Source organism: Dyella sp. PARNA 12/25, from assembly GCF_055702865.1.
Map to the genome: position 1 here is coordinate 449,812 of NZ_JBVQCI010000002.1, position 57,671 is coordinate 507,482.

50 protein-coding genes (2 of these 50 only partly in view) are annotated in these 57,671 nt (G+C 62.9%); 30 read left to right on the forward strand and 20 right to left on the reverse strand.

Annotation, left to right across the window (positions count from 1 at the left end; all coding sequences use genetic code 11):
- From AC0GUR_RS06715 to AC0GUR_RS06725, 3 genes are all read right to left on the reverse strand, one after another.
- Positions 1-182, reverse strand: the start of a protein-coding gene (locus tag AC0GUR_RS06715) for a CPBP family glutamic-type intramembrane protease (RefSeq protein WP_472876688.1). Its footprint begins 634 nt before the window's first position; only the first 182 of its 816 coding nucleotides appear in the window; its start codon is at positions 180-182; its stop codon lies beyond the left edge, outside the window.
- Between the two features lie 111 nt (positions 183-293).
- A complete protein-coding gene (locus AC0GUR_RS06720) occupies positions 294-1,169 on the reverse strand; it encodes an arginase family protein (RefSeq protein WP_472876689.1) in 876 nt (291 codons plus the stop codon).
- Positions 1,156-2,214, reverse strand: a complete 1,059-nt coding sequence (locus AC0GUR_RS06725) for a GNAT family N-acetyltransferase (protein WP_472876690.1) — start codon at positions 2,212-2,214, stop codon at positions 1,156-1,158. The genes AC0GUR_RS06720 and AC0GUR_RS06725 overlap by 14 nt, the downstream gene beginning before the upstream one ends.
- 226 nt (positions 2,215-2,440) lie before the next feature.
- Between AC0GUR_RS06725 and AC0GUR_RS06730 the strand changes: the two genes are divergently transcribed.
- Positions 2,441-2,692 (forward strand): acyl carrier protein, encoded by a 252-nt coding sequence (locus AC0GUR_RS06730; protein WP_472876691.1) that lies wholly within the window; start codon positions 2,441-2,443, stop codon positions 2,690-2,692.
- A 4-nt stretch (positions 2,693-2,696) separates the two neighbouring features.
- Positions 2,697-3,911 carry a beta-ketoacyl-[acyl-carrier-protein] synthase family protein gene (locus AC0GUR_RS06735; RefSeq protein WP_472876692.1) on the forward strand — a complete coding sequence of 405 codons (1,215 nt, stop codon included), beginning with the start codon at positions 2,697-2,699 and terminating at the stop codon, positions 3,909-3,911.
- Between the two features lie 421 nt (positions 3,912-4,332).
- On the opposite strand, the gene AC0GUR_RS06740 is transcribed toward AC0GUR_RS06735, so the two are convergent.
- Positions 4,333-4,764 (reverse strand): NUDIX hydrolase, encoded by a 432-nt coding sequence (locus AC0GUR_RS06740; protein ID WP_472876693.1) that lies wholly within the window; start codon positions 4,762-4,764, stop codon positions 4,333-4,335.
- Positions 4,761-5,249 carry an NUDIX hydrolase gene (locus AC0GUR_RS06745; protein WP_472876694.1) on the reverse strand — a complete coding sequence of 163 codons (489 nt, stop codon included), beginning with the start codon at positions 5,247-5,249 and terminating at the stop codon, positions 4,761-4,763. The genes AC0GUR_RS06740 and AC0GUR_RS06745 overlap by 4 nt, the downstream gene beginning before the upstream one ends.
- Before the next feature lie 89 nt (positions 5,250-5,338).
- On the opposite strand from AC0GUR_RS06745, the gene AC0GUR_RS06750 reads away from it, so the two are divergent.
- Together AC0GUR_RS06750 and AC0GUR_RS06755 are read left to right on the forward strand one after the other, a co-directional pair.
- A complete protein-coding gene (locus tag AC0GUR_RS06750; RefSeq protein ID WP_472876695.1) occupies positions 5,339-6,145 on the forward strand; it encodes a phosphodiester glycosidase family protein in 807 nt (268 codons plus the stop codon).
- A gap of 60 nt (positions 6,146-6,205) precedes the next feature.
- Positions 6,206-8,626: a penicillin acylase family protein gene (locus AC0GUR_RS06755; RefSeq protein ID WP_472876696.1), complete on the forward strand. Its 2,421-nt coding sequence runs from the start codon at positions 6,206-6,208 to the stop codon at positions 8,624-8,626.
- A 195-nt stretch (positions 8,627-8,821) separates the two neighbouring features.
- Here AC0GUR_RS06755 and dapE read toward each other — a convergent pair whose 3' ends face one another.
- From dapE to map, 8 genes are all read right to left on the reverse strand, one after another.
- Positions 8,822-9,955, reverse strand: a complete 1,134-nt coding sequence (gene dapE / locus AC0GUR_RS06760; protein WP_472876697.1) for a succinyl-diaminopimelate desuccinylase — start codon at positions 9,953-9,955, stop codon at positions 8,822-8,824.
- Between the two features lie 62 nt (positions 9,956-10,017).
- Complete coding sequence (locus tag AC0GUR_RS06765) at positions 10,018-11,085, reverse strand: VIT1/CCC1 transporter family protein (protein WP_472876698.1); 1,068 nt, start codon at positions 11,083-11,085, stop codon at positions 10,018-10,020.
- A 1-nt stretch (position 11,086) separates the two neighbouring features.
- Positions 11,087-11,440, reverse strand: a complete 354-nt coding sequence (locus AC0GUR_RS06770) for a Spx/MgsR family RNA polymerase-binding regulatory protein (protein ID WP_472876699.1) — start codon at positions 11,438-11,440, stop codon at positions 11,087-11,089.
- Positions 11,437-12,210, reverse strand: coding sequence for a hypothetical protein (locus tag AC0GUR_RS06775; RefSeq protein ID WP_472876700.1), 774 nt, complete (start codon positions 12,208-12,210; stop codon positions 11,437-11,439). The genes AC0GUR_RS06770 and AC0GUR_RS06775 overlap by 4 nt, the downstream gene beginning before the upstream one ends.
- A gap of 5 nt (positions 12,211-12,215) precedes the next feature.
- On the reverse strand, positions 12,216-13,220 hold the full coding sequence (gene dapD, locus AC0GUR_RS06780) for a 2,3,4,5-tetrahydropyridine-2,6-dicarboxylate N-succinyltransferase (protein ID WP_472876701.1): 1,005 nt from the start codon (positions 13,218-13,220) through the stop codon (positions 12,216-12,218).
- On the reverse strand, positions 13,174-13,725 hold the full coding sequence (locus AC0GUR_RS06785; protein ID WP_472876702.1) for a YfaZ family outer membrane protein: 552 nt from the start codon (positions 13,723-13,725) through the stop codon (positions 13,174-13,176). The genes dapD and AC0GUR_RS06785 overlap by 47 nt, the downstream gene beginning before the upstream one ends.
- Positions 13,726-13,855: 130 nt before the next feature.
- On the reverse strand, positions 13,856-16,510 hold the full coding sequence (gene glnD / locus AC0GUR_RS06790) for a [protein-PII] uridylyltransferase (protein ID WP_472876703.1): 2,655 nt from the start codon (positions 16,508-16,510) through the stop codon (positions 13,856-13,858).
- Positions 16,511-17,111: 601 nt separating this feature from the next.
- Entirely contained in the window at positions 17,112-17,879 is a 768-nt protein-coding gene (map, locus tag AC0GUR_RS06795; protein WP_472876704.1) for a type I methionyl aminopeptidase, read from the reverse strand.
- A 347-nt stretch (positions 17,880-18,226) separates the two neighbouring features.
- On the opposite strand from map, the gene rpsB reads away from it, so the two are divergent.
- The 15 genes from rpsB to AC0GUR_RS06870 all read left to right on the forward strand — a co-directional run bounded on the left by rpsB (position 18,227) and on the right by AC0GUR_RS06870 (position 34,145).
- Complete coding sequence (rpsB, locus tag AC0GUR_RS06800) at positions 18,227-19,120, forward strand: 30S ribosomal protein S2 (protein WP_472876705.1); 894 nt, start codon at positions 18,227-18,229, stop codon at positions 19,118-19,120.
- 58 nt (positions 19,121-19,178) lie between these two features.
- Complete coding sequence (gene tsf, locus AC0GUR_RS06805; protein ID WP_472876706.1) at positions 19,179-20,057, forward strand: translation elongation factor Ts; 879 nt, start codon at positions 19,179-19,181, stop codon at positions 20,055-20,057.
- Between the two features lie 243 nt (positions 20,058-20,300).
- Complete coding sequence (gene pyrH, locus AC0GUR_RS06810; protein WP_472876707.1) at positions 20,301-21,023, forward strand: UMP kinase; 723 nt, start codon at positions 20,301-20,303, stop codon at positions 21,021-21,023.
- A 593-nt stretch (positions 21,024-21,616) separates the two neighbouring features.
- Positions 21,617-22,174: a ribosome recycling factor gene (frr, locus tag AC0GUR_RS06815; protein WP_472876708.1), complete on the forward strand. Its 558-nt coding sequence runs from the start codon at positions 21,617-21,619 to the stop codon at positions 22,172-22,174.
- A gap of 16 nt (positions 22,175-22,190) precedes the next feature.
- A complete protein-coding gene (gene uppS / locus AC0GUR_RS06820) occupies positions 22,191-22,931 on the forward strand; it encodes a polyprenyl diphosphate synthase (protein ID WP_472876709.1) in 741 nt (246 codons plus the stop codon).
- A gap of 11 nt (positions 22,932-22,942) precedes the next feature.
- Positions 22,943-23,761: a phosphatidate cytidylyltransferase gene (locus AC0GUR_RS06825; RefSeq protein WP_472876710.1), complete on the forward strand. Its 819-nt coding sequence runs from the start codon at positions 22,943-22,945 to the stop codon at positions 23,759-23,761.
- A complete protein-coding gene (locus AC0GUR_RS06830) occupies positions 23,758-24,948 on the forward strand; it encodes a 1-deoxy-D-xylulose-5-phosphate reductoisomerase (RefSeq protein WP_472876711.1) in 1,191 nt (396 codons plus the stop codon). Before AC0GUR_RS06825 ends, AC0GUR_RS06830 begins: the two co-directional genes overlap by 4 nt.
- A gap of 22 nt (positions 24,949-24,970) precedes the next feature.
- Positions 24,971-26,317 (forward strand): RIP metalloprotease RseP, encoded by a 1,347-nt coding sequence (gene rseP, locus AC0GUR_RS06835; RefSeq protein ID WP_472876712.1) that lies wholly within the window; start codon positions 24,971-24,973, stop codon positions 26,315-26,317.
- A gap of 216 nt (positions 26,318-26,533) precedes the next feature.
- A complete protein-coding gene (gene bamA, locus AC0GUR_RS06840) occupies positions 26,534-28,996 on the forward strand; it encodes an outer membrane protein assembly factor BamA (protein ID WP_472876713.1) in 2,463 nt (820 codons plus the stop codon).
- 320 nt (positions 28,997-29,316) lie between these two features.
- Positions 29,317-30,345, forward strand: a complete 1,029-nt coding sequence (lpxD, locus tag AC0GUR_RS06845; protein ID WP_472876714.1) for a UDP-3-O-(3-hydroxymyristoyl)glucosamine N-acyltransferase — start codon at positions 29,317-29,319, stop codon at positions 30,343-30,345.
- Positions 30,338-30,811, forward strand: a complete 474-nt coding sequence (gene fabZ, locus AC0GUR_RS06850) for a 3-hydroxyacyl-ACP dehydratase FabZ (protein WP_472876715.1) — start codon at positions 30,338-30,340, stop codon at positions 30,809-30,811. The genes lpxD and fabZ overlap by 8 nt, the downstream gene beginning before the upstream one ends.
- Positions 30,808-31,581, forward strand: a complete 774-nt coding sequence (gene lpxA / locus AC0GUR_RS06855; protein ID WP_472876716.1) for an acyl-ACP--UDP-N-acetylglucosamine O-acyltransferase — start codon at positions 30,808-30,810, stop codon at positions 31,579-31,581. Before fabZ ends, lpxA begins: the two co-directional genes overlap by 4 nt.
- 64 nt (positions 31,582-31,645) lie before the next feature.
- A complete protein-coding gene (gene lpxB, locus AC0GUR_RS06860) occupies positions 31,646-32,857 on the forward strand; it encodes a lipid-A-disaccharide synthase (protein WP_472876717.1) in 1,212 nt (403 codons plus the stop codon).
- Between the two features lie 34 nt (positions 32,858-32,891).
- Positions 32,892-33,488, forward strand: a complete 597-nt coding sequence (gene rnhB, locus AC0GUR_RS06865; RefSeq protein WP_472876873.1) for a ribonuclease HII — start codon at positions 32,892-32,894, stop codon at positions 33,486-33,488.
- Between the two features lie 447 nt (positions 33,489-33,935).
- Positions 33,936-34,145, forward strand: a complete 210-nt coding sequence (locus tag AC0GUR_RS06870; RefSeq protein ID WP_472876718.1) for a hypothetical protein — start codon at positions 33,936-33,938, stop codon at positions 34,143-34,145.
- 60 nt (positions 34,146-34,205) lie between these two features.
- Here AC0GUR_RS06870 and AC0GUR_RS06875 read toward each other — a convergent pair whose 3' ends face one another.
- A complete protein-coding gene (locus tag AC0GUR_RS06875) occupies positions 34,206-35,645 on the reverse strand; it encodes an amino acid permease (protein ID WP_472876719.1) in 1,440 nt (479 codons plus the stop codon).
- Positions 35,646-35,805: 160 nt separating this feature from the next.
- Here AC0GUR_RS06875 and AC0GUR_RS06880 point away from each other — a divergent pair, with 160 nt between their 5' ends.
- The 8 genes from AC0GUR_RS06880 (at position 35,806) to AC0GUR_RS06915 (ending at position 45,337) form a co-directional block, all read left to right on the forward strand.
- A complete protein-coding gene (locus AC0GUR_RS06880; RefSeq protein ID WP_472876720.1) occupies positions 35,806-36,357 on the forward strand; it encodes a TlpA disulfide reductase family protein in 552 nt (183 codons plus the stop codon).
- Positions 36,358-36,449: 92 nt separating this feature from the next.
- Positions 36,450-40,004, forward strand: coding sequence for a DNA polymerase III subunit alpha (gene dnaE, locus AC0GUR_RS06885; protein ID WP_472876721.1), 3,555 nt, complete (start codon positions 36,450-36,452; stop codon positions 40,002-40,004).
- 171 nt (positions 40,005-40,175) lie between these two features.
- Positions 40,176-41,132 carry an acetyl-CoA carboxylase carboxyltransferase subunit alpha gene (locus tag AC0GUR_RS06890; RefSeq protein WP_472876722.1) on the forward strand — a complete coding sequence of 319 codons (957 nt, stop codon included), beginning with the start codon at positions 40,176-40,178 and terminating at the stop codon, positions 41,130-41,132.
- A gap of 117 nt (positions 41,133-41,249) precedes the next feature.
- Complete coding sequence (locus tag AC0GUR_RS06895; RefSeq protein ID WP_472876723.1) at positions 41,250-42,008, forward strand: NYN domain-containing protein; 759 nt, start codon at positions 41,250-41,252, stop codon at positions 42,006-42,008.
- Positions 42,001-43,296, forward strand: coding sequence for a tRNA lysidine(34) synthetase TilS (gene tilS, locus AC0GUR_RS06900; RefSeq protein ID WP_472876724.1), 1,296 nt, complete (start codon positions 42,001-42,003; stop codon positions 43,294-43,296). Before AC0GUR_RS06895 ends, tilS begins: the two co-directional genes overlap by 8 nt.
- 81 nt (positions 43,297-43,377) lie before the next feature.
- Positions 43,378-43,635 (forward strand): exodeoxyribonuclease VII small subunit, encoded by a 258-nt coding sequence (locus AC0GUR_RS06905; RefSeq protein ID WP_472876725.1) that lies wholly within the window; start codon positions 43,378-43,380, stop codon positions 43,633-43,635.
- A complete protein-coding gene (locus tag AC0GUR_RS06910) occupies positions 43,619-44,518 on the forward strand; it encodes a polyprenyl synthetase family protein (RefSeq protein WP_472876874.1) in 900 nt (299 codons plus the stop codon). Before AC0GUR_RS06905 ends, AC0GUR_RS06910 begins: the two co-directional genes overlap by 17 nt.
- A 69-nt stretch (positions 44,519-44,587) precedes the next feature.
- Positions 44,588-45,337, forward strand: a complete 750-nt coding sequence (locus AC0GUR_RS06915; protein ID WP_472876726.1) for a hypothetical protein — start codon at positions 44,588-44,590, stop codon at positions 45,335-45,337.
- A gap of 49 nt (positions 45,338-45,386) precedes the next feature.
- Here AC0GUR_RS06915 and AC0GUR_RS06920 read toward each other — a convergent pair whose 3' ends face one another.
- Both AC0GUR_RS06920 and pmbA read right to left on the reverse strand, forming a co-directional pair.
- A complete protein-coding gene (locus AC0GUR_RS06920) occupies positions 45,387-45,803 on the reverse strand; it encodes a DUF4870 domain-containing protein (RefSeq protein ID WP_472876727.1) in 417 nt (138 codons plus the stop codon).
- 101 nt (positions 45,804-45,904) lie between these two features.
- Positions 45,905-47,257 carry a metalloprotease PmbA gene (gene pmbA / locus AC0GUR_RS06925; RefSeq protein ID WP_472876728.1) on the reverse strand — a complete coding sequence of 451 codons (1,353 nt, stop codon included), beginning with the start codon at positions 47,255-47,257 and terminating at the stop codon, positions 45,905-45,907.
- A 116-nt stretch (positions 47,258-47,373) separates the two neighbouring features.
- Between pmbA and AC0GUR_RS06930 the strand changes: the two genes are divergently transcribed.
- Positions 47,374-47,622: a DUF1653 domain-containing protein gene (locus AC0GUR_RS06930; protein ID WP_472876729.1), complete on the forward strand. Its 249-nt coding sequence runs from the start codon at positions 47,374-47,376 to the stop codon at positions 47,620-47,622.
- 254 nt (positions 47,623-47,876) lie between these two features.
- Entirely contained in the window at positions 47,877-48,488 is a 612-nt protein-coding gene (gene yjgA / locus AC0GUR_RS06935) for a ribosome biogenesis factor YjgA (protein ID WP_472876730.1), read from the forward strand.
- 289 nt (positions 48,489-48,777) lie between these two features.
- On the opposite strand, the gene AC0GUR_RS06940 is transcribed toward yjgA, so the two are convergent.
- From AC0GUR_RS06940 to tldD, 3 genes are all read right to left on the reverse strand, one after another.
- On the reverse strand, positions 48,778-50,196 hold the full coding sequence (locus tag AC0GUR_RS06940) for a YeiH family protein (RefSeq protein WP_472876731.1): 1,419 nt from the start codon (positions 50,194-50,196) through the stop codon (positions 48,778-48,780).
- 158 nt (positions 50,197-50,354) lie between these two features.
- Positions 50,355-51,515 carry a hypothetical protein gene (locus AC0GUR_RS06945; protein ID WP_472876732.1) on the reverse strand — a complete coding sequence of 387 codons (1,161 nt, stop codon included), beginning with the start codon at positions 51,513-51,515 and terminating at the stop codon, positions 50,355-50,357.
- Between the two features lie 111 nt (positions 51,516-51,626).
- A complete protein-coding gene (gene tldD / locus AC0GUR_RS06950; protein WP_472876733.1) occupies positions 51,627-53,066 on the reverse strand; it encodes a metalloprotease TldD in 1,440 nt (479 codons plus the stop codon).
- A 137-nt stretch (positions 53,067-53,203) separates the two neighbouring features.
- Here tldD and AC0GUR_RS06955 point away from each other — a divergent pair, with 137 nt between their 5' ends.
- Positions 53,204-54,409, forward strand: coding sequence for a sterol desaturase family protein (locus AC0GUR_RS06955; protein ID WP_472876734.1), 1,206 nt, complete (start codon positions 53,204-53,206; stop codon positions 54,407-54,409).
- Positions 54,410-54,517: 108 nt separating this feature from the next.
- Here the strand turns inward: AC0GUR_RS06955 and AC0GUR_RS06960 are convergent, their stop codons facing one another.
- Positions 54,518-57,671 carry the 3' portion of a YhdP family protein gene (locus AC0GUR_RS06960; RefSeq protein ID WP_472876735.1) on the reverse strand. The gene runs 731 nt beyond the window's last position, so the window shows 3,154 of its 3,885 coding nt (coding positions 732-3,885); the start codon falls outside the window, past its right edge; it ends in the stop codon at positions 54,518-54,520.

Genomic DNA, 57,671 nt, shown 5'->3' on the forward strand with positions numbered 1-57,671 from the left:
TACGCAGCGATGGTGGGCCCCAGCCCACCGAGCACATACAGCGTCATGAAAGGCCATTTGCCGTAAGACGAGGCGTGTGCCTGCGTCAACAACACCGCGGCGCCCCATGCACACCAGGTGATGCCGAAGGCGAACGCCAGAAAAAGCAGCGCCCGACGATGGAGAAAAACGGGTTCGGTCATAACGAACGCTGCGTCCCAACGGTCACCGGAATGAGCCGGCACTCCGTCACGTTTGCCCGCGTCCTTGTGTCACGCCCTGCTCCCAGACCACGTGATGGTTAAGGCAGCCGCTTACACACTGCTTTCTGCTATGGCGGCAAGCAGGCGACCGTTGAACGCACGCTGCTGCGCCTGCCAGGCATCCAGTTCACTCTGTGGAATCGGCTCCTGGCCATCAATCCCGCTGAGCAAGCGCTTCCACCAGGTGCGGTACTGATAGGCCGAGACTTCGCCATTGATGTCGCTGGCCACAATGCGACCACGCAAGGCCTCGATGATCGCCATGGCATGCGTCTCTTCCAGCAGCCCCTGATCCCAGTTGGTGCGTGCGGTATCGACGCTGAAGGCGTCCTTGTCGATGGACAGGTAGGTCGGCTGCGCGGCTTGGCGCAACTGTTGAACAAACGCGCAAGTGAGTGCATCCGGATCGTCAAAGCGGCGGAATGCTTCCGACAGGCCCAGCTTGGCCGCCCAGTCCACATTCACGTCCATACACCAGTACGTGAGCTTGCCGGCCTGCAGCGGGCGCAGGTAATTCTCCCAGGCATGCCTGGCGCCGATATCAGCCGAGGTAATGCCCACAACGTGCACGTGCGTAACGTACGGCAGCATCGCCACACGGCGCACCCACGAACCGCAATGGATACCCCAGGGGAAACGCATGTTGTCAGGATGGTTATCAAACACCACCAACTGGAACGGACCACGCGCGCGCTGACGCTGCACCAGTGGCCAGGTGAGATGGTGGTAGTCGCCCGACCCCATCAGCACCGTGCCGTAGTTAGCCGGCATGCGCGTTTCGAGGTAATCGCGCAGGCGGTTGAACGTGCGCATGGTGCAGCCGAAGCGAATGGCCTCCTGCCAGTCCGTCAACGCAAGGGTGGTCGCGCCCGGTAGGTCGCCTACCGAGCTGTCGAAGTCCAGAACGAGTGGTTCACGCCTTGTCATTCGCTGCCCATTGGCTGTCGCTTTCGAAGAACTTGCCCAGTCGCCGCGCCAGCATGCGCAACAGCGGATTGCGCAGGTAGATCGCGTGCCGGGTCAGGGTGAATTGTGCACCCAGATACGACTTGATTTCAGGGTCGGTCCAACCCGCCACGTAATGGGTCAGCCCCTGCTCGCGAGCGAATGCCAGATTGTGGAACCAGCTGGTGAAGTACAGGTTCTGTTCGCGCGCCTGGGGATAGGCAAAGCCGACGTACTTGTCGATGAGCTTGCCGTCCACCACAAAGCACAGGTTCCAGCCGATCATCACGTCCTGATGACGGTAGACGAACGCCACGCCACCGTTGGCCGGGTCGCGAAGCACCGCGGCGAAGAAAGCGCGGCTCAATTTGTCGAAGTGGATTTCACTTTGCGCATACACGTTCTCGTAAAGCGAGTAGTACGCATCCACTACGGCATCGTCGGCAAACAGGGGGGCGCCGCAACGCACGGTTTCCACCTGTACCTCGTCGCGCTTGCGCAGCTTGCGGCGAATGTCCTTGCGGCGTCCCGAGGACAATCGCGCGAGGTACTCGTCCTCGCTGGCGAAATCGACGGGCACATAGGCCAGCGCCTGGCCTTCAAGCAGTACAAAACCGGATGCAGCGCAGGCATCGGCAAAACGCCTGCACCAGTCCGCCGTGGCCGCATCGAACAGCGGCGAGGCCTGAGGGATGTCCTTGACGATCATCAGCCGTTGGCGACGACCCAGTTGATCGCGCAGCGCTGTAGCAAGCGCGGCGGGTTGCGCGTCATGCGGAAACAGCGCGTACTCGGACACCGTGGTACCGACGAACGCCGTGCGCCAGCGCAGCAGGCGGCCCCACCAGCGGTAGCCAGGCGCCTTGGTCACCTTTTCCCGCACATCCGCGTCGGCCGTGGTCAACAGGTCGAACGGCGCCACGAAGGCCGGCGTGCCTGCCGCTTCCGTCACGCTGAAATTGATGGGGGGATGCTCGGCGAACCGGGCGATCAACGCATCCGGTTCAAGCTGGTTGAGGTACCGCACTCGGCGCTTCCACTAGTCGCGAGTGCATAGGATACGACTCCCGGGGCCAGCCCGACACCGCCCGGCAGCCTTTAAAGGTTGGCGAAAGGCAGCATGCGGAGGATGAGACCTACCGCCCATTCGGCGATAGCGTTCTGGACATTGCCCAAAGGGTTCGTCAGGCTTGATCGACGGCATCGGTTTGATGCCGCACCACTCAGGCGCCAAGGAATCCAGGAAAGCACACATGAGCACAGTTCAGCAGGAAACCTTCGACATCATCGCCAAACAGGCCAAGATCGAGCTGGATACGATCAAGCCGGAGTCCACTCTGAAGGACCTGGGCATTGCCTCCCTGGACGCCATCGAAGTGATTTTCGATATCGAAGAACACTTCAACATCAACCTGCCCAACGAAGACACCGACCTCGACAACGGTACCGTGGGACAGCTTTGTGAAGCCATCGAGCGTCAGCTCGCCCAAAAGACCAACGAATAAGCCTATGCGCCGCCTCGTGATCACTGGCATGGGTGCCATTTGCGCACTCGGACACGACGCGCCTTCTGTCTGGAAGGCGATGACCGAGGGCCGGGCCGGCATCGGCCCGATCCATCACATCCAGCCGGGCCAGCTTCGCAATGGCGGTATCGCTGCGGAGGTTGCCGATTACGATGCGGCCAATTTCTTTGACGATGCACGCCGCGCATTGCTCGACCCGTTCAGCGAATACGCGCTGATCGCAGCCAACGAGGCCATCCGCCAGTCCGGCATCAGCTTCGAAGGCGAAGCAAGCACACGCACGGCGGTGGTGATTGGTACCGGTGCGGGTGGCGAAACAACCCGCGACGATCTCTACGAACGCCTTTATGGCGAGCACCAGGGGCGGTTCCATCCCCTGGGCATCGTACGCATGATGATGAATGCGCCCGCCAGCCAGGTGAGCATGGTGCATGGCATTACCGGCCCTGCCTTCGTGGTGGCCAGCGCATGCGCGTCGTCCAATCATGCGTTCGCCCAGGCGGCGATGATGATTCGCTCAGGCATGGTCGATGCCGCGGTCGTTGGCGGCACCGAAGCCTGTATCACGCTGGGTACGTTGCGTGCGTGGGAAGCCATGCGCGTACTGGCGCCCGATACCTGTCGCCCGTTCAGCAAGGGCCGTCGCGGCCTGGTGCTGGGTGAAGGCGCGGCGATGTATGTCCTCGAAACGCTGGAGTCGGCGCAGAAGCGCGGCGCTGAAATCATCTGCGAACTGGTCGGCACCGGCATGAGTTCAGATGCCGGCGATATTGCTGCGCCGTCGGACATCGGTGCTGCAGCGGCCATGAATATGGCGCTGCGTGATGGTGGCTTGTCGCCTCAGGACGTGGATTACGTTAATGCCCATGGCACCGGCACGGTCGCCAACGACAGCACGGAGACGCGCGCCATCCATCGCGTGTTTGGCGCGCATGCGCGCGAGATGTTGATTTCCTCCACCAAGGCCATGCACGGCCATGCTTTGGGTGCCGGTGGCGCGATCGAGTTGGTTGCGGCTATTGGTGCGATCCATGACGGGATCATCCCGCCGACGATCAATTACCTTGAGCCGGATCCGGCCTGTGATCTCGATTACGTGCCGAACGTGGCGCGTGAGAAGAAGGTGGATGCGGCGATCAGCAATTCGTTTGCATTTGGTGGATTGAATGCGGTGGTGGCGGTGAAGCGGATGTCGTGAGTTTAGGTGTGGTGTAAATCTAGCCTCACCGTCTCAAATGTACCGTCATCCCCGCGAAAGCGGGGATCCAGTGACTTCGCCTTTGACTTAGCAATACCGCCAGCGTGCCGCCTACGCGGCGGGCGTTTCGATCGTCTGCCGACGCTCGAGTCACTTTTCTTTTGCTGGCCCAAAAGAAAAGTAACCCAAAGAAAACGGCCTCAAGAGCGAGGCCCTCGTAGCGTCGTGATTAATACAAGCCTTGGCGGCCGCGAAGCCCGGATTGTCACGATCGCCCGACATGCCTCGGTGCTACACCGCAACGCGCCAATGCGAAGAGGACTTAAAGCAGCGCGCCGTTGCCGTCCTTTTGTGCGACCAGGAATACCCGATGCACCGCACTTCTCCCTCGCCCCTCCGGGGAGAGGGCTGGGGTGAGGGGTCAATCTCGCGACGACGCCTCAACTTGCGCTCGCACAACAAGCGGCAGAATCGACTCCCGACTCAACCGCGCAATCGGCAAATCCCCAGGTGCCGCCGGATCGACCCAGCACAGCCCTTGGATCTCCGCCTGCGCCAGAAACGGCCCATCGGCCTTGACCTCATAAACCTCGGCCTCGACCACATAACCCGGCTCGTTAGCCGCAGGCGCGCTGAAACGACCGATCCAACGCGCTCCCTCGCGACGCATGGCGCAACCAAGCTCTTCACGCAATTCGCGCGCAAGCGTGCTCAGGTCATCTGGATCCACCGCATCACGCTTGCCACCCGGCTGCTGCCATACCGCCGCGCCTCGTTTGCGCACCAGCAGCACCCTACCCTGCTCGTCTCGGATCACCGCGGCGACGATGCGGATGAGCCTCGCGTCGCTCACAGCCGCGAGTACGCCCAGGACTGCATGCGTCCGTCCTCGTACGGCATGACGCCATGGAACGGCCGGGTATCGTCGTCGAACACAAGCGGCAGGAAGTGACGGTCGCCTTCCCACATGGGCAGGTCCATCAGGCGCTCAAGCGGCACCCATTCCAGCGTGCCTTCGTGGTTGGCGGTGAGCGGCGTGCCGCTGTAGCGGTCGATGATGAAGATGAAGCCCAGCCAGTCTTCACCCTGCTTGCCGAAGCCCGGCCAGTTGAGGGTGCCGCGCAGGGACATCGATTCGCAGGTGATGCCAGCCTCCTCAAGAATCTCGCGGCGCATGCAGGCGGCGATATCTTCGCCCGGCTCCATCTTGCCGCCCAGGCCGTTGTACTTGCCCAGATGCTGATCTTCCGGGCGCGCATTGCGGTGGATCATCAATACCTGCCGGCGATCGGGCGACAACACATAACCGAGCGTGGCGACGATGGGCGTGTAGGGCATGGGTCCGCGACACCTTGGAAAAGGACCAGTTTAAAACAACGTGTCGCCGGGCTTGCGCCAATCAGGTCGCCCCGGCGACCATCTGGGGTATGTCTGCGTTCATCCACCAGCCCAGTCGACTGCTATGGCTGCTCGCCCCGCTCCTGCTGTTGGGCGGCGTGGCGGGGTGCTCGCGGCAGGCGCAGGCAGTGGACAGCACAGAGCACGTGTTCGAAAACCAGAACTTCCGCGTGGTCAGCATCGACCTCAAGCGCGAGACGCTGAGCTTGCACTGGAAAGATCCGGAGAACGGCGAGCCCTTCAGCAATATCAATGCACTGCGCCAATGGGGCATGTCGCATGGCCAGCGCATGCTGTTCGCCGCCAACGCGGGCATCTACGACCGCCAGTTCGCGCCGCTGGGCCTACACGTAGAGAACGGCAAGACGGTGGTGCCGCTGAATCTTGCCCATGGCAATCCCGCGTCCGGCAATTTCTCCTTGCTGCCCAATGGCGTATTCGCCATCTATCCGGACGGGCACGCCGAAGTGCGCACCAGCACCGACTTCAAGGCGGAAGGCAAACCCACGCAATGGGCCAGCCAGTCCGGCCCGATGCTGGTCATCGACGGCAAGCTCAACGATCAGTTCATCGATGATTCCAACAGCCTCAAGTGGCGCAGCGGCGTGTGTGCAAAGACCCCGCACCACGTTGTGTTTGCCGTCAGCGAGGCGCCGGTGAACTTTCATACCTTTGCGCGACTGTTCAAGGAAGAACTGGGCTGTCGCAACGCGCTGTACCTGGATGGCACGATCTCGCAGTTCTACGTGGAAGGCGAAGGTTATGCCGGCGCGCCCACGTTCATGGTGAAGCCATACGCCGGTATTTTCGCAGTGTTTGCCCGACCGACACCTTGAGGCCGCGATTGCTAGCGGTCTCTTGTTCTTCCACGACCATCTGACCGAGCCATCCGCGCCATGACCCGCCCTCGACGTTTTCGCTGGCTTCGTACTCTCGTCGGTACCCTGTTGATCCTGTTGCTTGGTGTCTTTGTTGCCGGCTGGTACCTGTTGGCCGGCAGCCGCGCGCGTCTCGATGGCGAGGTGCATCTGCCTGGCCTCGGCGACGCTGTGGCGATCTCCCGCGATGCCTTAGGCACCGTCACTGTGCAGGCCAAGAGCCGCGACGACATCAGTTACGCGCTCGGTTATGTGCATGGCCAGGAGCGTTTCTTCGCCATGGACCTGATGCGCCGCCAGCCCGCCGGTGAACTTTCGGAGCTGGTGGGCGCAAAGGCCCTCGATACCGACATCAATCATCGCCGCCATCGGCTTCGCAGCGTGGCGGAGGCTGCCTATGCAGCGCTGACGCCAGAGCAGAAGCACACACTCGACCTCTATGCCGCCGGCGTCAATGCAGGCCTATCCGATCTGCATGTAAAGCCGTGGGAATACCTGCTGTTGAACACCAAGCCGCAGCCGTGGCGGCCGGAGGACGGCTTCCTGGTGATCGCGGCGATGTACCTGGACCTCAATGGCGACGGTCGCAATGAGCGCGAACTGCACATGGCCCAATTGCGCTCAGCATTGCCTGCACCCGTGGCGGACTTCCTGCTGTCGCCTGATCCGGACTGGGAAGCACCACTGCAGGGTGATCTCTCGCGACCACCAGTGATTCCTGGGGCCGACGTGTTTGATCTTCGTCGCGCGCAACCGGCGAGCCACGCTGACGAGGCGGCGCTCACGGCAGCGTTGCTGCCTGCGCTGGACCAGCCGCGCCCCGGCAGCAACAACTTTGCCGTGGCGGGCAACCTCACGGAGAACGGTGCAGCCATCCTGGCCAACGACATGCACCTGGGCCTACGTGTGCCCAACATCTGGTTCCGTGCGCGATTGCGTTATCCCGACCCCACCGCGCCCGGTGGCCAGCGTGACGCCAACGGCGTTTCCCTGCCCGGCACGCCAGCCTTGGTGGTCGGCTCCAATGGCCAGGTGGCATGGGGCTTCACCAACAGTTATGGCGACTGGCTCGACTGGGTGCGCGTGCGACGCGACCCGACCGACGCCACACGCTACAAGGTGCCCGAAGGCTGGGCCAACATCGAAACGCATGACGAGGTCATCCGCATCAAGGATGCGCCGAGCCACACGCTGAAGGTGGAAGTCACGCGCTGGGGCCCGATCATGGGCAAGGACGTCGACGGCACGCCACTGGCACTCGCGTGGATCGGTGATCGCGCTCGCGGCTACAACCTCAGCGTGATGCAGCTGGAGCACGCGGACAGCGTGCATGCCGCGCTCGATCTTGCCGCCACCATGGGCATGCCACCGCAGAACCTGCTGGCCGGCGACAGCGCGGGCCACATCGGCTGGACCGTCACCGGAAACTGCATTCCGTTGCGCAAAGGCTTCAATCCGCAGCTGCCGGCCGATTGGTCCACGGCCGACACCGGTTGGGTGGGCTGTGCCGATCCCTCGCAATATCCGCGCATTGAAGATCCCGCCGACGGGCGTCTGTGGACGGCCAACAACCGCACCGTGGATGGTGCGGAACTCGAGCTGCTCGGCAACGGCGGACACGATCTGGGTGCACGCGCGCAACAGATTCGCGACGACCTGCGCGCTCGCAACAGTTTCACCGCCGGCAACATGCTCGACGTACAACTGGACAATCGCGCCGTGCTGCTCACGCGCTGGCAACGCCTGCTACAGGACACACTGGCGGGTACGCACGATCCCGAGTTGGAACAGCTGCGCCAGCTCACCGCCACATGGATGGGGCGCGCCGCGCCGGAAAGTGTCGACTACCGACTGGTACGCGCCTTCCGCGACAAGGTAAAGGGAGATGTCCTAGCGCCATTCGTCGCGCAGGTGCAGGACAAGCACGACGACTTCCGCTGGCCCGGCATGATCGACGCTGAAGCGGCCGTGTGGGCGCTGCTGCGCGACCGCCCCGAGCATATGCTCGATCCCAAATACGACAACTGGAACGCCCTGCTGCTGGCCGCAGCGCGTCAAGTGGCGGATGAACTAGGCAAGCAACCCGGCGGCCTCGCCGCACGCAGCTGGGGCGAAATCAATCGCACCGCCATCCGCCATCCACTGTCACGCGCCCTGCCCGCCTTTGTCGGGCGCATGCTGGACATGCCTGACGAGCCAGTCGCCGGCGACCACAACATGCCGCGCGTCGTTTCACCGGGCTTTGGTGCCTCCGAACGCCTGGACGTGATGCCCGGCCACGAAGCGCAAAGCATCCTGCACATGCCGGGTGGCCAAAGCGACAACCCGCTATCGCCGTATCACAGCGCGGGCCACGAAGACTGGGTGAATGGACGCCCGACGCCGCTGCTGCCGGGGCCGGACCAGCACACGCTGACGCTGCTGCCGGGCAAGGATTAATGCAACGGCATCAAAAGGGTGGCTCTCAAAAGAGCCGCCCGGCCCTTTCCTGTAGGAGCGCACTTGTGCGCGATCACCCGACGGAGCGCTGCCGGTGAAGCTCCACGGTCGCGTACAAGTGCGCTCCTACAGAGAGGCAGCCAGACGCAATTTCGGAGCGACCTTCTCATCAATACCGCCGACAGCTCTCTGTTATCAATCGAGCAATCGGTTGCAGATGGCGTGATATAGCGACGGCAGTTTCTCGAGATCGGCCACCGCCACGCATTCGTCCACTTTATGGATGGTGGCGTTCACCGGCCCGAGCTCCACGACTTCTGCGCCGAGCGGCGCAATGAAGCGACCGTCCGAGGTACCACCGCCCGTGCTTTCCTCGGGTGCGATGCCGCACAGCTCGCGGCACACGGAAACCACCGCTTCACGCACCGCGCCACCGGGAGGCGTGAGGAATGGCTCGCCCGACAGTGACCATTCGATCTGCCAGTCCACGCCATGTTTGTCGAGAATGGCCTCAGTACGCTTGCGCAGATCTTCCGCGCGGCTTGCTGTGCTGTATCGGAAGTTGATCAGCGCCGTGAGGGTGCCAGGAATGACGTTGTTGGCGCCAGTGCCTGCATTGAGGTTGGACACCTGGAACGAGGTGGGCGGGAAATCCTGGTTGCCTTCATCCCATCGCTCGGCCGCCAGCTCGGCCAGAGCCGGCGCGAAGGTGTGAATGGGATTCTTCGCCTTTTCGGGATACGCCACGTGGCCCTGCACACCGCGCACTACCAGCGTGCCCGACAGCGAACCACGCCGACCGACGCGGATCAAATCACCCAGCCGCTCTTTCGACGAGGGCTCACCCACCACGCACCAGTCGATGAGCTCGCCGGTGGCACGGAAATGCTCAGCCACGCGACGCACACCATCGAGATTGGTCGGCCCTTCTTCGTCACTGGTCAGCAGCAGCCCTACGCGGCCGCGATGATCCGGGTGCTGGGCCACAAACGCCTCCAGGGCCACCACCATGGCGGCCACGCCACCCTTCATATCGGCCGCGCCGCGGCCATAGAGAAAACCATCACGGATCGACGGCTCAAACGGATCGCTCTTCCACTGCTCGATCGGGCCGGAAGGCACCACGTCGGTGTGCCCCAGGAAAACCAGCAAGGGACCGCCAGCACCGTGTGTCGCCCACAGGTTATCGACCTCGCCAAAACGCAGCTGCTCTACCTTGAAGCCAACCGCTTTCAGCCGCTCGCCAATCAGGTGCTGGCAATCCGCATCGTCCGGCGTGACTGAGCGGCGGCGGATCAAATCACAAGTGAGATCGAGTACAGCTGACATGATTCCCTCGAGCCTTGGAACAGAACAGATGGACGCCGATACCAAGCACCAGCGTGTCGACGCTAACCGCTAAGGGCCGTACCAAGTACATGACCCACCGCATAAGTAATACCAGCCGCCGCCACCGTAATGGCCAGCTGTCGCGCAATGGAGAACATCATGCTGCGCCCGGTGAACAAGGCCGTGCCCATGCCGATCAGCACCAGTCCGGCGATGGTCGACCCAATGCAGGCCATGAACGCGGCATTGCCCTTGAGGAAGAGATAAGGCGCGACGGGAAACAGTGCACCCAGGGCAAACAGGCAGAACGACGAAATGGCGGCGCCCCAGGCCGATCCGCCCAGTTCTTCGGGATCAATGCCCAGATCCTCGCGCACCAGCGTGTCCAGCGCCGTACGCGGACGCTCCGAAATCTGCTCCGCGAGCGCGTCCGCCGTCTTCGGCTCCATACCCTTCTCGCGATAGATGCCAGCGAGACTCAGGGCACCGTCTTCTGGCGAAACCGCCAGACGCTCCGCGCGGGCCGCGATCTGCGCCTGGTAGAACTCGCGCGAGCTGTTGACCGACAACCACTCACCCAGCGCCATGGAGCACGCGCCCGCCACGAGGCCGGCAAAACCCGCCAGCAGAATGGCGTGATCGCCGGATGCGGCTCCGGCCATACCCATCACCAGGCTGCCATTCGACACCAGACCATCATTGGCGCCCAGCACTGCCGCGCGCAGCGTGTTGCCGCTTTGCGTGCGATGACGACCGCTGCGTGTCGTTGGTGCGGTGGGTTCGACGAAGTGGTCGCGATAGCCATTGCGATCCACCGGCGTCGGCAAATGATCCGCATGTTCCAGACGCACCACGGTAGGCATCACGAATTCGGTGCCAAAGCGGCGCGCAAACCAGGTCAGCACATGCACTCGCGCGCCCACGCGCGCGGGAGGCACTTCCGCCCCCATCTGCGTCAAGCGCTCTTCCCAAAACGTGGCATTCGCGCGCTCGCCATCGGCAATACGGCGATAGGCGCGACTCAGCCGCTGGTCCGAGGCAAGCTCGGCCAGATGATCGTAGAGCATGGCGTTGTCGCGCTCGATACGCAGATTGGCACGGTAATGTCGGGCCGAGCGTGGCTTGCTCATGTCAGTCCCTGAACAGTTTCTTGAAACCGTTGTCCGTAAAACCCACGCTCACCGAACCATCGTCCTGCACCACCACCGGACGACGCACCAGCGCGGGATATTCCTTGAGTAGCAAGGTCCACTCTGGATCGCTGCCCGGGTCCTTGCGCTGCGGCAGCAGATTGCGCCACGTCGTGGAGGATTTGTTGACCAGCTTTTCCCAGCCACCCAATTGCTGCGCCCATGCTTTCAAGGTCGTCGCCGGCACCGGGTTCGCGCGGTAGTCCACGAAGCTGTAAGGCACTTCAAAACGATCCAGCCAATTGCGCGCCTTCTTGCATGTATCGCAATTGGGCAGTCCATAAAGTGTAGTCATTCGATCGTGTCCGTTTTGAGCCGCTGTCGCCGCAGCATGCGCAGAATGAAGAAGAATGTCGTCGCCGCCGCAAGGTGTTTGATGGTGTGTCCGCTGATCACTCCGCCAGTCGCCTCGAAGATCGGCCTGTCGAGCCTCTCGCCGACAAACGCAACGCCGTAGCTGGCGAACGCCGGTATGAATAGCCAACGACCCGTCCATGGCGTCGACAGCACCAGCAATGCCAGCAGGATAAGCAGGATCGCGCCAGCCTCTGCCAAGAGATAAGGCAACAAGTTGCCACTCCACTGCCAGTAAACCACGCTACCCATGCCCAGCAAGGTCAGCACGACCAGCGGCATGTCGCTGCGCCAGTGCAGCCGTTCAGCGCACGTGGCGGCAAGCAGCGGCATGAACACCACGGTCATCGGCAAGCGATCCCATACCAGGCGTGCGTCCGAGGGTGCCCAATGGTAGTAGCCAGAGCCGAACGCGGTAAGGATCAGGCCCACGAACATCAGCCCATAGGCGCGTCGTGCAGTCCGATCCATTGCGCTTATCGCTGGCCGGCGCATCGACAGCAGCCCTGCAAGCCCGAACACCAGGAACATCGCATTCGACATCACGTCCCCACCATTGGGAACGAACATCCAGCTGCGCTTGTCCGCGAAATCGTGATAGCCCTGCGGCTGGGCAAACGGCGGCAGCAGGAACGCAAGCAGCAACAACACCAACCCGACACCCTCAAGTACGAAGAAACGACTCCGCAATGAAGGTGACTGGGTTGGCATGACGCTTACTCCGCGCTGCGCAGTAGTTCGTTGATACCGGTCTTGCTACGGGTCTTCTCGTCCACCTGCTTGACGATGATCGCCGCATACAAGCTGTGGGAGCCATCCTTGGATGGCAGGCTGCCGGCCACCACGACACTGCCAGCCGGCACGCGACCGTAGCTGACTTCGCCCGTAGCGCGGTTGTAGATGCGCGTGGATTGGCCCAGGAACACGCCCATGCCGATCACGCTGCCCTTCTCGACGATCACGCCTTCAACCACTTCCGAACGCGCACCGATAAAGCAGTTGTCTTCGATGATGGTCGGGTTGGCCTGCAGCGGCTCAAGCACGCCACCAATGCCCACGCCACCCGACAGATGCACGCCCGCGCCGATCTGCGCGCACGAGCCGACCGTGGCCCAGGTATCGACCATGGTGCCCGCACCGACGTAGGCGCCGATGTTGACGTAGCTGGGCATCAACACGGCATCTTTGGCCACGTGCGCACCGCGTCGCACCAACGCGCCGGGTACCACGCGAGCACCGAGGCCTTGCAGTTCAGCGTCATTACCATGTGCGAAACGCAGGGGCACCTTGTCGAACGCCAGCGCCGGGCCACCGTCTACGACGCGGTTGCCGTTGATGCGGAAGTACAGCAGCACGGCTTTCTTGATCCACTGATTCACCGTCCAGCCGCCCTTGCCATCCGGCTCGGCGACGCGGCGCTCACCGGATTCGAGCAGGTTGATCACCTGCTCCACGGTTGGGCGCAAATGCGTGTCGATCTCAGCCTGGGTCAGCTCGTTGCGACGTTCAAAGGCATCGTTGATAAGAGTTTCGATGGTTTGCATGGTGTTCACGACAATATGGGCTCGAAGGGGCAGCGCCTGGCGCCGCAAGGGACAAGGGATTCTGACAGAAAAGCCGTCCATCGCGAGTCGACGCCTGCGCCACCCGGAGAGCGACGCAGGCATGCCGGATTTACAGGCCCACGTGGATGCCGAACATCGGGCCCTTATAGAGATCATGGTCACCGAGGCCGTCGAACGACGTACGCATGCGCCGGTAACCGCCGAAGACGGACATGTTGCCGCCCAGCCGCACATTCACCTGGGCACCGACGTCATAGCCATGATTCATGTCGCCGTTGGTCAGTGCTTCAGGCGTATAGAAGCCATAAGCGCCGAGTGACAGCCAGCGAATGCCGGTCGGCACGCTCACCGAACCGCCCACACCGACGCCACCGCCCGACGCGTAACGCGCATCCTGGTACTGGTAGCGCGCGCCGATTTCCCAATGGATATCGCGCGATGCCGGCACGATCATGAGTGCGGCGGAGTAGACGTCCGCGTCGCCGCGCCGATCATCCGTCTTCAGGTAGCCGAGATCCGCGCGCAATCCAGTGGAAAGCGGCACACCGAGATTGATGCCAATCGAACCATCGCCGCCGACAGCGGAAACCGAAGTGGCAGACACAGGCGCGCAGAACGACAGGCCCACGAGCAGGGCCAGGAAAAGCTTGGGGGTATTCATACAGCGAGTGATTCCTTTGAAACAGCCAAATCCGCGCGGGGAATGACGAACAGTGTCGTCAGCGCGGTAGGGCCATTACACCCGCTGAAAGAAGATATGCCAAGTTCTTGCGATCAGTGCCGAGGCGCGGTCACGCGCGCTTCTCCTTAGCCGGCCCGAGTCGTTCGAGTAGCGCATGCAGTAGTCGATCCTGCAGTTCGGCGCTTAGCGGTGCGTCATGCCGGTCGGTGATCAGGAAAAAATCTTCCACGCGCTCGCCAAACGTCGCGATACGCGCATCGTGCACGCGCACGCCCGCATCCATCATGCCCTGCGCCACCGCCGCCAGCAGGCCGGGACGATCGCTGCACACCAGTGCCAGCCGCGTACGCCCACCCACGGTGCTGAACGCGATCTTGGGGGTGGCCTGAAAGTGCCTAAGATGACGCGACATGCTGCGACGTGACGGTTGATGTACATGCCCCGGCTGCGACAAGGCGCGATGCATGCGCTGCTTCAGCTCCTCGGCACGCTCGGGGGTAGCCGGTAGCTGCGTATCCGACTCCAGCAACAGGAAGGTATCCAATGCCATGCCCGTAGGCGAACAGAGAATGCGCGCCTCCATCACGGAGAGATGCAAACGATCGAGCATCGCGGTTACCGCTGCGAACAAACCATCGCGATCGCGTACGTAAACGAACAACTCCGTGGTTCCGCGGATGGATTTCGGATGCACTTCCACCAGCGGCGTCGCGCCACGCGCACGCAAAATAGCGGCGGTTTGCCAGGCGATCTGTTCCGGCCGGTGACGCAGAAAGCTCGACTCGGGAAACCCCCGCCAAAGGCGCTGGCAAACGTCTGCCGTGAAACCCTCGCGCTCAAGCAGCATCAGAGCCTGCTCCTGGCACGCGCGAACGCGGGCTTCCGCGTCGGCAGGTACTTCCTCTTCGCTGCGCAGCGCGTATCGCGTGGACGTATATAGGTCGGCCAGCAACCGATCCTTCCAGCCATTCCACAGTTTCGGGCTGGTACCAATGATGTCGGCAATCGTCAGCAGATAGAGCAAATCCAGCCGTTCGGCGTCCCCCACGGTCTCAGCAAATCGCTGCACCACATCGGGATCCGTGATGTCCTGTCGTTGCGCGGTAGTACTCATCACCAGATGCCAACGCACCAGCCACGCCACCAGCTGAATGTCGTCCTCTGGCAAGCCGATGCGCCGCCCGAAGGCGAGCGCCTCTTCTTCGCCAAGCACGGAATGATCACCACCACGTCCCTTTGCGATGTCGTGGAACAGCGCGGCAAGCAGCAGCAATTCTGGCTTTGGCAGCGTGGGCCAGATTTCGCAGGCAATGGGAAACTCGCCGGCAGACGCGGCGTCAGCGAATCGCGCCACATTGCGCAGTACGCGCAGCGTGTGTTCGTCCACGGTGTAGACGTGGAACAGGTCGTACTGCATGCGCCCGAACACCTTGCCGAATGCAGGCAGGATGGCAGCCAGCAGACCATGGCGATTCATGCGCCACATTGCCTCCACTGCCGGCGCACCCAATCGCAACAAACGCAAGAATGCAGCGAGCACCTCCGGATCATCCGCCAATGTGTGTTCCAACATGGCTGACGCCTGATGCATGCGCCGCATGGTTTCAGCGGTAAAACCGGTAATCCCCGGTTCGCCCAGGCGCACAATGAACGCTTCCACCAGCGCTGCCGGCCGACGCATGAAGAGATCGGGGTCACGCACAGCCAGCCGCTTACCGTAGCGGACGAAATCATCGCCCACCGGTTTGGGCTCCGTCGGTGGCTCGAGCATTTCTTCAAAACGCTCGGCAATCTGCACGCCCAGTCGCTCCACCTGACTGGCTGCGCGGTAATAGCCTTGCATGAACTGCTCGACGCCGAGATTCTTCTCGTGCTCGTCCTGAAAACCGAGCTGCTCCGCCAGCGCTCGCTGATAATCGAACAGCAATCGCTCCTCGGCCCGCCCGGCTTCCAGGTGCAATGCAAAACGGTAACGACGCAGCGTCGCCTCAGACTGCTCCAGCGAATCCTTTTCCGCGGGATCGAGCAACCCTTCCGCCACCATGTCGTCGAAGTCTTCGGCATGCGCGAGTCGACGCCCCAGCCAACGCAACGCGTCGAGCGTGCGCAGGCCGCCCGGGCCATCCTTGATATTCGGCTCGAGGTTGTACGCCGTATCGTTGTAGCGCGCATGGCGCGCGTCGCGCTCGGCGAGGCGCACTGCAAGGTAGGCGGCAGGAGGCCACAATGCCGGATCATTCACAATCGCGTTCAGCCCCCGCTCCATTGCGGGATCGCCCACGAGACGCCGGGCATCGAGCAGGCTGGTGAACACACTCGCATCGTTCGCGGCAAGCACACGGCATTGCAAGAGATCACGCACCGCGTGTCCCACCTTCAGACCGATGTCCCACAACGTCGCGAAACACTGCTCCAGCGCGCGCAGACGGGCCGGCTCTGATGGTCCTACCAGCGCCAGCAAATCGACGTCCGAATGGGGAAACAACAGACCACGCCCAAAGCCGCCCACGGCGAACAGCGCTGCATCCGTCACATCGCCCAGGCAAGCCACCCATACGTGCACCACGATGCGCTGCACCGACTCACTGCGCCGATGGGCCAGCGCGGTGACATCAGCACCATCACGGAATGCGGTGGCGAGGGATCGATCCACGTCGCCCAACAGCTGACGCAACGCCCGGCGCGCATCCGCCGACACACCCGAACGCGGCACTGCCGCAGGCAGGCGTGGCAACGGGGGCAGCACGAACGGAGCGACGGGCATGATCAACGGACGTGTGTGGCGATGCAGCAAGTCTGCCACGCATGGGAGTTAGGTGCAGGTGGGATTTGGGGAAATGGTGGAAAATGGCGAGCCATTAGCCAATTCGGAAGAACAACGGCTCTGATGATTGTCTGGCGCTAGATTGCCCCCTCACCCCAACCCTCTCCCCACCGGGGAGAGGGAGCAAGAGCGCTAAACGACACCAGCTTTAAGCCCTCTTCGCTGCGGCGCGTTGCGGTGTAGCCTCCACATGTGTCGTGCGATCGTGACGATCCGGGCTTCGTCGGCGCCAAGGCTCGTATTCAACACGACGCCATGAGCTCTTCTAGGCCGTTTTCTTTGGGTTACTTTTCTTTTGGGCCAGCAAAAGAAAAGTGACTCGAGCGCCGGCAGGGGATCGAAACGCCCGCCGCGTAGGCGGCACGCTGGCGGAAGGGCTAGATCAAGAGAGAAAGTCACTGGATGACCAGCCATTCGGCTGTTGAAAAGCGCCTCCGGCCTTCGCCGGGATGACGGTGAGGGGATCACGCGTTCTCGCGAGCACCCGCCCACATCCCTGCGCAGAAAAAAGGGCCGCCGAAGCGACCCTTTTCTCAACACCTCAGCCCGCATCCGGCCAAGGCGTCAAAATCTCAAATCCATCATCCGTCACCGCAATGGTGTGCTCCCACTGCGCCGACAGCGAATGATCCTTGGTCACCACCGTCCAGCCATCCGGCAACTGCTTGGTCTGCGGTTTACCGGCATTGATCATCGGCTCCACCGTAAAGGTCATGCCCTTCTTCAACTCCAGGCCCGTACCCGAACGCCCGTAGTGCAGCACCTGCGGCTCATCGTGATAGACCTTGCCGATACCGTGGCCACAGTACTCGCGCACCACCGAGAAACCCGCTGCCTCGGCATGCTTCTGGATAGCGGCACCGATATCGCCCAGGGTGGCGCCCGGGCGCACCGCCTGGATGCCGCGCATCATGGCCTCGTAGGTGGTATCCACCAGTCGCTTGGCCAGCACCGACGGTGTGCCCACGAAATACATGCGACTGGTATCGCCGTGCCAGCCGTTCTTGATGACGGTGACATCGAGATTGATGATGTCGCCATCCTTCAGGGCCTTGGCCGGACTCGGAATACCATGGCAGATCACATGGTTGACCGAGGTGCACAAGGTCTTGGGAAAGCCGTTGTAGCCCACATTGGCTGGAATCGCCTTCTGCACATTGACGATGTGCTCGTAGGCGAGCCGGTCCAGGTCCTCGGTGGTCACACCGGGCTTCACGTGCTCTTTGAGCATGGCGAGCACTTCGGCGGCCAGCTTGCCGGCCTCGCGCATGGCCTGGATGTCTTCAAGGGTTTTCAGAGTAACTGCCATAGTTCCGCTCATATGGCGGCAACCGTGCCGGGCTTCAACACATGGAAACCCAAGCAACTTGCCGCGCTGCCGGCCAACCGGCTACAATTTCGAAGTTTTGCTGACCCGACCCGTCCGTTTCGACTGATAAGTCAGGTCGTCGCAAAGCGGGGAAGATTGTAACCGCGTTGCGGTACAAACCCCACAAGTCCTTGATTGGACAACTAAACGCCACACACGCGTCGGCACCGCCTTCGGGGTGCCTCGGCCAGCCCACCACTTCATTGGGGCTACCGGGGTCGAAGCCGGGGATGCGTGGAGGTCCCAACCCCCGGGCCTAGCCGGCCCAACAATTTGGAGTTTTACCCATGGCTCAAGTCACCATGCGCCAGATGCTCGAAGCTGGCGTGCATTTCGGTCACCAGACCCGTTACTGGAACCCGAAGATGGCTCCGTACATCTTCGGTGCTCGCGGCAAGATCCACATCATCGACCTCGAGAAGACCCTGCCGCTGTTCACCGACGCGATGCACTTCCTGTCGGCGATCGCGCAGAAGCGCGGTACCGTGCTGTTCGTCGGCACCAAGCGCTCCGCCCGTGAGCCGCTGGCCGAAGAAGCCGCACGCGCCGGCATGCCGTTCGTTACCGCCCGCTGGCTCGGTGGCATGCTGACCAACTTCCGCACCGTCAAGCAGTCGGTTGCCCGCCTGAAGGAGCTGGAAGCCGCTGAGACCGATGGCAGCTTCGACCGCCTGGTCAAGCACGAAGTGCTGGCCCGTCGCCGTGAGCGCGACAAGCTGCAGAACTCGCTGGGCGGCATCAAGGACATGAACCGTCTGCCGGACGCCCTCTTCATCATCGACATCGGTCATGAAGACATCGCCGTGCAGGAAGCCAAGAAGCTCGGCATCCCGGTCATTGCCGTGGTCGATACCAACTACAACCCGGAACTGGTCGACTACGCCATCCCGGGCAACGACGACGCCATCCGCGCCATCCAGCTGTACGCCCGCGCTGCCGCTGACGCCATCCTGGAAGGCAAGGCCGCTGCGCCGGCCGCCGCCCAGGGCGACGCCAACGAGTTCGTCGAGCTCGACGAAGAAGGCAACCCGGTTGCCAAGGAAGAGCGCAAGGCTGCCCCGCGCCGTGACGACCGCAACAACCGCGGCCCGGCCAAGAAGGGCGCTGGCGCGCCGCGTCGTGACGGTGGTCGCGGTGGCCGCGGCGGCCGCAACGACGAATCGTCGTCGGACGGCGAGTAAGCCTTCCCTGCCCCGGCCCGCAAGGGTCGGGGCGCATCAAAGCTTTTGAGGAACCCAGATGACCGCCATTTCCGCAAAACTGGTTAGCGAACTGCGCGAGCGCTCCGGCGCCGGCATGATGGATTGCAAAAAGGCGCTGGTCGAAAACAACGGCGACATCGACGCCGCTGTGGAATACCTGCGCAAGACCGGCCTGGCCAAGGCTGACAAGAAGGCTGACCGCGTGGCCGCTGAAGGCCGCATCGCCACCGCCCAGGCCAACGGCAAGGCCGTGCTGGTCGAGGTGAACAGCGAGACGGACTTCGTCGCCAAGGCGCCGAACTTCATCCAGTTCACCAACGAAATCGCTGAGGCCGTGCTGGCTTCGGGCGCTACCGACATCGACGCCGCCAAGGCTGCCGCTTTCCCGGGCGCCGACAACGTCGAGTCCGCCGCCAAGGCGCAGACCGCCACCATCGGCGAGAAGATCGAAGTGCGCCGCGTTGCCCACATCGCGAACGATGGCCCGCTGGCCACCTACTCGCACGGCGGCAAGATCGGCGTGATCGTGGCACTCAAGGGTGGCTCGGAAGAGCTGGCCAAGGGCATCGCCATGCACGTGGCGGCCATGAACCCGCCGCACATCAAGCCGGAACACGTGCCGGCTGAGTTCATCGCGAAGGAAAAGGACATCGCGCTGAGCCAGATGACCGATAAGGACAAGGCCAAGCCGGCCGACATCCTCGAGAAGATCATCTCCGGCAAGATCAACAAGATCGTCTCGGAAGTGACCCTCGTCGGCCAGCCGTACGTGCTGGACACCAACACCACCGTGGGCGACGTCCTGAAGAAGGAAGGCGCTGACGTCGTGGCCGTGGTTCGCCTAGCCGTGGGCGAAGGCATCGAGAAGGTGCAGGAAGACTACTTGGCCGAAGTGGCCAAGGCGATGCAGGGCTAAGCACCTCCATCCCCTGTGGGATCTCAAGAAAGCCGCGGGAAACCGCGGCTTTCTTGTTTTTATGAAAGCCCTCTCCATGCCCACCCGTATCCCCCACACGGGCAGCCATGCCGTGCGCCATCACCGGCGCCAAGTCCACGGCTGGACAGGACTTTCCCCCACAGCCGCAGCACAAAACGCTTACCCGTTCGCGTCGCTGCCGTTACAATGCGCGCGTTTTGCCCCACACAATCCGGAGATCCCATGAGCGCACCGCTTAATTACCGTCGTATCCTGCTCAAGCTCTCCGGTGAAGCCCTGATGGGTGAGGCCGATTACGGCATCGACCCAAAGGTCATCGGCCGCCTTGCCGATGAAATCATTGAAGTACAGAAAGCCGGCGTGCAGATCGGCGTGGTCATCGGCGGCGGCAACATCTTCCGCGGCGCCGGCCTCGCTGCCGCTGGCATGGATCGCGTCACCGGCGACCACATGGGCATGCTGGCCACCGTGATGAATGCACTGGCCATGCAGGATGCCATCGAACGTCGCGGCGGCTTCGCCCGCGTCATGAGCGCCATCCAGATCCACGACGTAGCCGAAGACTTCATTCGCCGCCGCGCCATTCGCCATATCGAAAAGGGCCGCATCGCACTATTCGCTGCCGGCACCGGCAACCCCTTCTTCACCACTGACTCCGCCGCTGCGCTGCGTGCGGTGGAAACAGGCGCCGACCTGCTACTGAAGGCCACCAAGGTCGATGGCGTGTACACCGCCGACCCGGCCCGCCACGCCGACGCCACGCGCTATGACCACCTCACCTACGACCAGGTGATCGAGCGCAAGCTGGCCGTGATGGACACCGCCGCCATTGCCCTGTGCCGCGACCACGCCATGCCGATGCGCATCTACGACATGACCGTGCCGGGCAACCTCATGCGCATCATGCGCGGCGAGGAAGTCGGCACGCTCGTTTCGGATAACTGAGTTTGCGTTGCTCCTCCCCGCAAAGGGAGGAGCAAATCTCCTCGAGGGAAGTAGCGAGGCGCAATGTGTCGCTTCGCGCTTTAAGCCCTCTTCGCGATGGTGCGTTACGGTGTAGCCGTACCGCGTGTCGGACAATCGTGACGCTCCGGGCTTCACGGACGCCAAGTCTTTTATTCAGCACGACGCTACGATCACCCCGCTCTTGAGGCCGTTTTCTTTGGGTTACTTTTCTTTTGGGCCAGCAAAAGAAAAGTGACTCGAGCGCCGGCAGGCGATCGAAACGCCCGCCGCGTCCCACAGGGACTAGCTTTGCGTCGTAGGCGGCACGCTGGCGGAGACGCTAGATCAAGAACGAAAGTCACTGGACCCCGGCCTGCGCCGGGGTGACGGTGAGGGGAACACGCACCCTCGCGAGCACCCGCCCCTCACCACCGTGAAGGTGGCAATGCCCCAACCCTCTCCCCGGAGGGGAGAGGGAGCAAGGAGCTGGCCGCGCAAGCGATACCCGCAACCTAAGCAACGCCACCCCACACCCCAACGCCCGACTACCCCCTGCTATACTCGCGGGCTTGCACGCTTGAGGGGTGTTTCCCATGCTTAACGACATCAAGAACGATGCCCAGACCCGCATGGGCAAGAGCATCGACTCGCTCCGTCACACCTTGACGCGCCTGCGCACCGGTCGCGCCAGCACCGCACTGGTCGACGGCATCAAGGTGCCGTATTACGGCTCGGACATGCCGCTGAACCAGGTGGCGACGGTGGCGCTGGGCGATTCGCGCTCGATCATCATTACCCCGTTCGAAAAGACCTTGGTCGCCCCGATCGAAAAAGCCATCATGGCTTCCGATATCGGCATCACGCCGAACACCGCTGGCACCACCATTCGCCTCAACATGCCGCCGCTCACCGAAGAGCGTCGCCGCGAGCTGGCCAAGCACGTCGCGCATGAAGGCGAGGAAGCCAAGATCGCCATCCGCAATGTGCGTCGCGACGCCATGCAGCAGGTCAAGGATCTGCTCAAGGAAAAGCTGATCACCGAAGACGACGAGCGCAAGGCTGAGGACGAGATCCAGAAGCTCACCGATCGTTTCGTCAAGGACGTCGACAGCGTCGTCAAGACCAAGGAAGAGGAGCTGATGGCGCTCTGAGCGCCATCAATCCTCTATGACCAGCGCCGCTCAAGCGCGGATTCCGCGCCACGTAGCCATCGTGATGGATGGCAACGGCCGCTGGGCAAAGCTCCGCCACAGGCCACGCACTTTCGGCCACAACGCCGGCCGCAAGGCGGTGCGCGATGTAGTGGAAGGCTGCCTGCGCCAGGGCGTCAACGTGCTCACCCTGTTCGCGTTCTCCAGCGAGAATTGGCAGCGCCCGCAAGACGAAGTTGGCGCGCTGATGGAGCTGTTCGTGCGCGCGCTGGACAAGGAAGTCGACGAATTGCACGGCAATGGTGTGCGCATTCGTTTCGTGGGCGACCTGAGCACGTTCGATACCGGCCTGCGTCAGCGCATGACCGGTGCCATGGCTCGCACAGCAGGCAATGACGCTCTGCATCTGAACATTGCGGTGAGCTACGGCGGTCGCTGGGACATCGTGCAGGCGGCCCGCAAAGCGGCTGAGTCCGTGGCGCGTGGCGAGCTGCGCGCCGAAGAGATCGACGAGAAGCTGCTGGGGCACTGGATGTGCCTGTCCGAGCTGCCGCCGCTCGATCTTTTCATCCGCACCGGTGGCGAATGTCGGGTCAGCAACTTTCTTTTGTGGCAGCTTGCCTACGCGGAACTGCATTTTACCGATACCCTGTGGCCCGACTTCGACCAGGCTTGCCTGAAGAGCGCCATCGAAGACTACGCACGCCGTGAACGCCGCTTTGGCAAAACCGGCGAACAAGTTGCCCACAAGGCGTAACAAGGACCTGCATGCTGCTCCAGCGCACCCTCACCGCTCTGCTACTCGCTCCGTTGGTGATCGGGTTGATCCTGTTTACGCCGAACCTGCTGTTTGCGCCCATCGTGGCCATCGCCTTTCTGGCCGCCATGTGGGAGTGGACCCGCCTTTCGGGCCTCAATGAGGTGCTGCCCCGTGGCGGCCTGCTCGCCTTTACCGCAGCACTGTTCGTGCTTTGCTGGCTGGCACGCGACACCACCTGGTGGCCCCTGCTCATCGGCGTCGGCGTGGCTTGGTGGATCGTGGTGGGTCAGTGGCTGCGCCACTTTGCCTTTGGCGCGGCGCCCACTCGCGAAAACCGCCTGATCAAGCTGGGCGCGGGCCTGCTGGTGATCGTCCCCGCCTGGGTGGCGGTGGTCTCCATTCACGGCGCGAGCAACCGCGGCCAGTGGTGGACTCTGCTGGCGCTGTTCATCGTCTGGGCCGCCGACATCGGCGCCTACTTCAGCGGACGCCTGTTCGGCCGCCGCAAGCTCGCCCCCACCATCAGCCCGGGCAAGACCTGGGCTGGCGTCTATGGCGCCCTGGTGGCTGGCGCCATTGTCACCTACGTCGGCGGCATGCTGCTTGGCGTCACCGGTGGCAAAATGGCAGGACTGCTGGTGGTGTCGTTGGTGACGGTGGTCGCCTCGGTGGTTGGCGACTTGCTGGAAAGCCTGATGAAGCGCCACGCCGCCGTGAAGGACTCCGGCAACTTGTTCCCGGGCCACGGCGGGATGCTTGATCGCCTCGACAGCGTGTTCGCCGCCCTGCCCGTGTTTGCCGCCGGCAAACTGCTGCTGGGTCTATGAGCGCTCCTGTGTTTCGCAAGGTCGCCGTCCTGGGCGCCACCGGTTCCATCGGCGGCAGCACGCTCGACGTGATCGCGCGCCACCCGGACCGTTTCCGCGCTAGCGTACTTACCGCGCACAGCAACGTCGCCGCACTGGCCGAATTATGCGCTCGGCATCAGCCTGACCTCGCGGTAATCGCCGATCCTGCACTGGAGGGCGAACTGGCCCGCCGACTCGCCGCTGCCAACGTGCGCTGCGACATCGCCAGTGGTCACGACGCCATCACCGCCTCGGTGTCCGGCACGCTGTGCGACACCGTTGTGGCGGCCATCGTGGGCGCCGCCGGACTCGATTCCACCCTGGCGGCCGCACGCAGCGGCAAGCGGCTGCTGCTGGCCAACAAGGAATCCATCGTGATGGCCGGCCCGCTATTGCTGCAGGCCCTGGCCGCCGGTGGTGGCGAGCTGATTCCGGTCGACTCGGAACACAACGCCATATTCCAGTGCCTGCCGGGCGGCCGCCCCAACCTGGGCACCAGCGGCGTGCGCCGATTGGTGCTTACCGCATCAGGTGGCCCGTTCCGTGGCCGCACGCGCGCAGAACTGGCGGGCGTCACGCCGGAGCAGGCGTGCAAGCATCCCAATTGGGTAATGGGACGCAAGATCTCGGTCGACTCGGCCACGCTGATGAATAAAGGTCTGGAGGTGATCGAGGCCCATCACCTGTTCGGCGCTGCACCCGATGCGATCGATGTGCTGGTGCACCCGCAGAGCCTGGTGCATTCGTTGGTCGAGTACGTCGACGGGTCGGTACTCGCCCAACTGGGCAACCCGGACATGCGCACCGCCATCGCATATGCACTCTCGTGGCCTGCCCGCATCGAAGCCGGCGTAGCACCGCTGGATCTCGCCGCCTCGGCGCCACTGGCGTTCCAGCAGCCCGACCTGGCCACTTTCCGCTGTCTTGCACTCGCTTTCCAGGCGCTGCGCGCCGGTGGCGACGCGCCGGCGATTCTCAATGCCGCGAACGAAGTGGCGGTGGAGGCCTTCCTGGCCGGAGGTCTGCCCTTCCTGGGTATCGCCGATCTCGTGGAGAGCGTACTTACGGAACTGTCGCCGCAAGCTGTGGTCGATGTCCCGACCCTGAATGAACGCGACTGCATGGCCCGCGAGGCCGCCCGACGCATCCTTCGCAACGTGTGCTGACAAGCCTGATAAGCTCTTACTGATGAATAGTGTATTTGGCTCAGTGTTTTGGTTACTCGTCACGCTTGGCGTGCTGGTGACCTTTCACGAATTCGGGCACTACTGGGTAGCACGGCGCTGTGGCGTCAAGGTGCTGCGTTTCTCCGTGGGCTTCGGCAAGGCCATCTGGAAGCACATCGGCAAGGACGGCACCGAATATCAGGTCGCCATGATCCCGCTGGGCGGCTACGTGAAGATGCTCGATGCCCGTGAGGGCGAGGTCGACCCCGCGCTGGCCGGCCAGGAGTTCACCGGCAAACCGGTATGGCAGCGCATCGCCATCGTCGCCGCAGGCCCCGGTTTCAATCTCATCTTCACCCTGTTCGCGTTCTGGCTGATGTTCATGGTCGGCAAGCCGGACGTGGCACCGGTGATCAGCGCCACACCGCAGAGCATTGCGGCCGAGGCCGGCGTTCGTACCGGTGACCGGATTCTCAGCGTGGACGGCCATGACGTAGCGACCTGGAGCGACTCCATGGATGCCGTGGCCAATGCTCTGCTGGGCCGCGATCCGTTGCCCATGCGACTGCGTGGCACGGATGGTGCCGAGCGTACCGTGACGCTCCCCCTCAATCAGCTGCCGGCCGGCGAGGACATTGGTCAATACCTCGACAAGCTCGGCCTGAAACTCGCTCCGATGCAGCCAGTGGTTGGCACCGTGCTGCCTGGCAAGCCTGCCTCCCAAGGTGGCATGCAGGGCGGTGACCGCATCGTCAGCATCAATGGTCAATCCGTAACCAGCTACGAAGAGTTCCAGAAGCTGGTGCCCACGCAGGCGGCCAAGTCGCCCACGCTCGCTATCGTGGTCCAGCGCGGACAACAGACGCTGCCGCTGTCGATCACGGCGCGCATGGAGTCACTGGAAGGCCAGTCGTCCGGCTGGATCATCGGCGTCACTGCCACGGAGCGCGAGCAGGCCATGCTGCGCTATGGTCCGGTCAAGGCTATGGGCGCCTCGCTGGAAACCACCTGGAACACCGCCGCGTCGACGTTCAACATGATCGGCAAGATGGTCACTGGCCAAGCCTCGACCAAGAACCTTTCAGGTGTGATCGGCATCGCCCAGGTGGCGAATGCCTCAGCAAGCATGGGCGTGGGCTGGTTCTTCAGTTTCCTGGCGATGGTCTCGCTAAGTCTTGCGATTCTCAACCTGATGCCCATCCCCGTCTTGGACGGCGGTTGGCTGCTGTATTACCTTATTGAGTTGGTCAAGGGCAGCCCTGTCAGCGAACGCACCATGATGGCCGGTCAGTATGTCGGCCTGGTGCTGCTGTTTACGTTGATGGGATTGGCTTTCTACAACGACATCCATCGCTTCCTGCCCTCGTGACGCGTAACGACTTTGCCGAAAGTCGCACCGAGTCCGGGGATCATGGCGTATCCATGGCGAGCGCGGTCACGCGCGCGCTGAGGGGTATGGCGGTGGTTCACCCGTCGCATCTGGGGAAGATGCAAGCACCCTTTCGAGGCTGGGCTTGTCCTGGCTTCACGTATTGATCGGGGCGGCTCCGGCCGCCTCATACGAATAAAACCAACGGAATCGACGATGAAGCGTATCGCCGCCCTGATCCTGCTTGCCTCACTGTCTGCCAACGCCCTCGCATTCGAGCCGTTCGTCGTTTCCGACATCCGTATCGATGGCCTCAGCCGCATTTCCACCGGTACGGTGCTCAACTACCTGCCCATCAACAGGGGTGACCGCCTGACCAACGATGGTGCGCAGCGCGCCATCCGTGCCCTGTACCAGACCAAGTTCTTCAGTGACGTAGAGGTCACCCGCGAAGGTGACATCATGGTCATCAAGGTGGTGGAGCGTCCGTCCATTGCCAAGCTGAGCCTGCGCGGCAACAAGGACATCAAGGAAGACGATCTGCGCAAGGGCCTGAAGGAAATCGGCCTTGCCGAAGGCGAAACCTTCGACCGTCTCTCGCTTGATCGCGTGCAGCAGGAACTGGTGCGCCAGTACTACAACCGCGGCAAGTACAACGTGTCGATCGAGCCGCACGTGACCAACCTTGATCGCAACCGCGTCGCCATCGACATTGAAATCCGCGAAGGCAAGGTTGCCAAGATCAAGGAAATCAACATTGTCGGCAACAAGGCGTTCTCCGACAAAGAAATCCGCAAGGGCTTCGAGTCGGATACCACCAACTGGATGTCCTGGTACTCCAAAGACGACCAGTACTCGCGCGAAAAGCTCAGCGGCGACCTCGAGAAGCTGCAGTCGTACTACATGGATCGCGGCTACGCCGACTTCGGCGTCGACTCCACGCAGGTCACCATCGCGCCGGACAAGCGCACCATGTATATCGCCTCCAGCGTGAAGGAAGGCGAGATCTTCACCATCTCCGACGTGCACCTGCTCGGCGAACTGATCCTGCCGGAAGAGTCGCTGCATCAGCTCGTGTACGTGAAGAAGGGCGACACCTTCAACCGCAAGGCGATTGAAGCCAGCACCAATTCAATCAAGACCATCCTCGCCAGCATCGGCTATGCCTTCGCCAAGGTGACGCCGGTGCCGAAGCTGGACAAGGACAAGCGCACCGTCGACCTCACGCTCTACATCGAGCCGGGCAAGCGCGTGTACGTTCGCCGCGTGAACTTCCAGGGCAACACCCGCACGGAAGACGATGTGCTGCGCCGTGAAATGCGCCAGCTGGAAGGCAGCTGGTTCTCGCAGCCGGCCATCGACCGCTCCAAGATCCGTCTGCAGCGCCTGGGCTACTTCAAAACGGTCAACATCGACAAGGCATTGGTGCCGGGCACCGAGGACCAGGTCGACCTGACCGTGAAGGTGGAAGAGCAGTCCGCCGGCAGCCTGATGTTCGGCGTGGGCTACTCGCAGTACTCGGGCATCATCTTGTCGGCCTCGGTATCGCAGAACAACTTCCTGGGCACCGGCGACAGCTTCACGGTGGGCGCGTCGCGCAGCGACTACTCCACTTCGATCAACGCCAGCTACTTCAACCCATACCTCACCGACAACGGCGTGGGTATCGGCTACAACGTGGGTTACACCAAGAGTAACTACGCCGACACCAACAGCAGCTTCGTGAACTACGAAAGCTCGCTGAAGTCGTTCTCGAGCTTCCTGAGCTTCCCGATTTCCGAAACGGACAACGTCCGTACCGGTCTGGGTATCAGCAGCAACAAGATCAACCTGGCGTACCAGCAGCAGCAGGTCGACGCGAACGGCAACCCCACCGGTCAGATTACGACGATCAGTTACTCACCGCAGGTGCTGATCGATTACCAGAACGCGATTGGTCACCGGACCGTTCACACCTGGGACGCCACGCTGGGTTGGACGCACGACACCCGCAACGGTTACTGGGCACCCACGCGCGGTGGCCTGATCTCGCTGTCCACCGATATCGCCCTGCCGGGCTCCACCGTGCAGTACTACAAGATCTTCGGTGAAGCCAACCATTACTGGCCGATCGGCAAGGGCTTCGTGTTGTACGTGGATGGCCAGGTCGGCTACGGCAAGGCCTATGGCCAGACCTTCCCGTACGACGGCGGCACCTCCTACAAGGCAGGCGATCCGGTCACCTTCCCGTTCTGGGAGAACTTCTATTCCGGTGGTGTGCGCGACGTGCGTGGCTTCCAGGACAACACGCTCGGTCCTCGTGTCTGTACCGGTGTGGATGCCAACGGCAAGCCGATTCAGCCGAACCCCAACGGTACGTGTTCGGGCAGTGCGTACTCCTACGCACAGCCGTTGGGCGGCGCCTTCAAGGTGCTGGGCACGGCCGAGCTGTACCTGCCGCTGCCGTTCCTCAAGGACATCAACACCGCCCGCGTGTCGTGGTTCGTCGACGTGGGTAACGCCTACCAGGACTACCAGAGCTTCACCGCCAAGACGCTGCGCGTGTCCACCGGTGTCTCGCTGCACTGGCAGGCGCCGATCGGCCCGCTGATCATCAACTTCGCGGTGCCGATCCGCACCCAGCAGGACGACGGCCACTACGAAGAACGCATCCAGTTCACCTTCGGCAGCCAGTTCTGATGGCCTGAAAAGCCAAAGGGTAGTGACAAGAGAAGGCGCGGCCATGCCGCGCCTTTTTTTGTGGCCACCATCCCTGGCGGCCACCCTTCGGGCCATCGCTGACGCGATGTCATAGTTGCTCCTGGCAATTTTTTGTGGCGACCGAGCCATTCCTGGCGACCATCCTTAGGGCCACCGCTGACGCGATGTAAAAGTTGCTCCTGGCAATTTTTTGTGGCCACCGAGCCATTCCTGGCGGCCACCCTCCGGGCCGTCACCAACACGATCTTTTGATGCCCCTGACGTGGAGCCCTACAATGTCCCGATTGCAGGGAGCCGATATGAGCGTTTTCCAAACCACCGTCGCCGAACTTGCCGAACGCTTCGGCCTCGCCTGCCACGGCGACGGCTCGCACCTTATCGATGGCGTCGGTACGCTTGCGGGCGCCGGCCCGAGCCAGCTGAGCTTTCTCTCCAACAGCAAATACGCCTCACAGCTGAGCAGTACCCGCGCGGGCGTGGTGGTCATGCGTGAAGAGAACGTGGCGGAGAGCCCCGTACCCGCGCTGGTGGCACGCGACCCCTATGTGGCCTACGCCAAGATTGCCGCACTGTTTGAGCGCCTTCCTGCGGCGCCTCAGGGGATCCACCCGTCGGCTGTCGTGGCTGCAAGTGCACGCGTAGCGCCCACCGCCAGCATCGGTCCAGGCTGCGTCATCGATGATGGCGCTGTGATCGAAGACGGTGCGGTCTTGGGTCCGCATTGCATCATCGGCCCCGAGTGCACCGTGGGCGCGCATTGCCGGCTGGTCGCGCGCGTGACGCTGGTGATCCGGGTGACACTCGGCAAGCGTGTGCTGGTGCATCCGGGTGCAGTGATCGGTTCGGACGGCTTCGGCCTCGCATTCGATCGCGATCACTGGATCAAGCTGCCTCAGCTTGGCGGCGTGCGCATCGGCGACGATTGCGAAATCGGTGCCAACACCACCATCGACCGTGGCGCGCTCGACGACACCGTGCTCGAGGAAGACGTGCGGCTGGACAACCAGATCCAGATCGCCCACAACGTTTATATCGGTGCGCATACGGCCTTGGCCGGCTGCGCGGCCGTGGCTGGCAGCGCCAAAATTGGCCGTTATTGCATGATCGGCGGAAATGCGGGCGTGCTTGGCCATCTGGAAGTGGCTGATCGCGTTACCATTACCGCCAAGAGCCTGGTCACGCACTCGATACGCGAACCCGGCGAATATTCTTCGGGCGTCCCGCTACAGGAAAACCGCCTGTGGCGACGCAATGCAGCCCGCTTCAAACATCTTGATGAATACGTACGCCGGCTATCGGCGTTGGAGAAGGACAGCAACAATGAGTGACCTGACCGTGCCCTTCCACCTTCCCGTGAATGTGGAGCTGATTCAGCAACTGCTGCCGCATCGCTATCCGTTCCTGCTGGTCGATCGCGTGATCGAATTGGTGCCGGACAAGAGCGTGGTGGCGCTGAAGAACGTCACCATCAACGAGCCGTTCTTCCAGGGTCACTTTCCCGGCCATGCGGTGATGCCGGGTGTGCTCATTGTCGAAGCGATGGCGCAGGCTGCGGGTCTGCTCACCCAGATTTCCAGCCGCTTGAAGGGTTCCACCGGCAGCCCCCTGTTCTACCTGGCCAAGGTGGACAATGCGCGCTTCAACGCCCCCGTGGTGCCGGGCGACCAGCTGCGCCTCGAAGTCGAACTCAAGCGCCTGCTGCGCAGCATGGGCCTGTTCGAAGCGCGCACTGTCGTTGACGGCAAGGTGGTGGCCAGCTGCGAACTGATGTGCGCGGCGAGGTCCGACAAATGATCCACCCGACTGCGCAGATCGATCCCTCGGCGGTCATCGCCGAGAACGTCAGCATCGGCGCTTACAGCGTGATCGGCGCCTATGTGCACATCGGCGAAGGCACGGTGATCGGCCCGCATGTGGTGATCGAGGGCCCTACGCGCATCGGTCGTGACAACCGCGTCAGTCAGTTCGCTTCGCTGGGCGGCGACCCGCAAGACAAGAAGTTTGCTGGCGAGCGCACGGAACTGGTCATCGGCGACCGCAACCAGATCCGTGAGTACGTCACCATCAACCGTGGCACCGGCGACGGCGGCAGCAAGACCGAGATCGGCAACGACAACTGGATCCTCGCCTACGTGCACATTGCGCACGACTGCAAGATCGGCAACAACACGGTGTTCTCCAATTACTCCGCGCTGGCCGGTCATGTCGAGATCGGCGATTGGGTAGTGATGGCCGGATTCTCCGGCGCACATCAGTTCTGCAAGATCGGCGCGCATGCCTTCATTGGCATGGGCTGCCTGCTTGGTTCGGATGTACCGCCTTACGTGACGATGGCCAACGACCAGCGCGGTCGCCCGCGCGGCATCAACAGCGAAGGCCTGAAGCGCCGCGGCTTTGACGCCACACGAATCTCCGCCATCAAGCGCGCCTATCGCACGCTGTACATGGCCGGCCTCACCCTGGCCGATGCTCGCGAGCAACTGGCAGCACAGGCGATCGACAGCGAAGATGTGCGCGCCATGCTGGAATTCCTCGATCGCAGTGAGCGATCGCTGGCACGCTGATATGAGCTTCGCTCATATCAGCAAATCAGGCGCGCGCTCTGGCTCTGGTGGTTGACGTCACGAAATGGCTTCCATCGAAACAACATCGTCTGCCCCCCTCATCGCCATCATCGCCGGCGAAGACTCCGGCGATCAGCTCGGCGCCGACCTCATCGCCGCCCTTCGCCGCCGTTACCCCGACGCACGTTTCGTCGGCATCGGCGGCGCGCGCATGCAAGCCGTGGGCTTCGATTCCTGGTACGACATCAAGGAGCTGTCGCTGTTCGGCTTTGCGGAAGTGATTTCGCATCTGCCACGCCTGTTGCGTCTGCGCAAGGAGCTGGTTGCCCGCCTGATTGCCGCCAAGCCCGCCGTAGTGGTCGGGATCGACGCGCCCGATTTCAACCTTGGCGTCGAAAAGCGCCTGCGCGAAGCCGGCCTGCGCACCGTGCACTATGTCAGCCCATCCGTGTGGGCGTGGCGTGAGAAGCGCGCTGAGAAGATTGGCCACAGCGCGAATCGCGTGCTGTGCCTGTTTCCGATGGAGCCAGCGATCTACGCCAAACACGGCATCGACGCACGCTTTGTGGGTCACCCGCTGGCGGATCGATTCGCCCTGGTGTCCGATCGCGCGGGAGCGCGCGACGTTCTCGGTCTACCGCAGAACGTGCCAGTGCTTGCCGTATTGCCGGGTAGTCGCGGTACGGAGATCAAGCAACTAGGCCGCACCTTCCTCGAGGCCGCTCGAAAGGTCGCCGCCGAGCTCCCGGGGCTCCGCATCATCGTCCCCGCAGCGAATGAGCGTGTGCACGCCAGCCTCAAGGCGCTGCTGGGCGACATGGGTAACAGTAACGCTGTACAGCTGCTTGAAGGCCACGCCCATGAAGCGATGCTCGCGGCGGATGTCGTGATGCTCGCCTCCGGTACGGCGACGCTTGAGGCCTTGCTGGCCAAGCGCCCCATGGTGGTAGGGTATCGCGTCTCGCCAATGAGCTACCGCATTGCGCGCGCACTCAACATGCTCAAAACGGACGTCTATTCGTTGCCCAATATTCTCGCTCGCGCCAGCGGCATGGGTGACGACGTGGTGCTGGTGCCCGAACTGATGCAAGACGATTTCACCGCGGACCGGGTGGCCAAAGCGACCGTCGCCCTGTTTCAGGATAGTGAGCGCCGCGGCGCGATCGTTGCTGCGTTTGAGCAATTGCACCTGGCCTTGCGCGGCGACCTCGAGGGTCACGCAGGCGACTTGGCGGCCGATGCGGTCGCTGAACTGATTGAGGTGAATCGTGCCTAAAGCCAAGCTTGTCGCGGGCACCCTACCTGCATCCGTGATTACCGCAAGCGGCGGACTGATTGCCGGCGTTGACGAAGCGGGCCGTGGCCCACTGGCCGGCCCGGTAACGGTCGCTGCCGTCATTCTCGATCCCGCCAGGCCTATTCAGGGGTTGAACGACTCCAAGAAGCTCACTGAGGCGAAGCGCGAAGCACTCTATCCGCAAATCATCGAAAACGCGCTGGCTCATTGCGTGGTGATGGTGATGCCGGAGGAGATCGATCGCATCAACATCTATCAGGCCACCATGGCCGGCATGAGCCGCGCCGTCGCCGGTTTGACACCAGCCGCAGTGGAAGCGTTGATCGATGGCAATGCATTGCCCCGCGACCTGCCTTGCCCTGGGCGCGCCATCATCGGTGGCGACGGGCTGGAACCTGCCATCAGTGCGGCATCGATTCTGGCCAAAGTCACGCGCGATCGCTGGATGGTCGCATTGGACCAGGAACATCCCGGCTACGGCTTCGCCATACACAAGGGCTACGGCACGCCGGCTCACCTCGACGCCTTGAAGCGGCTCGGCCCCTGCCCGCACCATCGACGCAGTTTCGCACCCGTAAAACTGCTGGTGGATCAAGGCGTACTGTTCTGATCGCGCTTCACAAATAGACGTCCATATCATCACCATTGAGTCGCGGGCCAATGCATCAACAGGGCCAAACGCGGCGTGAGCATGCATGCCCAACGGCCCACGTCACCCGCATGTCACGGAGCTAGAATAGTGTCGACTCACGGGAACCCGTGACCTGCGACACGGCCCCGGCAAAGTCAGGAAATAACGGGAATCTCCCGTTTTGACGGACGCAACAGAGGTCTTTCGCCAAGGCAACCTTTTTCGCCATGGCTGCATCCCAAGTGATACAGGAAGCGAAGTCGCCAGGCTGCTGAGCCCACGCCAACGCAACCGCAACAGCAACACCTCATCTGCGGCACGGCGCACTTCCAACTGGCAGGGACGCATGGCCCCATGCGGTTATCCCCAAGCCGTGTGGGTTTTGTGGACTCCCATCAGCGCGTAGCTCACCGCAGGAGTCGTGTCATGCCACGTTCCTCCCACCCCCACAACAACGCACCGCCCGGCGCCAGTCCGAACGTAACACCGTCATCGCAACTCACGCCGGAAGAGATCGCCGCCATCGTCGAGGCCGAACGGAACCACTTCGACTACGACCTGCACCCGCTCAAAGTGCAGGGCCTGGACCACTACATCGAAAGTGCGTTTGGAGGCGAGCGCTTCCACATCTGGTGAATTTAGGAGTATCAGCGGCGACGGAGTTTCAGTCGTCCGTCGCCGCAAAGCGGCGTGCGATCACGCACGCTGCCGCAAGCGGCTGTGCCTATAGCCGTAACTGACATAGATGAGCATGCCCAGCGCCGTCCAGCCTGCCAGCAATGCCCAATTGCCGGCGTTCATCTGCGCCAGCAGAAACAGGCACACCAGCACACCGAGCGAACACACGACTGGCGCGGCAGGTACGCGGAAGCCACGCGGCAATTCCGGGCGCGTACGGCGAAGCACCAGCACGCCGACACAGACGGTGGAGAACGCCAGCAACGTGCCCATCGAAAGCAGATCACCCAGCAGGCTTAGCGGGAACACCGCCGCCAGCACGCCACCAATGACGCCCACCAGCAGCGTCGTGCGATGGGGTGTATTGAAGCGCTCGTGCACGGCGCCGAAGGCGCGCGGCAACAAGCCATCGCCCGCCATGGTGTAGAGGATGCGCGCCAGGCCGAGGTGCATCACCAGAATCACCGAGGTCAGGCCCGCCACTGCGCCCACCTGCGTCAACAGCTTCAACCAGGCCAGTGGGGGATGCGCCGCGAGTGCGGTAGCCACCGGTTCCGCCGTGGCCAGCTGCGGGTACGGCACCAGGCCGGTAAGCACGGCCGCTACGATGATGTAGAGCACCGTGCAGATGGCCAGCGAGATGAGAATGCCCGCTGGCACGTTCTGCTGCGGGTTGCGCGTTTCTTGTGCCGCCGTCGCTACCGCATCGAAGCCGATGTAGGCGTAAAACACGCTGGTGGCTGCGCGGAAAACCCCGGACCAGCCGTAATGGTCATCACCCTGGTTGGCCGGCACGTAGGGGTGCCACAGCGAAGGGTCGATGTACTGCAGTCCAAACACCACGAACAGGATCACCACCAGCACCTTGAGCACCACCACCACGCTGGCAAACATCGTCGATTGTCGGGTGCCGCCATAGAGCAGCGCAGTGATCGCAGCCACCACCAGCAAAGCGGGCAGATTGATCCATGCGCCGGTGGCCGTGAAGTGGCCGTCCTTGAATGCCAGCGGCGCTTTGGCCAGCACGGTGGGCACGTCGATGCCGAGGCTGTGCAGCAGGCCCACGCCATAGCCAGACCAGCCGACTGCCACCGAGGACACCGCCAGCAGGTATTCTGCGACGACGTTCCAGCCGATAAACCACGCCAGCAGTTCGCCAAAGGTGGCGTATGCGTAGACGTAAGCACTGCCCGATACCGGCAGCATTGCCGCAAACTCGGCGTAACTGAGCGCAGCCAGCGCCGCTGCGAGGCCGGCGAGTACGAACGAAATCGTCAAAGCCGGACCGGCATGCTCAGCGGCCGCCTGACCCGTGATGACAAAAATGCCCGCACCGATCACCGCCCCCACGCCCAGGACGATCAGGTCCTTGAGGCCTAAGGTGCGTCGCAGGTTGTCGTTCGCAGAGAGCGACTCCTCGATAGGTTTGACGGTGAACAGCGAGCGGATCAATGACATCGTTGTTTTCCCGGCAGTGTCGGAGCTGCCGTCCTGGAGATGAAAGCATCCGACCATGCCAGTCCCGGCCCCCTACTGCAACCGCCATGGGTCCACCCTTTCCCAGCCACATGACCGGCCCTGCATTTCCGTTACGCTTGGCACACCAAGGGAGGGGAACATGAGAACGTTCATTCGATGTGCGCTGGCCGTGCTGGTGCTGAGCGTCGCTACCCTGTGCCAGGCCCGCCCAGGCCCGGGCGACATTCCACCCGATTTTCTGGGCCAGGATCGCGACGGGCACGACCTGCGTGTGTCGGGCCTGCGCGGGAAGGTGGTCATCGTTTCCTTCTGGGCATCGTGGTGTGGGTACTGCCGCAAGGAACTCCCGGTGTTGGCTGCGCTCCAGAAATTGAAAGGCACCAACGACCTGCAAGTGGTTGGTGTGAACCACGACGACGATTACGACAAGTACAAAGACCTTCGCCGCCGCTGGAAGAACCTCGACATCGTCCTGACCTACGATCCGCCCGATGGCCGCATCGGCAAGCCGTATGATGTTAAGGGGCTGCCTTTCCTGGTCATGATCGGACGTGATGGACGCGTCGCCCATACCCACTATGGCTATGACGAAGACATGCTCGACACCATCATGGAAGAGGTGAATGAGCTGCTCGTTCAACCGGCACCAGGGGCCGCAGCCGGCACCACGACGACACCGGCATCCTCCTGATCTGGCGTAAGAAAACCGGTCCGGAAGCAATGTCAATTCTTGCCCGCTCGGGGCCGCGCCGTTAGGCTGGACCTCCATCCTGCGCGTGCGCCATGTCCGTCCGCTTCGCTCATCTCCACCTTCACAGCGAATACTCGCTGGTCGACTCGACCGTCCGTATCAAAGGGCTGGTCGACGCCTGCGTGCGCCAGGGCATTCCCGCCGTCGCGTTGACCGACGACAGCAACATGTTCGCGCTGGTCAAGTTCTACAAGGCTTGCAGCGCGGCCGGCATCAAGCCGATCGGCGGCTGTGACCTGTGGGTCAGCGCGCCGGACGACCCGCGCCCCTGGCGTCTCACCCTGCTTATCCAAAACCACGCCGGCTACCTCAACCTGTCACGCCTGGTGTCGCGCGCCTGGCGCGACGGCCAGCACAGCGGCCGGGCCATGGTCGACGCGGCCTGGCTGACGCCGGAGGTGACGCACGGCCTGATCGCGGTGCTCGGCCGCGACAGCGAAGCGGCACGCATCGCCGTCAACCAGGGCGTGGATGCCGCATCGGCGCGCTTGCGTCCGTTCGCAATGCAGATGGCCGATCGCCTTTACCTCGAGCTGACCCGCACAGGGCGCGAGGGCGAAGAGAACTGGAACGCTGCCGCGCTTGGCCTTGCCGCTCAACTCAACCTGCCAGTGATCGCCAGCAACGACGTGCGCTTCCTCAAGCAGGAAGGCTTCGAATCGCACGAAGCGCGCGTATGCATCAACCAGGGCCGCGTGCTGGCCGATCCCAAGCGTCCGCGCGACTACAGCGCCCAGCAGTACCTGAAGTCGCCGGAAGAAATGGAGGCGTTGTTCGCCGATATTCCCGAGGCGCTGGAAAACACCATCGAGCTGGCCAAGCGCTGCACGCTGGAACTGAACTTCGGCACGTATTACCTGCCCGACTTCCCGGTGCCGGAAGGCCACGACCTGGCCAGCTACATCCGCGAGATTTCCCGCGAAGGCCTGAAGGAGCGACTCGAATTCGCCGGCGTCGCGCCCGGCCGCACGCGCGAGGAGTACGAAGCGCGTCTGGAACGCGAGCTGGACGTCATCATCAAGATGGGCTTCCCCGGCTACTTCCTGATCGTGGCGGACTTCATCAACTGGGGTAAGCAGAACGGCATTCCCGTCGGCCCCGGCCGTGGTTCGGGTGCAGGTTCGCTGGTCGCGTGGGTGCTGAAGATCACCGACCTGGATCCGATCCAGTTCGACCTGCTGTTCGAGCGATTCCTCAACCCCGAACGCGTGTCGATGCCCGACTTCGACATCGACTTCTGCATGGATCGCCGCGACGAGGTGATCGACTACGTCGCGCGCAAATACGGCCGCGATCACGTCAGTCAGATCATCACCTACGGTTCGATGGCGGCGAAGGCCGTACTGCGCGACTCCGGTCGCGTGCTCGGCATGGGTTACAACGCGGTCGACCGCATCGCCAAGCTCATTCCCGCACGTCCGCTCGACCTCACGCTGCAATGCGCGCTGGGTCGTTCGGACAAGGCGAAGAAAGAACCCGATCGCATCGTCAAGGATTTCTGCGACCTCTACGACCAGGACGAAGAAGCGCGCACGCTGATCGACCTGGCACTGAGCCTGGAAAGCCTCACGCGCGGCGTCGGCAAGCACGCGGGTGGCGTGGTGATCGGCCCCAAGCCGCTCACCGAATTCGCCCCGCTTTACTGCGAACCGGGCGGCGCGGGCGTCGTCACGCAGTACGACAAGGACGACGTGGAAGCCGTCGGCCTGGTGAAGTTCGACTTCCTCGGCCTGCGCACGCTCACCATCATCGACTGGGCGGTGAAGGCCATCAACGCGCGTCGCGCAGCGAATGGCGAACAAGCACTCGACATCGCGACCATCGCCACCGATGACCCCGCTGCGTACGACCTGCTGAAAAAGGCGCAGACCGTCGCCGTGTTCCAGCTCGAATCCTCTGGCATGCAGCGCATGCTCAAGGATGCGAAGCCCGACCGTTTCGAGGACATCATTGCGCTGGTGGCGTTGTACCGCCCCGGTCCGATGGACCTGATTCCCAGCTTCGTCGCGCGTAAACACGGCCGCGAGGAAGTGATCTACCCCGATCCACGCGTCGAGCCGATCCTGAAAGAGACCTACGGCATCATGGTCTATCAGGAGCAGGTGATGCAGATGGCGCAGATCGTGGGCGGTTATTCGCTCGGCGGCGCCGACCTGCTGCGCCGCGCGATGGGTAAGAAAAAGCTCGAGGAAATGGCGAAGGAACGCGCCAAGTTCCGCGAGGGCGCCGCCAAAGACGGACTCACCGGCGAAAAGGCCGATGAGATCTTCGACTTGATGGAGAAGTTCGCGGGCTACGGCTTCAACAAGTCGCACGCCGCTGCGTACGCGCTCGTCTCGTACCACACCGCCTGGCTGAAGGCGCACTACCCCGCCGAGTTCATGGCCGCGACGATCTCGTCGGACATGGACAACACCGACAAGGCGGTGACCTTCATCGACGAGTCGAAGGCGATCGGTCTGAAGGTGCTGCCACCGGACGTGAACGCGTCGGAGTTTATGTTCGTCGCGGTCGAGCCGCGCGTGATCCGCTATGGCCTGGGCGCCATCAAGGGCGTCGGCCAAGGCGCCTGCGAAGCGATTGCCGAAGAACGCAAGCGCGGCGGCGATTACAAGGATCTCGCCGACTTCTGCCGTCGCGTCGATTCGACCAAGCTCAATCGCCGCGTACTCGAAGCACTGATTCTTTCCGGTTCGCTCGACGCGCTCGCGCCGAACCGCGCCAGCCTGATGGCGCAGCTGCCAAACGCTATGAAGGCCGCGGACCAGCACCTGAAGAACAAGCAGTCCGGACAGAACGATATGTTCGGCGCCATGATGGGCGCGACCGTGCCGACGGTCGAAGTCGACCTGCCCGTCGTCGCCGACTGGCCGCTTGAGCAGATATTGCAGGGCGAGCACGGCACACTCGGCCACTATCTCTCCGGCCATCCCACCGATCCGTGGCGGGACGAACTGGCGCAGCTGTCCACCTGTCCGCTCGGCGAAATCGCCGAACGCTACCAGCCGCCCAAACCTCGCAAGAGTGATGGCGACGATAACCGCTTCCGTCGTGGCCCCGACACGCCGTGGACCGTTGCCGGCATGGTGACTGGCGTGCGCAAGCGCGGCGATAGCGATGCCTTCGTCCGTCTTGAAGACGGCACCGGCATCATTGAGGTGAGCTTCTTCGGCGAGCTCTACCAGCAGATCGCCCCGATGCTCACGCGCGACCAGATGCTGGTGGTCGAGGGCGGACTGCGCATCGACGACTTCTCTGGCGGTGGCTTTGCTCTTCGAGCCCGAAGCGCCTACACCCTTGGCGACGGTTGCCGCCGCTTCGCTCGCCTGTTGCGTTTAAAACTGAATGGCGTGGGCCCCGGCTTCATCGACGACCTGCGCCGCACGCTCGCCGGATACCGCGGCGGTCGGGCCAGTGTGGTGCTCTATGGCTATCACAACGCCATCGCCCAGGCTGACCTGGAGCTGGGTGAGGAGTGGCGCGTGGATGCCATCCCTGAGCTGCTGCGCGCGATCCGGGCAGTGCCTGGCGTCGAGGCGGCCAAGCTGCGCATCGTGAAGTCGGACGACCGTCCGCGCGGTGACTGAGCCTCTGTCCACACACTCGTCATTCCGGCCTGCGCCGGAATGACGAGCAAGAGCAGGCTCCTTCACACAATGAGGCAGCCTTCACTCTTTCCTCACCCCCATACGCCCCCGTTCCCGCGTTTTTCCCCAGATCGGTATACTGGCGCGCTTCCGTGTCATGAACTGCACCGAATGAATCCCAACTTCCTCGATTTCGAACAACCCATCGCCGAGCTGGACGCGAAGATTGAAGAGCTTCGCCATGCCAGCCATGGGCAGGCGTTCAACATCGACGAAGAAGTCGGCCGCCTGCGTGAAAAGCTGAAGCTGAAGACCAACGAGATCTTCCGCAGCCTCACGCCGTGGCAGGTGACGCAGCTGTCGCGCCATCCGGGCCGCCCCTACACGCTCGATTACATCAGCGTGATGTGCGACGAGTTCCACGAGCTAGCCGGCGACCGCGCGTATGCTGACGACGCCGCCATCGTGGGTGGCCTGGGCCGCATCAATGGCCGCTCGGTGATGATCATCGGCCACCAGAAGGCTCGCGATACCAAGGGCAAGGTGCGCCGCAATTTCGGCATGCCGCGTCCCGAGGGTTACCGCAAGGCGCTGCGCCTGATGAAGATGGCCGAGCGTTTCGGCCTGCCGCTGATCACCTTGATCGACACGCCAGGCGCCTATCCGGGCGTCGGCGCGGAAGAGCGTGGCCAGTCCGAAGCCATCGCCCGTAACCTGCTCGAAATGGCCGACCTCAAGACGCCGATCGTCTGCACCGTGATCGGCGAGGGTGGCTCGGGCGGCGCACTGGCGATCGGCGTGGGCGACCGCACCGTCATGCTGCAGTACTCGACGTACTCAGTGATCTCGCCGGAAGGCTGCGCCTCGATTCTGTGGAAGAGCGCCGAAAAAGCCAAGGACGCCGCTGAAGCACTGGGTCTCACCGCACCACGTCTGCTTGAGCTGGGCCTGGTCGACAAGGTCATACGTGAGCCGCTGGGCGGCGCCCATCGCAACCCGCATTCGATGGCCGTGCGTCTGAAGGCTGTGCTGCTCAATCAGCTCGACGAGCTGGAAGCGATGCCGATGACGGATCTGCTGGAGCGGCGTTACAAGCGTCTGCGCGGTTACGGCGCGTACACGGAGTAAGCAGGGCGAGGAGTGAGAAAAGAGAGTCTGCGTTCTCTCACTACTCACTCCCCTTCACTCACTTCTTCGCCATCCACGCGTTACCATCCGCGGCATCACCAGCCCGGAAACGCGTCCATGGCTAATGACCACTCCACGACCAAGCTCGCCGTCCTCATCGACGCCGATAACGCGCAGCCCGGCATTGCCGAAGCGCTGCTGGCAGAAGTAGCGAAATACGGCACCGCACACGTCAAACGTGCCTACGGCGACTGGACCAGTACGCACCTGAAAGGCTGGAAGGAACAACTGCTCACGCAGTCCATCCAACCCATCCAGCAATTTGGTTACACAAGCGGCAAGAACGCGACCGACTCGGCCATGATCATCGACGCGATGGATCTGCTGTATTCCGGTCGCTTCAATGGCTTCTGCATTGTTTCCAGCGACAGCGACTTCACGCGGCTGGCCGCGCGCATTCGAGAGTCTGGCCTGATTGTGTACGGCTTCGGTGAACGCAAAACGCCAGACCCATTCGTGGCAGCGTGCGACAAATTCATCTACACCGATATCCTCGTCGCCAAACCGGATGAAGAGCAGCCGCTCAAGCCAAAGACGGCTGCACAACTCAAGCAGGATTCCAGCCTGGTGAACCTGCTCCGCAATGCAGTGGAAGCAGCGTCGGATGACGACGGCTGGGCTGCGCTGGGTGGCGTCGGCTCCATCATCACTAAGCAACGCCCCAACTTCGATGCGCGCAGCTATGGCTACAACAAGCTGAGCGAGCTGATCACCGCCACCACGCTGTTCGAAATTGATCGGCGCAGCCCTGGCGAAGGTCGCCCCAAGGTGATCTACGTGCGCAACAAGACGAAGAAATCGGCCACTCGTGACTGAGCTGTCGACCATGCTGCAGCGTGCGCTGCGGGAGCACCCGCAAGGCGCGCTGTGCGTGGCTTATAGCGGCGGTCCCGATTCCACGGCGCTGTTGCATGCGCTGACGCAACTGCCGGAAGCACACGCCCGCGGATTGCGTGCGCTGCATGTCGATCATGGCCTGCATCCCGATAGTCACGCATGGTCCGAACATTGCCGGCAATTGGCGCAGGAATGGGGCGTGCACTGTCTGGTGCTGCGCGTGGAAGTCGACCATGCGCGCGGCTATGGGCTGGAAGCCGCCGCCCGCGAGGCGCGCTATCGCGCCTTTGCGCTTTCGCTCGAGAAGAACGAACAACTGTTGCTCGGCCATCACCGCGATGATCAGGCCGAGACGGTGTTGCTTAAACTGCTGCGTGGCGCAGGACCAGAAGGTCTTGGCGGCATGCGACGTACGCGCCCCTTGGGTCAGGGCGCTCTATGGCGCCCGCTGCTCGATTCGCCGCGCCAGCTGTTGCGCCGCTATGTCGAACAACATGGACTGCCATGCATCGACGACCCTTCGAACAACGACGCGCGCCTGTCGCGGAACTTCCTCAGGCACGAGATCATGCCGCGCCTGAGCCAGCACAGGCCGCAAGCGGTGGAATCCATCGTGCACAGCGCCAGCCTCAATCGCTCCGCTGCCGATGCGCTGGCCCGACAATGGCGTGCAGAACAAGCGCGTTTGCTCGACCCTGTGACCGGCAGCCTCGACGCCGAAGGTTGGCTGGCACTCGCACCCGCCCTGCGCCATCCGCTGCTGGACGACTGGCTTCACGCACGCGGCCTCCCCGCACCCACCACGGCCCAGCGCGAACAGATTGAGCGCCAGTGCCGCGCCCGCGACGGCCAGCTGCCCTGCATCCGCTGGCCCGGCGCCGAGCTGCATGTGTGGAAAGCGCGGCTCTGGGCACTGCCGCCGCAGACGACCATCGACTCGACCTGGACGGCCACATGGCAAGGCGAACCGCTCGCCCTACCGGATGGCGGCAGCCTGCTGCTCGACCCACCCGGCCACCTCGCCGCTCCGCTAACCGTGGGTCTGCGCCAGGGCGGTGAACACTTTCGCCCCGCGGGTGACGCCCACACGCGCGAACTTCGCGACCTATTTCAGCAAGGCGGCATGCCTCCCTGGCGTCGGCTCGCTTGCCCGTTGCTGTATGACGGCGACGAATTGATCGGCGTAGGTGATCGATGGCTCACCAGCCGGGGCGCGTCTCTGTTCGATGCGGCCGGCGCCCGGCCGCGCTGGCAGCCCGCCCGATAACCGGCGGCCCGTCGCACAACCGGCGCGACAGCCGTCACTGCAGATTGATTCCGCACGCCCCCTGCGTTAGCTTTGCGGGCCATGGCCAAGTCTGCTTCCGCCCCTGCCACTCCCGCTCCTGCGGCCGATTTCGAGCATTCGCTGGACGAACTCGAGCAATTGGTGGCGCGCATGGAAGGCGGCGACCTGAGCCTCGACGAATCCCTCGCCTCGTTCGAACGTGGCATCGGCCTCTATCGTCATTGCCAGCAGGCATTGGAAAATGCCGAACTGCGTGTACGACTGCTGCTCGACCCTGATGCCCCAGACACTGCCGAACCGTTTGAACCCGACCTCTGACCTGGGGCGAGATCTCAAGTCACTGATCGCGCGCGCCGACGAGGTGTTGGCCCGCTCCCTGCCGCCTGAAGACACCGCGCCGGTCGAACTGCATCGCGCCATGCGCTATGCCGTGCTCGGCGGCGGCAAGCGGTTGCGCCCCTTGCTGGTGTATGCCGCTGGCTACGCCTTTGGCGAAACCGGGTCGCGGCTGGATGCGCCCGCGTGCGCCGTCGAACTGATCCACGCCTATTCGCTGGTCCACGACGACCTGCCGGCCATGGACGACGACGACCTGCGCCGCGGCCGCCCTACCTGCCATATCGTGTTTGGCGAGGCGATGGCCATCCTGGCTGGCGACGCGTTGCAGGCACTGGCCTTTGAGCTGCTGGCCCACGATGTGGATGTCGGCGTCTCGCCCACCCGTTGTGTGGAAATGCTCCGCGTACTCGGCCGTGCCTGCGGCGCAGAAGGCATGGCCGGCGGGCAGGCCCTGGATCTCGCCGCCGTCGGCCGCAAGCTAAGTCTGGCTGAGCTGGAGCATATGCACGGTTGCAAGACCGGTGCGCTGATCCGCGCCTCGGTCCAGCTTGGCGGCCTGGCGGCCGGTGCCGACGAGCCAGCCCTGGCCGCCCTCGACCGCTACGCCCACGCCGTCGGGCTGGCCTTCCAGGTGCGCGACGACATTCTCGACGTGGAAGGCGAATCGCACGTCATCGGCAAAACGGCTGGCAAGGACGCTGCCGCCGACAAGCCGACCTTCCCTTCCATCATTGGCATGGAGGCGTCGCGCGAGCGCCTCGCACGTCTCATCGACGAAGCGCTGGAGTCCATCGCCTTCCTGGGCGAACGCGGCGAACTGCTGGCAGAGCTTGCGCGTTACGCAGCCACCCGCGCGCATTGAGACCTGACCGCGTCAACAAGCGAGCCCGTGGGGCGTTTGCCTGAGGAGACTTCCCCTCGGTTCGCCCCCATGCCTTTCCCCGTTCGTTTTGTGCGCTCGCTGGGTGCCTTGCTGCTCGGCACCTTCGTCGCGCTATTCATTGCCACCGAGGCCCAAGCGGCCGCCCAGAACACCGATTTCAGCGGCGCCTGGCGTCTGGACGACCGTAACAGCGACACCGCCGACACACTGACCACGGCCATGCGGACGGAAGCACGCAAGGAGCTGGCCAGTACGGATCAACAGCCTGCATCGTCAGTAGGCGCACCTTCCAGCGACAACCATGCGGGTGGCGGCCATCATGGTGGCGGTATGGGTGGCGGTGGCGCAGGTGGGGGCGGCATGGGCCACGGCGGCGGTATGGGAGGCGGCGGACACGGCCATCATGGCGGTGGCAACGACAGCAAGCCCACCACCAGCACTGATAAAGACCCTATCGCATCCGCCACCTATCCGATGCCACCGACGCTGAAGGTGGATTCGGTACTGCTGGTGCAACAGGACGCCAAGACCTTCCAGGTGCGTCTAAACAACGGCGACCAGCTCACCGGCAAACTCGATGGCCTGCCCCACCAATCGCTCAACGGCAACGCCATGGTGCGTGGCCGGGTAGAGAACAGTCGGCTGATGGTGTCCATCCAGTACGCCGACGGCACCCAGCTTGATCAGACCTGGGCGTTGTCGGCCGACGGGCAGCAACTGGTGGTCGATGGCACGTGGAAGGTCCCCACGCTGCAGCAGCCCGTGAGTTTCCAGCGCACTTATGTTGGCCTGCACTGAAACGAAATAGGCGGCCACGTGGCCGCCTATTTCTGCAACGCGATCGCGCTTACTTGATCAGCCGCAACGTGAACGGGTAGCGGTAGCGCACACCTTCATTGGCGCGAATCGCCGCCACGATGGTAAGCACCAGCCACGCAATGCCGACCACGAGACCCACCGGCACGGCAACCAACGCACCCAGCCCCAGGGTGATCAGGGTGAGCACGAACAGTGCCAGACCAACGATGGCGAAGGTGATGTTGAAATTCAGCGCTTCCTTGGCCTGATCATCAACGAACGGCATGGTGTCTTTCTTCACCAGCCAAATGATCAGCGGCCCCAGGAAGCAACCCCAGCCGAACCAGTGACCGGTAAGGATGCAACCCAGCAGCGCGGACAAATGGGCAAACAGCGCCCACTGCCGTTCTTCGTGGGATGGCATGTCGGCGGGTGGTGGTACGACGGACTCGGGTGGAACGCTCATGCGTACTTCTCCTGGGTCGTGAACCTGATTGGCATGGCCGGCCCCTCGCCGGCTATGCCGATCCTAGCAACTGCGCGCAGGAATTTCCGGTACTACGACGTTTACTCACCCGCGATGGTCATCTGCTCCAGCAGAATCGACCCGGTGAGCAGATGCGAGCGCCGGTCCACGTCCGCACCGACGGCCACGATGTTGGCGTACATGTCACGCAGATTTGCCGCGATGGTGATTTCCTCCACCGGGTAGACGATCTGCCCGTTCTCCACCCAGAAACCCGCCGCGCCGCGCGAGTAATCGCCGGTCACCGTGGACACGCCCTGCCCCATCACTTCCGTCACCAGCAGGCCGGTGCCCATGCGCTTGAGCATGTCTGCGAAATCGTCCTGTCCCGGCTCCACCAGCAAATTGTGGATGCCGCCGGCATTACCGGTGGAGGCCAAACCCAGCTTGCGCGCGGAGTAGCTACCCAACACGTAACGGGCCAGCACGCCGTTCTCGATCAGCGAGCTGTCGCGCGTAGCCACACCTTCGGCGTCGAACGCACCGGAACCCTGGCCGCGCATCAGGAAGGGGCGCTCCACGATATTCAGCCACGACGGCATGATCTGCTTGCCGGCATGGTCCAGCAGGAAGCTAGCGCGGCGATACAGCGCGCCGCCACTGACCGCCCCCAGCAGGTGACCAATCAGGCCACGGGCAACTTCGGGCGAAAACAGCACCGGACATTGCCGCGTGGACAGCCGCTGGGCGCCCATGCGGGACAGCGTGCGCTGCGCCGCCTTGTCGCCCAGCGCGTCGGCGCTCATGAAATCGTCGGCCGAACGCACGCTGTCGTACCAGTAGTCACGCTGCATGCCGTCGTCATCGCCGGCAATCAACGCCAGCGACAACGAGTGGCGCGTGCCGCGCTCGCGGCCCAGGAAGCCATGCGAGTTGGCGTAAACGGCCAGGCTCTCGCCCATCTGCACGCTCGCGCCATCGGAGTTGGTGATGCCCGCATGCGCACGGCCGGCGTCCTCGATCCGCTTGCCCAGCGCAATCGCCCGCTCGGTGTCGATGCGCCAGGGGTGCCAAAGGTCCAGATCCGGGAACTCGGTGGCCATCAGGGTCGGGTCGGCCAGGCCTGCCGCCGGGTCCGCCTCGGTGAACCGCGCGATGGCGCAGGCCTGGTCCAGCGTGGCCTGGATCGAATCCGGGTTGAGGTCGGCCGTGCTGGCAGAACCCTTGCGCTGGCCGAAGTACACGGTCAGGCCAAAACCACGGTCCCGCGTGTGCTCAACAGTTTCGACCTCGCCCAGGCGAACGTTCACATTCAGCCCGGTATCGATACTGGCGGCCACCTCGGCCTGACTGGCGCCCGCCGCACGGGCGCGGCGGATCACGTCTTCGGCCAGCTGGGCGAGTCGGTCGAGCTCATCGAGGCTACGATCCTGGGCGGGGCTGAGTTGGGTCACGCGTTGAAGTCCTACAGACGGTCGGGTAACGGGTAGAATACGCGGTCCTACCCGCGCAGCCTCCCGACATGGGGGTGGCGCGGCCGAAAGCAAAGAGCGACCTGCGGAGATAAGCCATGTCACCGACCGCCGGCATCTACCGCCACTACAAAGGCCAGCGTTATCGCGTACTGGGCACGGCCCGGCACAGCGAAACCATGGAAGAACTAGTGGTTTATCAGGCGCTCTACGGCGATTTCGGGCTGTGGGTGCGCCCCGCCACCATGTTCTGCGAAACCGTGGAACTCGATGGCGAGCCCATCCCCCGTTTCGCATTGGAACAGGCCGAACCGAACCTGTTCGATGGCAGCCACAAGCCACACTAAAGAGCCTGCTCCATGTCTCCACGTAGCCCGCGTTGTTCACCTGAGTCCGCCAGAGTGCGGGGCGGGGCGCAGTGCCTGACTGGTGGTCAGGTCAAGCCGCGCACCGTGCTCCGGCGGACTCAGGTGAACAACCCTTCGGGCCGGGTCTGTTTGCCCGCAGTCCGGCGTCATTACTCAGTCGTGTATCGACATACACTCCTTCGTTCTTCCTTGGCCTGCGCGCAAACAGCTCCCGGCGCGGGCCACGTGGAGACATGGAGCAGGCTCTCATCCGTTGGAAGATCCAAGTGAACCGCACCTACACCCACGACCCCGATCACGACTACGGCCCCACCCGCACCCAACAGCGCCGCGACGCGCTAGCCGTGCTGGCCCTGGCCAACCAGCTGGTGGAGCTGCCGGCGAGCAAGCTGGCGAAGCTGGATCTGCCGGAGGACGTGCAGCGCGAGATCGCCAACACGCGCCGTATTACCGCCCATATCGCGCGCAAGCGGCAGCTGGCTTTTCTGGCCAAGATGATGCGCCGCCATGACCCCGAGGTGTTCGATGGCGTGCGTGCCGCGCTGGGCGAAAACCGCGAACGCCAGCGCCAGGAAACCGCTGCCATGCACCGCATAGAAGCGACGCGCGAACGCCTGTTGGAAGATGCGGATGCCGCCTTGGGCGAGCTGATTGCGCAGTATCCCAACGTTGACCGCCAGCACCTGCGTTCGCTGGTACGACAGGCCAAGATCGAGAAGGACGGCAACAAGCCGCCGCGCGCGTATCGCGAGATCTACCAATTGCTCAAGGATCTGGCGAGCGGTGGTGGCGCCGATGAATCCGTTGCGGATGAAGGCGACGTCGCGGAAGAAAACGAAGACTGAGGTTTCGTGGGTCGCGCACAAGTGCGCTCCTACAAAAATGCGATACCCCTGTAGGAGCGCACTTGTGCGCGACCCAACGCCCCTCAGTCCGTTTTCTGCCGAAATCTCGCACACCGATCCTCGGGCGACACAAAGCAATCGTGCACTTCGCATAACGCACTGGCACCGATACTCGCACCATAAGCCGAACCCAACGACGTCAGCCCCGGCACCCGCGCTTCCGTCTCCTGCGGATCATCACGCCGAAAGCGGCAATGCTCGCAACGCGCCGCAATGACGGCCACGCTGCTCATCCACTCAGCCCGTTCCAATAGTCGGCGAACACATGCACCGACAACACATAGCCGACGAAAATATTCACCACGACACCGATGGTGAACGCCAGTAGCGGCTTCCAGCCAGTGGCCGTGAGTGAGCGCAGCCTCGTGGTCAGGCCGATGCTGAGAAAGCAGAATGTGAAAGCCCAGGTGCGCAGCGTGCTGATCGGCGCCACCAGATCCGGTGTCACTACCTTGCGGTAGTCGACCAGCGAGTAGTGGCTGCTAATCCAGGTCATCAGCGCTGAAGCCAGCACAAAACCGATCACAAACTTCGGAAAGCGCGCCCAAATCTCCTGCACGTCCGCCTTGGCCTGCACGCCGCCCTCGGCATTCCAGCGCGTAGTGGCGATCCACGCCAACGCAAAGGCCCAGATGCCGATCCAGATATCGCGCCCCACCACCTTCATCAGCGTGAACGCCTGCACGGCCGCATCCGGCGCGCCGGCAATGGCGCCGCCGGAGTGGCGTGCCGCATCTCCATAGGCTTGCGCTGCCGCAATGCCGGCAGCATCCGCAAACTCGGACGTACCGATCCACGCACCGGCTACCGCCGTCGACAGACCCAGCGCGCGCGATGCCAGCGGCAGCACAAAGATCATCACGATGGCCCACACCACCACCAACGTGATCGCCATCGACGTGTCCTCGCGGCGCGCACGCACCGCACCACCGCTGGCGATAGCCGCAGAAACGCCGCATACGGCACCACCAACACCCAGCACCGCCGCAAAGCGCTTATCGAGACCCAACGCCTTGCCCGCGAAGAAGATGGTGAAAAACGTCGCAAGCGACACAATGGTCGCCTGCCCTACCGCAACCGGGCCGGCCCAGAACAGCAAGGTCAACGGTAAGGTCGCGCCAAGCAGCACAATGCCGACCTTGATGTAGAACTCCACGCGCAACCCCGCATGGAACCATGCCGGTAGCTGCACGATATTGGATACCAGCAGTCCGAGCGCCAGTGCGAGCAGAGGCGCCTCAAGGTTGTAGCGGGATGCCTCGACCCACGCCGACGCAGTAAAGATCAGCAAGGACGCCACGAAGAGAATCAGGAAGGCGGGCAGAAAGCGCGAAAGAGAATGCCCGAGCACGGCAAGCCCTGTGCCGAACAGCAGCGCAAATGCCGCAAACAGCGCGAGGTAGCTCGGCCCATGCGAAACGATACCCTGCCACGCCTCGGCCAGGGTCTTCCACTTGGCCGGCGCCACCGCCAGCCACTTCAGGCTGCTGCCATTCGCGAACAACGCCCAGGCCACCACGATTACCAGCAGGCCAATCCATACCGACCACCAGTCTTCGTTGGAGAAAATGCCCCACCACACAGGACGCGTTACGGCGACATTCTTGGCCCTGGCCTGATCCGGCAGAACACGCGCGGCTTCATCCATCACACTCTCCCTCATCAGGCACCGGGTTGAACCGGACGTCTGGACGGCCGGGTGGCCGAAAGAGCTGGCCGCAGGCCACACTCTCCGCGCGCCAACGGACAAAGAAAAATGAGGTTTTGTTCTATGCATATACCCGCTGCCATCCGCGGGCACACACTTCAATGAGAGGCTGACTGTGCCGAACTGATCAGCGCCACGACTTGATTCAACTTTTCATTACTGCTCGGATGGCCAAAACGAGCGGCCTCGGCAAGGTAGATCACAGCAGCTTCGTAATGTCCGTATTTGAGCGCACTATCACCCGCGGCATATAAGTCGGTTCGACTTGATACCTGGTCAAAAATTCGACGGTAAACCACATCACTCTGAGATGAGTCGCAAAAGCAGCCGCCAACCAATTGATCAGCTTCGACCTTAGCTTGGATCATCAAAAGCAGCGGATTCTTAGGGGCGTTCGTCTTTACGCTCGCCATGAGAGTCATCTGCGCCTCGCGGCTTCCGCCCCAGCGAGGCTCCGCAGCCAACTCAAGCGATTCATAGAGTTTCAAACTCGGTGGAGCGGCCAACAGACCTTGCCTGGCGGCTTCTGAAGCATAGGCATCATCACCAAGCAACGTCCCAATCTCGATCATCACGGCATGAGGCAAGGCAAGCGAAGGATCGAGTTTAATTGCTTTGCGCAAGTCACCGTCAGCACGAGTCAGAAAGGTTTCCATGGCAGCCAGCTTCGACTGCGGCGTATCTTGAATAAAGGCACTGCCACGGGCGAACCAGCCGCTCAACACAAAATTGTAGCCACTGGCTGCAAAAGCAAACGCGCTTTGTGGTGACTGCTGCTTCCAAGCCTCTAGCATCTGGCGAGTACCAGGGTCCGTGCTCCCAAAATCTTCGCTCATCATCCGCCAGAACGAATCTGGATGCGTCTGCGGCTGTCGTGACCACTCAATGAGCCGCCGATCGATTTCACCTGCTCGTCCGCCGTCAAGTAGCGCCTTCAATTCGGTAACGCCGATCACTGGCTGCAGGCGAAACTGGCAATAGGCCTTTACGCCTTCGGATGCCCAGTGGCTACCAGGCGGATTGGGATATTTCAGACAGCGTTGAAGTGGATCACTGATTTGTTCGGCCTGTTTCTTTGCCGCAAGAAAGGCGTGCATTTCGTCATCGGTAAAGCGCCCGTCTGAATACGGTGTGGCCCCAAGAAGAGGCGTGGATATCGGTGTCGCGCCAGGCACCTGATCCAGTTGGGCAGCAGCCACCGCCCAAGAGAGCAGACATCCAACCATTCCTGAAATAATTCCGACAGCGGCTCCGCGCATAACCAATCCCCTCCATGTGAAAAGCGGCCCGAATAGGGCCGCTCCGTCAAACATGTTCACACAAATAACCCAGCCCCAGAAAGCCAGGCCTAGCGCCTTGTGACCGACTCGTCAGGAGGCTGTGCCACCCACCGTCATCGCATCCACCTTGAGCGTCGGCTGGCCCACGCCTACGGGCACGCTCTGGCCGTCCTTGCCGCACACGCCCACGCCTTCGTCGAGGGCCAGATCGTTGCCGATCATGGAGACGTGGGTGAGCACCTCTGGACCCGAACCGATCAAGGTGGCGCCCTTCACCGGACGGGTGATCTTGCCGTCTTCAATCAGGTAGGCCTCACTGGCGGAGAACACGAACTTGCCGTTGGTGATATCCACCTGCCCACCGGCGAAGTTGACGGCGTAAAGGCCTTTCTTCACCGAACGGATGATCTCCTGCGGATCGTGCTGTCCGGCGAGCATGTAGGTATTGGTCATGCGCGGCATCGGCAGCTGCGCGAACGACTCGCGACGACCGTTACCGGTGGGCGCCATGCCCATCAGGCGTGCATTAAGCTTGTCCTGCATGTAGCCCTTGAGAATGCCGTCCTCGATCAGGGTGGTGCACTCGGTAGGGGTGCCTTCGTCGTCGACGCTGAGCGAGCCTCGGCGGCCTTGCAGGGTGCCGTCATCCACCACAGTGACGCCCGGCGCCGCGACGCGCTGGCCGAGGCGGCCGGCGAAGGCGGAACTACCCTTCCGGTTGAAATCACCCTCCAGGCCGTGGCCGATGGCTTCGTGCAACAGCACACCGGGCCAACCAGGGCCGAGCACCACCGGCATGCTGCCGGCCGGCGCGTCAATGGCGTCGAGATTGACCAGCGCCTGGCGCACAGCTTCATCCGCGAAGGCCATGCCGCGGCAGTTGTCGATCAGCTCGCGATAGCCGTAACGGCCACCGCCGCCCGCGCTGCCCTGCTCGCGACGACCGTTCTGCTCGGCGATCACCTGCACGTTCAGGCGCACCAGCGGACGGACGTCGGCGGCCAGGGTGCCGTCGGAGGAAGCAACCAGCACGGTGTCCATGGTGGCGGCGAGACTGACAATCACCTGCTTGATGCGGGGGTCGCGCGAACGCGCGTACGCGTCCACCTCACGCAGCAGAGCGATTTTGTCCGGGTTCGGCAGGCTCTCGACCGGGTCGATGGCGGGGTAAAGCTGGCGTGCCCCATTCAGGGCCAGTGGCTTGCCGGCGCCGTTACCGCCGTGCGCAATCGTTCGCGCCGCCTTGGAGGCGTCCAAAAGCTGCGGCATCACGATTTCGTCGGAGTAGGCAAAGCCGGTCTTCTCGCCACTGATCGCACGGACGCCCACGCCTTGCTCGATGGAGTGGCTGCCGTCTTTCACGATGCCCTCCTCCAGCAGCCAGGACTCGCTGCGCGAGTGCTGGAAATACAGGTCGGCGGCGTCGATGGAGGGACCCATCAGCTGGTTGAACACGCGGTCGAGGTCGGTGGCGGCCAGCCCACCCGGCGCCAGCAGGCGGCGTTCAGCCTGCGTGATCAAGGAATCCATGAGGTCGTTGCCATGTGTAAAGAATCAGACTTTACCAAGTTGGGGCCGCACCACGCTGTTTAAAGATGCCCAAGAAGGGGTGGAGCCGTTAGGATGCGGCCCGACCATACCCATGATGTCTACGTGAAGGATCACACATGAGCGACACCCCTCGGCGCCAGCGCGCGCACCAGGTCATTGACCGCGCCATCAAGGCCCCTATTGAGGAAACCCGCGAGCTGCTGCATCGGGATGGCGAACTCAAACCCGGTCTGGGCAAGATCAGCAGCGTGATCGCGCTGTCGCTGGGCTTCCTGAGTCTGCTGGGCGTGCTGGCCTTTCATTTTCCGCAGTACCTCACCACGCCCGACCTGCGCCACAAGTATTCGGTGGATGTGCTGCGCCAACTGCTGCTGGCGGCCTTGCTGATCGCGGGCGGCATGTCGTTGGCCAACATCATCCTTGGCCGCATGCGCAAGCTGAGCATGGTGGCGTTTGCGTTGGTGATGGTGGCAACCGCACTAGGCGGTTCACGCGTACCCGTGGGCGACTTCCCCGATCACACGCCTTACATCGGGCTGGACTGGTTCATTCTCGATCTGCTCGGTTCCACGCTGGTATTCGTGGTGATCGAAAAACTGTTTCCCCTCTACAAGGGCCAGAGCGTCTTCCGCAAGGAATGGCAGACCGATCTTAAGCATTTCGCGGTGAATCACTTCATCGTGGGTCTGGCGCTGTTGGTAGTGAATTACCTGTTACACCACCTCTTCGGTTGGCTGGTGCGCAGCGACTTCCAGCAGTTCGTGCAGCACATGCCCTTCGTGCCGCAGCTGTTGGTGTGCATTCTGGTTGCCGACCTTGCGCAGTACTGGACGCATCGTGCCTATCACGAGGTGCCGTTCCTGTGGCGCTTCCATGCCGTACACCACTCCGTGAAAACCATGGATTGGCTGGCCGGTTCACGCCAGCACATGCTCGAACTGATCGCCACGCGAGTGTGCGTGCTTGCACCGCTTTACATCCTCGGCTTCAGCGAGGCGGTGATGAACGCCTACATCATCGTGGTCGGCTTCCAGGCGGTGTTCAATCACGCCAACGTGCATCTGCCGTGGGGACGAATGAAGTACGTGATGGTGACGCCGGATTTCCATCACTGGCACCACGCCTCCGACGATGAGGCGATCGACAAGAACTACGCCGCGCACTACGCCTTTCTCGACCATCTGTTCGGCACAGCGGTGAAGTCGACCAAGAAGTTCCCGGAGCACTATGGCGTAGTGGGTGACTACATGCCTGATGGTTTCGTGCGCCAGCAGTTGTTCCCGTTCCGCGGCAGCACCAAGCCGAACGACACAACCGCCTGAGCAAGCTCACTCTGTAGGAGCGCACTTGTGCGCGACCGCCGACCGTTGAGGTCGGCGTCAATGTGATGGCCGCGCACAAGTGCGCTCCTAAACGCTCAGCGAAGCTAATTAATGCGCCGAGGTACTCGCCGGCGCCGGTGTCGTGACGGCGCCGTCCGTCAGTGGCGGCACTGCGGCCGGCACGGGCACATTCTTCCTTTCGATCAACGCAATCACTGGTTTGTCCCAACTGCCGGTGATCTTGTAGCGCTCGCTGGCCGCGTGATTGATGCCCTTGCCCAGCAAGCCCTGGGCGACAAAACCGGCAGCGATGCCGATGGGGCCGCCGACTACCGCACCGACGATTGGCAGGCTGTTGCCGGCATGCGGGATCGCCAGCACCTGCAGGTCGTAATCTTTGGCGCGCAGGCCGGTACGACCCCTGATCGAGATTTCCGCGGCGGGGCTGCGGATCTGCAGGTTGTCGGTGATGGCGTTACCGTCCGTCAGCTTGAAGTCACCGCTGATGGCATCGAAGGCGAGCCCCTTGCCGAACACATCGCCAAAGTCGAACGTGAGCCGGCGCGGCAGCTCCAGCACCGACACCAGACCGAACAATCGCGCGACGCCGGGTCCGATTTCGGGCATGCGTCCATCGGTGATGTTGATGCTGAGCTTGCCTTCCATATTGCCCAGCTCCATCGCCGATGGCGCGCCGGGCCAGGTGGCATCGAGCTGCGAACGCACCTTGCCGCCGGCCAGCAACCCCTCGTAGCCGAACGCACCCAACATTTCGCCGAGATTCTCTGCGGCAAAGTCGATGCGCATATGCGAATGGCTGTTGCCGGCCGTGCCTTCCCAGTCGCCCGTGCCGTTGATCTGCACGCCACGCGACAAGGTACGCAGCTGATCGATATGCATACCGCGATCGGTCGGCCAGGTTTCGAGGCGGAATTCGCCCAACTTGGAATCACCGAACCGCAGGTCGCTCACCCACAGGTGGAACGGCGGCAAGGCGGACGGCGTGATGCCGGTGTTTGCCGGATTCGCTGCAGGCGTCACCGCATTAGCATTCGCCGCAGCGTCGCTCGGCGTGGTTGGCGCCGTGCTGTCGGAGGCGCTCTTCTTCGGCGGCACCACGTCCTTGGGCCAATACAGGCGCTGCAGGCGCGCGGTGACGCCTCGTTTGTTGAGGTCGGCCAGTGGGACGCCGAAGCGGCCGGCCAGGCCAGCGCTGTCCACATCCACCGTCATGCCGTCCGCCTGCACCGAGGCGAGCAGACGCATGTCGGCAAATGGATGGCCAAACACCATCGCCTGCTCGGCGGAAACGTCGATGCTCTCCATGCCAGGGCCACCACTGGTGCTGCCCGAAGCGGCGTACTGCACCCAACCGGTCACGTCGAGCTTCGCCGCACGACCGCGCACGCGAATGCCTTTGTCTGGCAGGGAATCCGGCATTTTGGTGCCGAACGCAAAGGTTGCCGCCAGCGGCTGGTTTTCATTCTGTGGCAGGAGCAGGCGTGCGCGCACCACCTGCCCGACGCTCAGTTGCACATCGCTGCCTTGCATCGGCAGGTTCATGTCGACATGCAGAGGCAGTGCGGCCTCGGACGATTTCTTCATGGGCACCGGGAACGTTAGCGCCATGCCGCTCAGTGCCGAATCGACACTCAGCTGTTGCGTGGTCGCCGCCGAACCATTGGCGTGCAGGATGTTGAAGCCCACCGTGAAATCACTGCGGCCTTCGGCCACCTGGTTGAGCCAGTCCAGTTCCTTATAGCCCTGGGTCAGTTCGGCCATGCTGTAACGGCCCGTGAGCTTCGCTGACAGCACCGTATCCGGCTGACCGGTCGCGCCGGCGATCGCCAGATCGAGTTTGGATGGCTGTCCGCGGAAGCTGGTATCCAGCGGACCTGCGTGAAAGCCCGTCTTGTCGAAGGTGGCGGGCCCGGTGAGCTTGTCCAGCTTGAGGTTCCACTCCGGCGCGTCGAAATCCATACCTTTGAGCTGGGCGCGACCATTGAGCACGAAGTTCTCTGCATCGGCGACCGGCAACGAGAGATGGAAGCCAAACGTGCCGGTGCCACCCAGCTTCAGCTTGGTCAAGATATCGGCCTCGTGAATACCGATCGGGCTGCGCTTCACGAAATCGATCATGCTGGCGCCGGTGCCACTGCCGCTCACGTTGAGATCCAGCACGGTGTTGCCGAACTCGGGAATCAACGCCACGGCGTGATCCACCTTATTGCCCAGCGACTCACCCGCACTCACTTCGACCAGCATGCCGCTGTTGATGAAGTTGGCAACGGCGCTGACGTTCTGTGCGTGCGGCCACTCCTTGCCATAATCGAGTTCCAGCCCGCTCATTTCGGCGCGTGCTTCAAAGCGGCCTTCGTTATGGTGAAACGGCCAGTCTTTCAGGTCGCCACGCACAACCACGTCGCCATGGTCGATCTTGCCGCCGACCAGCGCCTGATCGAGCCACTGCACGGCCGCCGGGGCCATGGCATCGATCGGCCAGAACAATTTGGCCGCCACCACATCCGCATGCGCTATCGATGCATAAAGATCGAGGAAGGGGGGACCACCCGCATCCGGCAGCGCTACTTCACCGCGCGCTTCGCCGCCGAAACCTGCGCCCTCGAAGCTAAACGGATCGGTGCCGATATGCCATGCGTCATCCTCATGCCAGAACGCGACATCGCCAGCCAGCTTCGACATGGCGAAGGGCTCGCGAAACGTGTGGGGGAAACGCAGCACGGTGGATTGTGCGGGCAACGAAGCCACCATGGCCTGCGCATCGCCACGGAACTCGCCCTTCAACCCATCGATGCCAGGAAGTTTGCCGACCGGGTTGATCGCAAGGTTTTCGAAAGAGACATTCAAGCCCTGCAAGCCGTCGGCGTGATTCCAGCCCAACTGTGCGCGGGTGATCTGGCCGCGCGGCTTGCCGCCGCCAACCCACTGCGCCAGCCCAGTCGACAGTTGCGGCTTGAGTGCAAGCCACGGCACCAGCGGGGCCAGTTGCAGCTGTCGAGCCGCCGCTTCGACATGGGCTTGATCGGTGCCCATGCCGTGCAACGCAACCACAGCCGCGCCACCATCATCGGCCGCCCAACGCAGCGTGTATCCATCCTTTTCGATGGCGACTTCCGCCATGCCATCCAGTGCCGGCACGTTGGCAATCGCACCATCTGGGTTACCCAAAGACAGCTGACTCAGGTGAAGACGCGTGAGGCTTCGAACCACTTTGGCATGGCGCCAGTCGAGCCAGCTATCG

Excerpts from the sequence above, each read along its gene's own strand:
- AC0GUR_RS06720 (WP_472876689.1), bottom strand. The coding sequence starts at position 1,169 with ATGACAAGGCGTGAACCACTCGTTCTGGACTTCGACAGCTCGGTAGGC.
- AC0GUR_RS06775 (WP_472876700.1), bottom strand. The coding sequence starts at position 12,210 with ATGCCAACCCAGTCACCTTCATTGCGGAGTCGTTTCTTCGTACTTGAG.
- AC0GUR_RS06875 (WP_472876719.1), bottom strand. The coding sequence starts at position 35,645 with ATGTCATTGATCCGCTCGCTGTTCACCGTCAAACCTATCGAGGAGTCG.
- AC0GUR_RS06870 (WP_472876718.1), top strand. The coding sequence starts at position 33,936 with ATGCCACGTTCCTCCCACCCCCACAACAACGCACCGCCCGGCGCCAGT.
- AC0GUR_RS06825 (WP_472876710.1), top strand. The coding sequence starts at position 22,943 with ATGCTGCTCCAGCGCACCCTCACCGCTCTGCTACTCGCTCCGTTGGTG.
- AC0GUR_RS06830 (WP_472876711.1), top strand. The coding sequence starts at position 23,758 with ATGAGCGCTCCTGTGTTTCGCAAGGTCGCCGTCCTGGGCGCCACCGGT.
- rpsB (WP_472876705.1), top strand. The coding sequence starts at position 18,227 with ATGGCTCAAGTCACCATGCGCCAGATGCTCGAAGCTGGCGTGCATTTC.
- dapD (WP_472876701.1), bottom strand. The coding sequence starts at position 13,220 with ATGATCTCTATAAGGGCCCGATGTTCGGCATCCACGTGGGCCTGTAAA.
- AC0GUR_RS06750 (WP_472876695.1), top strand. The coding sequence starts at position 5,339 with ATGTCTGCGTTCATCCACCAGCCCAGTCGACTGCTATGGCTGCTCGCC.
- glnD (WP_472876703.1), bottom strand. The coding sequence starts at position 16,510 with ATGCCCGTCGCTCCGTTCGTGCTGCCCCCGTTGCCACGCCTGCCTGCG.
- AC0GUR_RS06940 (WP_472876731.1), bottom strand. The coding sequence starts at position 50,196 with ATGGATGAAGCCGCGCGTGTTCTGCCGGATCAGGCCAGGGCCAAGAAT.
- uppS (WP_472876709.1), top strand. The coding sequence starts at position 22,191 with ATGACCAGCGCCGCTCAAGCGCGGATTCCGCGCCACGTAGCCATCGTG.
- AC0GUR_RS06945 (WP_472876732.1), bottom strand. The coding sequence starts at position 51,515 with ATGCGCGGAGCCGCTGTCGGAATTATTTCAGGAATGGTTGGATGTCTG.
- AC0GUR_RS06955 (WP_472876734.1), top strand. The coding sequence starts at position 53,204 with ATGAGCGACACCCCTCGGCGCCAGCGCGCGCACCAGGTCATTGACCGC.
- AC0GUR_RS06920 (WP_472876727.1), bottom strand. The coding sequence starts at position 45,803 with ATGAGCGTTCCACCCGAGTCCGTCGTACCACCACCCGCCGACATGCCA.
- yjgA (WP_472876730.1), top strand. The coding sequence starts at position 47,877 with ATGGAGCAGGCTCTCATCCGTTGGAAGATCCAAGTGAACCGCACCTAC.
- AC0GUR_RS06890 (WP_472876722.1), top strand. The coding sequence starts at position 40,176 with ATGAATCCCAACTTCCTCGATTTCGAACAACCCATCGCCGAGCTGGAC.
- AC0GUR_RS06765 (WP_472876698.1), bottom strand. The coding sequence starts at position 11,085 with ATGAGCAAGCCACGCTCGGCCCGACATTACCGTGCCAATCTGCGTATC.
- AC0GUR_RS06930 (WP_472876729.1), top strand. The coding sequence starts at position 47,374 with ATGTCACCGACCGCCGGCATCTACCGCCACTACAAAGGCCAGCGTTAT.
- map (WP_472876704.1), bottom strand. The coding sequence starts at position 17,879 with ATGGCAGTTACTCTGAAAACCCTTGAAGACATCCAGGCCATGCGCGAG.
- tsf (WP_472876706.1), top strand. The coding sequence starts at position 19,179 with ATGACCGCCATTTCCGCAAAACTGGTTAGCGAACTGCGCGAGCGCTCC.
- lpxB (WP_472876717.1), top strand. The coding sequence starts at position 31,646 with ATGGCTTCCATCGAAACAACATCGTCTGCCCCCCTCATCGCCATCATC.
- rseP (WP_472876712.1), top strand. The coding sequence starts at position 24,971 with ATGAATAGTGTATTTGGCTCAGTGTTTTGGTTACTCGTCACGCTTGGC.
- AC0GUR_RS06915 (WP_472876726.1), top strand. The coding sequence starts at position 44,588 with ATGCCTTTCCCCGTTCGTTTTGTGCGCTCGCTGGGTGCCTTGCTGCTC.
- fabZ (WP_472876715.1), top strand. The coding sequence starts at position 30,338 with ATGAGTGACCTGACCGTGCCCTTCCACCTTCCCGTGAATGTGGAGCTG.
- tldD (WP_472876733.1), bottom strand. The coding sequence starts at position 53,066 with ATGGATTCCTTGATCACGCAGGCTGAACGCCGCCTGCTGGCGCCGGGT.
- AC0GUR_RS06730 (WP_472876691.1), top strand. The coding sequence starts at position 2,441 with ATGAGCACAGTTCAGCAGGAAACCTTCGACATCATCGCCAAACAGGCC.
- AC0GUR_RS06880 (WP_472876720.1), top strand. The coding sequence starts at position 35,806 with ATGAGAACGTTCATTCGATGTGCGCTGGCCGTGCTGGTGCTGAGCGTC.
- pyrH (WP_472876707.1), top strand. The coding sequence starts at position 20,301 with ATGAGCGCACCGCTTAATTACCGTCGTATCCTGCTCAAGCTCTCCGGT.
- AC0GUR_RS06895 (WP_472876723.1), top strand. The coding sequence starts at position 41,250 with ATGGCTAATGACCACTCCACGACCAAGCTCGCCGTCCTCATCGACGCC.
- dnaE (WP_472876721.1), top strand. The coding sequence starts at position 36,450 with ATGTCCGTCCGCTTCGCTCATCTCCACCTTCACAGCGAATACTCGCTG.
- AC0GUR_RS06745 (WP_472876694.1), bottom strand. The coding sequence starts at position 5,249 with ATGCCCTACACGCCCATCGTCGCCACGCTCGGTTATGTGTTGTCGCCC.
- AC0GUR_RS06755 (WP_472876696.1), top strand. The coding sequence starts at position 6,206 with ATGACCCGCCCTCGACGTTTTCGCTGGCTTCGTACTCTCGTCGGTACC.
- dapE (WP_472876697.1), bottom strand. The coding sequence starts at position 9,955 with ATGTCAGCTGTACTCGATCTCACTTGTGATTTGATCCGCCGCCGCTCA.
- bamA (WP_472876713.1), top strand. The coding sequence starts at position 26,534 with ATGAAGCGTATCGCCGCCCTGATCCTGCTTGCCTCACTGTCTGCCAAC.
- AC0GUR_RS06785 (WP_472876702.1), bottom strand. The coding sequence starts at position 13,725 with ATGAATACCCCCAAGCTTTTCCTGGCCCTGCTCGTGGGCCTGTCGTTC.
- AC0GUR_RS06905 (WP_472876725.1), top strand. The coding sequence starts at position 43,378 with ATGGCCAAGTCTGCTTCCGCCCCTGCCACTCCCGCTCCTGCGGCCGAT.
- frr (WP_472876708.1), top strand. The coding sequence starts at position 21,617 with ATGCTTAACGACATCAAGAACGATGCCCAGACCCGCATGGGCAAGAGC.
- lpxD (WP_472876714.1), top strand. The coding sequence starts at position 29,317 with ATGAGCGTTTTCCAAACCACCGTCGCCGAACTTGCCGAACGCTTCGGC.
- AC0GUR_RS06770 (WP_472876699.1), bottom strand. The coding sequence starts at position 11,440 with ATGACTACACTTTATGGACTGCCCAATTGCGATACATGCAAGAAGGCG.
- lpxA (WP_472876716.1), top strand. The coding sequence starts at position 30,808 with ATGATCCACCCGACTGCGCAGATCGATCCCTCGGCGGTCATCGCCGAG.
- AC0GUR_RS06735 (WP_472876692.1), top strand. The coding sequence starts at position 2,697 with ATGCGCCGCCTCGTGATCACTGGCATGGGTGCCATTTGCGCACTCGGA.